This window comes from Prochlorococcus marinus CUG1435, assembly GCA_017644375.1.
Lineage (GTDB): Bacteria > Cyanobacteriota > Cyanobacteriia > PCC-6307 > Cyanobiaceae > Prochlorococcus_A > Prochlorococcus_A marinus_AH.
In genome coordinates, this window is sequence record JAEPLP010000002.1 from 1 (window position 1) to 57,671 (window position 57,671).

The 57,671-nt window shown below is 30.6% G+C and carries 55 protein-coding genes and 2 tRNA genes (1 of these 57 running past the window's edge); 32 read left to right on the forward strand and 25 right to left on the reverse strand.

The window, feature by feature from the left end; translation table 11 throughout:
- The first annotated feature begins 339 nt into the window (after positions 1 to 339).
- Positions 340 to 489, forward strand: coding sequence for a hypothetical protein (locus JJ844_08945; protein ID MBO6975804.1), 150 nt, complete (start codon positions 340 to 342; stop codon positions 487 to 489).
- Between the two features lie 167 nt (positions 490 to 656).
- On the opposite strand, the gene JJ844_08950 is transcribed toward JJ844_08945, so the two are convergent.
- Positions 657 to 764 carry a high light inducible protein gene (locus JJ844_08950; protein MBO6975805.1) on the reverse strand — a complete coding sequence of 36 codons (108 nt, stop codon included), beginning with the start codon at positions 762 to 764 and terminating at the stop codon, positions 657 to 659.
- A gap of 492 nt (positions 765 to 1,256) precedes the next feature.
- Positions 1,257 to 1,328: transfer RNA gene (locus JJ844_08955), tRNA-Lys, on the reverse strand.
- 176 nt (positions 1,329 to 1,504) lie between these two features.
- Here JJ844_08955 and JJ844_08960 point away from each other — a divergent pair.
- The 4 genes from JJ844_08960 to JJ844_08975 are packed head-to-tail and all read left to right on the forward strand — an operon-like array spanning position 1,505 to position 5,137.
- The gene (locus JJ844_08960) at positions 1,505 to 1,621 is read left to right on the forward strand and encodes a photosystem II protein Y (GenBank protein MBO6975806.1); all 117 of its coding nucleotides are present in this window, start codon (positions 1,505 to 1,507) and stop codon (positions 1,619 to 1,621) included.
- 6 nt (positions 1,622 to 1,627) lie between these two features.
- Positions 1,628 to 3,040, forward strand: coding sequence for a methylenetetrahydrofolate--tRNA-(uracil(54)-C(5))-methyltransferase (FADH(2)-oxidizing) TrmFO (gene trmFO / locus JJ844_08965; protein MBO6975807.1), 1,413 nt, complete (start codon positions 1,628 to 1,630; stop codon positions 3,038 to 3,040).
- 24 nt (positions 3,041 to 3,064) lie between these two features.
- Positions 3,065 to 4,609, forward strand: coding sequence for a carotene isomerase (gene crtH / locus JJ844_08970; GenBank protein ID MBO6975808.1), 1,545 nt, complete (start codon positions 3,065 to 3,067; stop codon positions 4,607 to 4,609).
- A gap of 15 nt (positions 4,610 to 4,624) precedes the next feature.
- Entirely contained in the window at positions 4,625 to 5,137 is a 513-nt protein-coding gene (locus JJ844_08975) for a hypothetical protein (protein MBO6975809.1), read from the forward strand.
- On the opposite strand, the gene JJ844_08980 is transcribed toward JJ844_08975, so the two are convergent.
- Complete coding sequence (locus JJ844_08980) at positions 5,134 to 5,871, reverse strand: response regulator transcription factor (GenBank protein ID MBO6975810.1); 738 nt, start codon at positions 5,869 to 5,871, stop codon at positions 5,134 to 5,136. The genes JJ844_08975 and JJ844_08980 overlap by 4 nt on opposite strands.
- An 86-nt stretch (positions 5,872 to 5,957) precedes the next feature.
- Between JJ844_08980 and JJ844_08985 the strand changes: the two genes are divergently transcribed.
- On the forward strand, positions 5,958 to 6,227 hold the full coding sequence (locus JJ844_08985) for a hypothetical protein (GenBank protein MBO6975811.1): 270 nt from the start codon (positions 5,958 to 5,960) through the stop codon (positions 6,225 to 6,227).
- Between the two features lie 52 nt (positions 6,228 to 6,279).
- Here JJ844_08985 and grxD read toward each other — a convergent pair whose 3' ends face one another.
- From grxD to JJ844_09005, 4 genes are read right to left on the reverse strand one after another with little or no spacing between them, the layout of a single operon-like run.
- The gene (grxD, locus tag JJ844_08990) at positions 6,280 to 6,603 is read right to left on the reverse strand and encodes a Grx4 family monothiol glutaredoxin (protein ID MBO6975812.1); all 324 of its coding nucleotides are present in this window, start codon (positions 6,601 to 6,603) and stop codon (positions 6,280 to 6,282) included.
- A 3-nt stretch (positions 6,604 to 6,606) separates the two neighbouring features.
- A complete protein-coding gene (locus JJ844_08995; GenBank protein MBO6975813.1) occupies positions 6,607 to 6,837 on the reverse strand; it encodes a BolA family transcriptional regulator in 231 nt (76 codons plus the stop codon).
- A 9-nt stretch (positions 6,838 to 6,846) separates the two neighbouring features.
- The gene (locus JJ844_09000; protein ID MBO6975814.1) at positions 6,847 to 7,365 is read right to left on the reverse strand and encodes a hypothetical protein; all 519 of its coding nucleotides are present in this window, start codon (positions 7,363 to 7,365) and stop codon (positions 6,847 to 6,849) included.
- A gap of 43 nt (positions 7,366 to 7,408) precedes the next feature.
- Complete coding sequence (locus tag JJ844_09005) at positions 7,409 to 8,023, reverse strand: 1-acyl-sn-glycerol-3-phosphate acyltransferase (protein ID MBO6975815.1); 615 nt, start codon at positions 8,021 to 8,023, stop codon at positions 7,409 to 7,411.
- A 147-nt stretch (positions 8,024 to 8,170) separates the two neighbouring features.
- Here JJ844_09005 and JJ844_09010 point away from each other — a divergent pair, with 147 nt between their 5' ends.
- The 9 genes from JJ844_09010 to JJ844_09050 all read left to right on the forward strand — a co-directional run bounded on the left by JJ844_09010 (position 8,171) and on the right by JJ844_09050 (position 22,238).
- Entirely contained in the window at positions 8,171 to 8,887 is a 717-nt protein-coding gene (locus tag JJ844_09010; protein MBO6975816.1) for a pyridoxine 5'-phosphate synthase, read from the forward strand.
- An 8-nt stretch (positions 8,888 to 8,895) separates the two neighbouring features.
- Complete coding sequence (locus tag JJ844_09015; GenBank protein MBO6975817.1) at positions 8,896 to 9,213, forward strand: DUF2488 family protein; 318 nt, start codon at positions 8,896 to 8,898, stop codon at positions 9,211 to 9,213.
- Positions 9,214 to 9,230: 17 nt separating this feature from the next.
- A complete protein-coding gene (locus JJ844_09020; GenBank protein MBO6975818.1) occupies positions 9,231 to 12,413 on the forward strand; it encodes an exodeoxyribonuclease V subunit gamma in 3,183 nt (1,060 codons plus the stop codon).
- Between the two features lie 3 nt (positions 12,414 to 12,416).
- Positions 12,417 to 12,890, forward strand: a complete 474-nt coding sequence (locus JJ844_09025; protein ID MBO6975819.1) for a DUF1295 domain-containing protein — start codon at positions 12,417 to 12,419, stop codon at positions 12,888 to 12,890.
- A 12-nt stretch (positions 12,891 to 12,902) separates the two neighbouring features.
- Positions 12,903 to 16,529 (forward strand): UvrD-helicase domain-containing protein, encoded by a 3,627-nt coding sequence (locus tag JJ844_09030; protein MBO6975820.1) that lies wholly within the window; start codon positions 12,903 to 12,905, stop codon positions 16,527 to 16,529.
- A gap of 1 nt (position 16,530) precedes the next feature.
- Entirely contained in the window at positions 16,531 to 18,231 is a 1,701-nt protein-coding gene (locus JJ844_09035) for an AAA family ATPase (protein ID MBO6975821.1), read from the forward strand.
- Positions 18,232 to 18,369: 138 nt separating this feature from the next.
- Positions 18,370 to 20,151, forward strand: coding sequence for a DEAD/DEAH box helicase (locus tag JJ844_09040; GenBank protein MBO6975822.1), 1,782 nt, complete (start codon positions 18,370 to 18,372; stop codon positions 20,149 to 20,151).
- 9 nt (positions 20,152 to 20,160) lie between these two features.
- The gene (locus tag JJ844_09045) at positions 20,161 to 20,454 is read left to right on the forward strand and encodes a hypothetical protein (GenBank protein MBO6975823.1); all 294 of its coding nucleotides are present in this window, start codon (positions 20,161 to 20,163) and stop codon (positions 20,452 to 20,454) included.
- A gap of 11 nt (positions 20,455 to 20,465) precedes the next feature.
- Positions 20,466 to 22,238: an ABC transporter ATP-binding protein gene (locus JJ844_09050; GenBank protein ID MBO6975824.1), complete on the forward strand. Its 1,773-nt coding sequence runs from the start codon at positions 20,466 to 20,468 to the stop codon at positions 22,236 to 22,238.
- 14 nt (positions 22,239 to 22,252) lie between these two features.
- Here the strand turns inward: JJ844_09050 and JJ844_09055 are convergent, their stop codons facing one another.
- Positions 22,253 to 22,810 (reverse strand): photosystem II reaction center PsbP family protein, encoded by a 558-nt coding sequence (locus tag JJ844_09055; protein MBO6975825.1) that lies wholly within the window; start codon positions 22,808 to 22,810, stop codon positions 22,253 to 22,255.
- Between the two features lie 103 nt (positions 22,811 to 22,913).
- Between JJ844_09055 and recR the strand changes: the two genes are divergently transcribed.
- The gene (recR, locus tag JJ844_09060; GenBank protein ID MBO6975826.1) at positions 22,914 to 23,513 is read left to right on the forward strand and encodes a recombination protein RecR; all 600 of its coding nucleotides are present in this window, start codon (positions 22,914 to 22,916) and stop codon (positions 23,511 to 23,513) included.
- A gap of 3 nt (positions 23,514 to 23,516) precedes the next feature.
- Positions 23,517 to 24,416, forward strand: coding sequence for a lipoyl synthase (lipA, locus tag JJ844_09065; protein ID MBO6975827.1), 900 nt, complete (start codon positions 23,517 to 23,519; stop codon positions 24,414 to 24,416).
- Here lipA and JJ844_09070 read toward each other — a convergent pair.
- The 6 genes from JJ844_09070 to lysA are packed head-to-tail and all read right to left on the reverse strand — an operon-like array spanning position 24,413 to position 29,984.
- Positions 24,413 to 24,913: a hypothetical protein gene (locus tag JJ844_09070; protein MBO6975828.1), complete on the reverse strand. Its 501-nt coding sequence runs from the start codon at positions 24,911 to 24,913 to the stop codon at positions 24,413 to 24,415. The two genes, lipA and JJ844_09070, sit on opposite strands and share 4 nt — an antisense overlap.
- An 11-nt stretch (positions 24,914 to 24,924) precedes the next feature.
- Complete coding sequence (locus tag JJ844_09075) at positions 24,925 to 25,857, reverse strand: rhodanese-related sulfurtransferase (GenBank protein MBO6975829.1); 933 nt, start codon at positions 25,855 to 25,857, stop codon at positions 24,925 to 24,927.
- Positions 25,854 to 26,861, reverse strand: coding sequence for a biotin synthase BioB (bioB, locus tag JJ844_09080; protein ID MBO6975830.1), 1,008 nt, complete (start codon positions 26,859 to 26,861; stop codon positions 25,854 to 25,856). Before bioB ends, JJ844_09075 begins: the two co-directional genes overlap by 4 nt.
- A gap of 5 nt (positions 26,862 to 26,866) precedes the next feature.
- The gene (locus JJ844_09085; protein ID MBO6975831.1) at positions 26,867 to 27,670 is read right to left on the reverse strand and encodes an isoprenyl transferase; all 804 of its coding nucleotides are present in this window, start codon (positions 27,668 to 27,670) and stop codon (positions 26,867 to 26,869) included.
- 3 nt (positions 27,671 to 27,673) lie between these two features.
- Positions 27,674 to 28,582 carry a TIGR00159 family protein gene (locus JJ844_09090; protein ID MBO6975832.1) on the reverse strand — a complete coding sequence of 303 codons (909 nt, stop codon included), beginning with the start codon at positions 28,580 to 28,582 and terminating at the stop codon, positions 27,674 to 27,676.
- Between the two features lie 28 nt (positions 28,583 to 28,610).
- Positions 28,611 to 29,984 carry a diaminopimelate decarboxylase gene (gene lysA / locus JJ844_09095; protein MBO6975833.1) on the reverse strand — a complete coding sequence of 458 codons (1,374 nt, stop codon included), beginning with the start codon at positions 29,982 to 29,984 and terminating at the stop codon, positions 28,611 to 28,613.
- An 85-nt stretch (positions 29,985 to 30,069) separates the two neighbouring features.
- Here lysA and JJ844_09100 point away from each other — a divergent pair, with 85 nt between their 5' ends.
- The 4 genes from JJ844_09100 to JJ844_09115 all read left to right on the forward strand — a co-directional run bounded on the left by JJ844_09100 (position 30,070) and on the right by JJ844_09115 (position 35,230).
- Positions 30,070 to 30,510, forward strand: coding sequence for a GNAT family N-acetyltransferase (locus tag JJ844_09100; GenBank protein ID MBO6975834.1), 441 nt, complete (start codon positions 30,070 to 30,072; stop codon positions 30,508 to 30,510).
- 177 nt (positions 30,511 to 30,687) lie between these two features.
- Positions 30,688 to 33,216, forward strand: coding sequence for an ATP-dependent Clp protease ATP-binding subunit (locus JJ844_09105; GenBank protein ID MBO6975835.1), 2,529 nt, complete (start codon positions 30,688 to 30,690; stop codon positions 33,214 to 33,216).
- A gap of 15 nt (positions 33,217 to 33,231) precedes the next feature.
- Positions 33,232 to 34,323, forward strand: a complete 1,092-nt coding sequence (locus JJ844_09110; GenBank protein MBO6975836.1) for an iron-containing alcohol dehydrogenase — start codon at positions 33,232 to 33,234, stop codon at positions 34,321 to 34,323.
- A gap of 7 nt (positions 34,324 to 34,330) precedes the next feature.
- Positions 34,331 to 35,230 carry an alpha/beta hydrolase gene (locus JJ844_09115; GenBank protein ID MBO6975837.1) on the forward strand — a complete coding sequence of 300 codons (900 nt, stop codon included), beginning with the start codon at positions 34,331 to 34,333 and terminating at the stop codon, positions 35,228 to 35,230.
- Between the two features lie 12 nt (positions 35,231 to 35,242).
- On the opposite strand, the gene JJ844_09120 is transcribed toward JJ844_09115, so the two are convergent.
- Both JJ844_09120 and JJ844_09125 read right to left on the reverse strand, forming a co-directional pair.
- Entirely contained in the window at positions 35,243 to 36,100 is an 858-nt protein-coding gene (locus tag JJ844_09120; GenBank protein MBO6975838.1) for a phosphatidate cytidylyltransferase, read from the reverse strand.
- A gap of 9 nt (positions 36,101 to 36,109) precedes the next feature.
- Entirely contained in the window at positions 36,110 to 37,507 is a 1,398-nt protein-coding gene (locus tag JJ844_09125; protein MBO6975839.1) for an aminotransferase class I/II-fold pyridoxal phosphate-dependent enzyme, read from the reverse strand.
- A gap of 65 nt (positions 37,508 to 37,572) precedes the next feature.
- Here JJ844_09125 and JJ844_09130 point away from each other — a divergent pair, with 65 nt between their 5' ends.
- Both JJ844_09130 and JJ844_09135 read left to right on the forward strand, forming a co-directional pair.
- A complete protein-coding gene (locus JJ844_09130; GenBank protein ID MBO6975840.1) occupies positions 37,573 to 39,231 on the forward strand; it encodes an AarF/ABC1/UbiB kinase family protein in 1,659 nt (552 codons plus the stop codon).
- 112 nt (positions 39,232 to 39,343) lie between these two features.
- Complete coding sequence (locus JJ844_09135) at positions 39,344 to 39,838, forward strand: helix-turn-helix domain-containing protein (protein MBO6975841.1); 495 nt, start codon at positions 39,344 to 39,346, stop codon at positions 39,836 to 39,838.
- A 24-nt stretch (positions 39,839 to 39,862) separates the two neighbouring features.
- Here the strand turns inward: JJ844_09135 and malQ are convergent, their stop codons facing one another.
- Complete coding sequence (gene malQ / locus JJ844_09140) at positions 39,863 to 41,383, reverse strand: 4-alpha-glucanotransferase (GenBank protein MBO6975842.1); 1,521 nt, start codon at positions 41,381 to 41,383, stop codon at positions 39,863 to 39,865.
- Between the two features lie 256 nt (positions 41,384 to 41,639).
- Here malQ and JJ844_09145 point away from each other — a divergent pair, with 256 nt between their 5' ends.
- Positions 41,640 to 42,635, forward strand: coding sequence for a ribose-phosphate pyrophosphokinase (locus JJ844_09145; protein MBO6975843.1), 996 nt, complete (start codon positions 41,640 to 41,642; stop codon positions 42,633 to 42,635).
- Between the two features lie 22 nt (positions 42,636 to 42,657).
- Here the strand turns inward: JJ844_09145 and JJ844_09150 are convergent, their stop codons facing one another.
- Entirely contained in the window at positions 42,658 to 43,029 is a 372-nt protein-coding gene (locus tag JJ844_09150; protein ID MBO6975844.1) for a Villin headpiece domain-containing protein, read from the reverse strand.
- Positions 43,030 to 43,156: 127 nt separating this feature from the next.
- Positions 43,157 to 43,696, reverse strand: coding sequence for a hypothetical protein (locus JJ844_09155; GenBank protein ID MBO6975845.1), 540 nt, complete (start codon positions 43,694 to 43,696; stop codon positions 43,157 to 43,159).
- A gap of 106 nt (positions 43,697 to 43,802) precedes the next feature.
- Here JJ844_09155 and JJ844_09160 point away from each other — a divergent pair, with 106 nt between their 5' ends.
- The gene (locus JJ844_09160) at positions 43,803 to 44,921 is read left to right on the forward strand and encodes a histidine kinase (GenBank protein MBO6975846.1); all 1,119 of its coding nucleotides are present in this window, start codon (positions 43,803 to 43,805) and stop codon (positions 44,919 to 44,921) included.
- A 41-nt stretch (positions 44,922 to 44,962) separates the two neighbouring features.
- Positions 44,963 to 45,035 (forward strand) — tRNA-Glu (locus JJ844_09165).
- A gap of 17 nt (positions 45,036 to 45,052) precedes the next feature.
- On the opposite strand, the gene JJ844_09170 is transcribed toward JJ844_09165, so the two are convergent.
- Positions 45,053 to 45,589 carry an oligoketide cyclase gene (locus JJ844_09170; GenBank protein ID MBO6975847.1) on the reverse strand — a complete coding sequence of 179 codons (537 nt, stop codon included), beginning with the start codon at positions 45,587 to 45,589 and terminating at the stop codon, positions 45,053 to 45,055.
- A gap of 181 nt (positions 45,590 to 45,770) precedes the next feature.
- Between JJ844_09170 and JJ844_09175 the strand changes: the two genes are divergently transcribed.
- The 4 genes from JJ844_09175 (at position 45,771) to JJ844_09190 (ending at position 51,216) form a co-directional block, all read left to right on the forward strand.
- Positions 45,771 to 46,883 carry a ferredoxin-NADP reductase gene (locus tag JJ844_09175; protein MBO6975848.1) on the forward strand — a complete coding sequence of 371 codons (1,113 nt, stop codon included), beginning with the start codon at positions 45,771 to 45,773 and terminating at the stop codon, positions 46,881 to 46,883.
- A 110-nt stretch (positions 46,884 to 46,993) separates the two neighbouring features.
- Positions 46,994 to 48,517, forward strand: coding sequence for a glucose-6-phosphate dehydrogenase (locus JJ844_09180; GenBank protein ID MBO6975849.1), 1,524 nt, complete (start codon positions 46,994 to 46,996; stop codon positions 48,515 to 48,517).
- 2 nt (positions 48,518 to 48,519) lie between these two features.
- The gene (locus tag JJ844_09185) at positions 48,520 to 49,821 is read left to right on the forward strand and encodes a glucose-6-phosphate dehydrogenase assembly protein OpcA (protein ID MBO6975850.1); all 1,302 of its coding nucleotides are present in this window, start codon (positions 48,520 to 48,522) and stop codon (positions 49,819 to 49,821) included.
- A 3-nt stretch (positions 49,822 to 49,824) separates the two neighbouring features.
- Positions 49,825 to 51,216 (forward strand): cobyrinate a,c-diamide synthase, encoded by a 1,392-nt coding sequence (locus JJ844_09190; GenBank protein ID MBO6975851.1) that lies wholly within the window; start codon positions 49,825 to 49,827, stop codon positions 51,214 to 51,216.
- Here the strand turns inward: JJ844_09190 and JJ844_09195 are convergent.
- Genes JJ844_09195 through folD form a run of 3 tightly spaced genes read right to left on the reverse strand, consistent with a single transcriptional unit; the run spans position 51,213 to position 53,541 of the window.
- Positions 51,213 to 51,692 carry a divergent PAP2 family protein gene (locus JJ844_09195; protein ID MBO6975852.1) on the reverse strand — a complete coding sequence of 160 codons (480 nt, stop codon included), beginning with the start codon at positions 51,690 to 51,692 and terminating at the stop codon, positions 51,213 to 51,215. The two genes, JJ844_09190 and JJ844_09195, sit on opposite strands and share 4 nt — an antisense overlap.
- Positions 51,693 to 51,704: 12 nt before the next feature.
- Positions 51,705 to 52,607, reverse strand: coding sequence for a polyprenyl synthetase family protein (locus JJ844_09200; protein MBO6975853.1), 903 nt, complete (start codon positions 52,605 to 52,607; stop codon positions 51,705 to 51,707).
- A gap of 37 nt (positions 52,608 to 52,644) precedes the next feature.
- Entirely contained in the window at positions 52,645 to 53,541 is an 897-nt protein-coding gene (gene folD, locus JJ844_09205; protein MBO6975854.1) for a bifunctional methylenetetrahydrofolate dehydrogenase/methenyltetrahydrofolate cyclohydrolase FolD, read from the reverse strand.
- A 74-nt stretch (positions 53,542 to 53,615) separates the two neighbouring features.
- On the opposite strand from folD, the gene JJ844_09210 reads away from it, so the two are divergent.
- Positions 53,616 to 55,088 (forward strand): HDIG domain-containing protein, encoded by a 1,473-nt coding sequence (locus JJ844_09210; GenBank protein MBO6975855.1) that lies wholly within the window; start codon positions 53,616 to 53,618, stop codon positions 55,086 to 55,088.
- A gap of 8 nt (positions 55,089 to 55,096) precedes the next feature.
- On the opposite strand, the gene JJ844_09215 is transcribed toward JJ844_09210, so the two are convergent.
- Both JJ844_09215 and JJ844_09220 read right to left on the reverse strand, forming a co-directional pair.
- A complete protein-coding gene (locus JJ844_09215) occupies positions 55,097 to 55,489 on the reverse strand; it encodes a hypothetical protein (GenBank protein ID MBO6975856.1) in 393 nt (130 codons plus the stop codon).
- An 81-nt stretch (positions 55,490 to 55,570) separates the two neighbouring features.
- A complete protein-coding gene (locus JJ844_09220) occupies positions 55,571 to 57,211 on the reverse strand; it encodes a 2-isopropylmalate synthase (GenBank protein MBO6975857.1) in 1,641 nt (546 codons plus the stop codon).
- Between the two features lie 224 nt (positions 57,212 to 57,435).
- Here JJ844_09220 and JJ844_09225 point away from each other — a divergent pair, with 224 nt between their 5' ends.
- Positions 57,436 to 57,671: the beginning of a DUF1957 domain-containing protein gene (locus JJ844_09225; protein MBO6975858.1), read on the forward strand. The gene runs 1,348 nt beyond the window's last position; 236 of the gene's 1,584 nt are visible here — the first part of the coding sequence; the start codon lies at positions 57,436 to 57,438; its stop codon lies beyond the right edge, outside the window.

Here is a 57,671-nt window from a genome sequence, read left to right on the forward strand (position 1 = left end):
ATGAAAGAGACCTCAGCTGAGGGAATCGATGATGAAAAAGGTTTAATGGTTAAGACTTCATTCAGCTTCTAAATTTAATTATCTAATTTAGAAAATCTCCTATACATTCAAAGACCTGCTTTTATTAGCAGGTCTTTTTTTATTTCATGAAATATTTTTTGTAATGCGTTTTTTTTTAATCTAGTTTTTATTTAGGATCATAGATAAGTATTTTTTTAGTAGCTTAAATATCTTCTCTAATTATTTTAAGCATTTGGTATTTTTAAAAACTAATCTTATTTAATAGTTTAAATAAATTATTAGGATTAATATCAATAGTATATGTAAAGATTTTAAGAGATGGTCCCAATATTTAAATGCTTAATTTGTAAAAAAGATATAGAGAGGTCAACTAAAACTTTTTGGAAAAAAAAAGGACATTTGTTATGTTCAACTTGCTTAGATAATATAGAAGAAAATACAAAAAAAAATAAAAGCCTTGAGTCATAAGGCCTTTATTTTGCACGAATATTTTAAGCATTGTACATGCTTGATTTGTTCAGCTAAAAAAATTAATGAGGAATAAGCGATCAGACAATTTAAATTAAACTATCATTTGATGTTTTTGCTAATATCCAATGAATTTTTGTATTCTCTATAAGATTGGTTGTTAAAACCTAGAACCAACCTGGAATGATTTGACCAGTGGTTACGTATGCGCCAACAGCTGCAACGAAACCTAACATTGCTGCCCAACCAGTAAAACGTTCTGCTTCAGGAGTCATAATAATAAAATAATTTATGTGTACTATTGTAACAGGATTCATGAAGCTTTGTAAAGTATTTTTTTAATTTTTCAAAAAAAATAGTATTTAAAAAAGGCTCGAAACTAATTATTTACAGAAATGATACATATATGTGTTCGTTATTAATTTTTTTTCTGGAAAACTTCAGGAATATTTGGGCAGGAAATTCTTTAGTTGTTGATTTGTGGCTTAAATTGAATTTCGTAATTATAACTCTTTCTATTTCCACGTCTTGATGAGGCTTTAAATTGTATTTGTATTTTGATTCCTAAATAATAAGGGTAGGATATTGTTCTTTAAAATTTATTAAAAAATTCACTAAATTTATTTGTGGCAAATAAGTAATCCGCCACATTGTGTGACGAACAATTAAATAATAATAGCCAAATAAATATATAATACCTATGCAACTTTCATAATTATATTCTTTTTACAATCTATATATTAATAATTTACTCAATTAATTAGATGTGGGTCGCCTGAGATTCGAACTCAGGACCAGCCGGTTAAAAGCCGGATGCTCTACCACTGAGCTAGCGACCCATTATGTAAAATTGAGTACATTAAAAATTATCCCTTTTAAAGGCAAAAAAAACAACTTATTATCCTAAACTGGACAATTGAAAAACAATTCTTAACTTATAAGATAAAAGATTAAAAATTCTCTCTTTATTTTCAGTTGAAAGCTAAAATGATATATGAGTTATTAATTTACTAAGATGTTGAGAACTATTGTAGTGTTTGCACCAATTATCGCGGCTCTTGCTTGGGTCATATTCAATATACAAAAACCTGCAAGGGAACAATTTAACAGAGATTTTTTGGGTAAGGATTAATTTAGTTTGATAGAAAAAAAAATAATAGTAATTGGGGCAGGTCTTGCAGGATCGGAGGCTGCCTGGCAAATAGCCAATAGAGGTATACCGGTTAAGTTAGTTGAGATGAGACCGATCTCTTCAACCCCAGCACATCATACTGAAGAGTTTGGAGAACTTGTATGTAGCAATAGTTTTGGGTCCTTGAGTCAGGATAGAGCTTCTGGTCTTCTGCAAGAAGAATTAAGAACATTCAACTCTTTAATAATTAAAACAGCAGATGAATTCTCAGTTCCTGCTGGAGGAGCTTTAGCCGTGGATAGATCAAAATTCAGTAAACGTTTGACAGAGTTATTAGCAAATCATCCTTTTGTTGAAATTTTAAGAATTGAACAATTAGATTTACCACAAGCAGATAACATTACTGTACTTGCCACTGGCCCATTAACATCAGAAAAACTGGCGAGTAAAATTAGAAATTTTACAGGCTTAGAGTCTTGCCATTTTTTTGATGCAGCAAGTCCTATTATTTATGGGGATTCCATTAATCAAGAAATAATATTTAAAGCAAGCAGATATGACAAAGGAGATCCGGCCTATTTCAACTGTCCGATGAATAAAAGTGAATATCTGAATTTTAGGGATGAATTAATTCGTGGCCAACAGGCCTCTTTAAAGGATTTCGAAAAAGAAACAGCAAACTTTTTTGAAGCTTGTTTGCCAATTGAAGAAATAGCAAGGAGAGGGATTGACACTATGAGATTTGGTCCTTTGAAATCTATAGGTTTATGGAATCCAGAATGGGGAGATTTATTTGATAGGCAAAACAGATTAAAGAAAAGGCCTCATGCAATTGTTCAATTAAGAAAGGAAGATCTAGATGGTAAATTACTAAATATGGTTGGATTCCAAACAAATTTAAAATGGTCTGAACAAAAAAGAATTTTTAGAATGATACCAGGTTTAGAAAAAGCTGAGTTTGTTCGTTTTGGAGTAATGCACAGAAATACTTTTTTAGAATCTCCCAAATTACTCTTGCCAACACTTCAATTTTTAAAAAGAAAAACACTTCTTGCTGCTGGTCAAATTACTGGGACAGAAGGTTATGCTGCCGCTGCTGCTGGAGGTCTTTTAGCAGGAATTAATGCCTCACTTTTAATTAAAAATAAAAGTCCAGTAATTTTCCCTAATGAATCAATGATTGGTGCTTTGGTACATTTTATAAGTAATAAAAATCAAATTATCTCTAACCGAAAAAAAAATCAATTTCAACCCATGCCGGCCTCGTTTGGCTTGATGCCCGAATTAACTTGCAAAATAAAAGATAAAAAATTAAGGTATAAAGCATATAAGGAAAGATCTCTAAGGTTATTGCAGGAATTTAAAAAAAATTTGGATTCTTATTTAGAAAAAGATCAATTACTTCTTAAGATTTACTAATATGGATTATTCGATATTTTTAAAATGAAATCCAATAAAGAAAATTTCGATGCGATTATTATCGGCTCAGGAATAGGGGGATTGGTAACTGCATCCCAGTTAGCTTCTAAAGGTGCTGAGGTGTTAGTCCTGGAAAAATATATTATTCCAGGGGGTAGTGGAGGATCTTTTAAAAGAAAAGGTTATACTTTTGACGTTGGGGCCTCAATGATTTTTGGCTTTGGTGAAAAAGGTTATACAAATTTACTAACACGAGCTCTAAAAGACGTAAATGAGAAATGCGAAACGATTCCAGATCCTGTTCAATTGGAATATCACTTACCAAATAGATTTAGTATTTCTGTTGATAGAGAATATGAGAAATTTATTAATAAACTAACTAAACGTTTCCCTCATGAAAAAGAGGGAATAAAGAAATTTTATGAAACTTGTGCCATCGTTTTTAATTGCCTAGATTCAATGCCACTATTATCGATAGAGGATCCTGCTTACCTTTTTAAAGTTTTCCTAAAATCACCATTATCTTGCTTAGGTTTAGCTAGATGGCTACCAGTAAATGCTGGAGATGTTGCACGCAAGTTTATAAAAGATCCCGAACTTTTGAGATTTATTGACATTGAATGTTTCTGTTGGTCAGTAATGCCAGCTATTAAAACTCCTATGATCAATGCAGGAATGGTTTTTACTGATCGTCATGTTGGGGGTATAAATTATCCAAAGGGAGGTGTAGGAATAATTGCAGAAAAATTGGTGTCTGGTATTGAGAAATTAGGAAGTAAGGTTAGATATAAAGCTAATGTAACTGAAATACTTTTAAAAGATAAAAAAGCAGTAGGAGTTAAGTTGTCAAGCGGAGAAGAAATTTACTCAAATATTGTGGTTTCCAATTCTACAAGATGGGATACTTTTGGAATTAATAAAAAAAACAAAGGATTAATTAATTTTAGTAATATCCCAAAAAGTGAATATAAGTGGTCAAAAACTTATAAACCCTCTCCCTCTTTTGTCTCAATTCATCTTGGAGTAGATAAAAGTTTGTTAATTGAAGACTTTAATTGTCATCATATTATTGTTGAGAATTGGGGAGAATTAGAAAATGAAAAAGGTGTGATATTTGTTTCAATTCCAACTTTGTTGGATCCATCTTTAGCGCCAGAAGGTAAACATATTATTCATGCCTTTACGCCATCTTCAATTAGGGAATGGGAAAATCTATCAAGGAAAGAGTACTTAGAAAAAAAAGAAAATTATTTTTCATTTTTAGTTGAAAAGATTTCTAAAATTATCCCCAACCTAGATAAAAATATTGACCATAAAGAAATTGGGACCCCAAAGACACATAAAAAGTTCCTTGGAAGATATGAGGGAAGTTACGGCCCAATTCCAACCAAAAAGTTACTTGGACTTCTTCCGATGCCTTTTAACACTACTAAAATTAAAAACTTGTACTGTGTAGGGGATTCATGTTTCCCAGGGCAAGGTCTTAATGCAGTTGCTTTTAGTGGATACGCATGCGCTCATAAAATAGGGGCAAAATTAAACCTTAACAGTTTAAATTTGCCAGACTGAAACAGTATTTGATTAATGATTGAAAAGTTTGAAACTCTATTTGTTGTAAAAAGTTCTTTGATTTCCCTATATTTAGCGCTTACAATTCCTATTCCATTTTTAGCAAGCGATGAATTAAAAATATTTTCTTTAAGTTTGTTTTTTTTAGGATTATTTTTTATAAGTAGTATAACTAATGATTATGTAGAAACTAACGATAAAAAAATTTACTATAAAACAAGTATTCTTTCTAATCTATTCGGGAAGAAAAATTGGGAAATCTCGTGGAAAGATATTAAATTAATAAAATCTCGCCCAACTAGCCAAGGTAGTAAAGTTTTTTACTTTACATTAAATAATGACCAAAATTATTTAGTTCCCCAAAGAATAGAAAATTTAGGAGAACTCTTATCTTTGATTTCTCAAAAAACAAATCTTGATATCGATGTAAAGCAAATATCCTATATTTCCCCTCTATGGACTTATAAATTACTTACATGGTTATCAGTCCTAATGATTATTGGAGAAATAATATTATTCTTGGTTTAGATATTATCAATACTAAATCTGTATCCTTGTTGTCTAACTGTTGTTATACCTCCACCTTCTCCTAAGCCTGCCTGTTCTAGTTTTCTTCGCAAAGTTAAAACTTGAGTATCTACTGACCTTGGTCCCCCACTAAATGGAGGCCAGGCCATCCTCAAGAGTTCCTGTCTGCTTCTAACCATCCCTGGAGGCATAAGAAGCGCACAAAGCAAAGCAAACTCTCTAGGGCTTAATTCCACGGGTTTCTCACTTAATGTGACCTGTCTAAGGAGAAGATGGACTTCTAAAGGTCCAACTTCAACTTTTTCTTGTAGCCCAATTCTGCCTCTTTTCAAAAGTGTTCTGCATCTTGCAGCTAATTCTTCAAGACCAAATGGTTTTCTGAGAACATCATCGGCTCCCTCATCTAGTAAATTGACTAATGCTTCAACGCCTGATCTGGCAGTTAAAACAATAACAGAGCATCCTAACTGTTGGGCTAGCCTCATCGCAGTGTTATGTTCAAGAATTTCGGCACTGACCAAAAGGTCAGGTGATTGTTCTCTACAAAGGTCTACAGCTTCTGCCGCGGATCCGACTGCTGCAGCTAGGTGACCATCTTGACGAAGTCTTTGTACAAGGACAGTTCTTAGTGTGGGGTGAGGTTCAACAACAAGAACTCTTGAGGGAGTCTGAGAGTTCGTAGGCAATTGTGTGTTACCAGGGGTTGAAGCTAAGATTTGCTCAGTTGACTGCATTCTTAATTACTGTTGGGCCAGGCAATTTTTTATCATCCTTAATAAGGTATAACAAATGCTAAAAGAAAATCAGAATCTATCTAATTATGACATCATTTGAAAATCCTAAAGCAATTCGTCATTTTCAGTCAATTTGCGATAACTGCCAAGACTTGGTTAGTCGTTTTCATTCCCCGTTAGACCTCAAATTATATTGTGATGGTTATCTCCAAGCATTAAGGAATTGCAGTAGTTTAGAGCAGAGAGATCAGGATAAATTAGAAAGATTAATAGAAAGATGGATTTTAGATCCATCAAGTTTTATTGAGCCTGGTGGTGACGAAAACAAAGGTTTTTTTTACAAAAAAATAATCTAAAATATTAATTTTTATTAACTTAAGTCAGTATTTATACTTATTATTAATTGTTTTAGGATGCCAATTCAATTTCAATTTTTTCTTTTAAGGTGCCAGAGTTGTACATCTCGATAAGGATGTCTGATCCTCCAAGAAATTCACCTTTTAAATAAACTTGAGGGATAGTTGGCCAATCTGAATATTCTTTAATGCCCTCTCTTACCTCAAAATCACTAAGAACATCAAAAGTACTAAATTCAACCCCTAGAGAGTTTAGAATTTGAACTACGTTATTTGAAAATCCGCATTGGGGCATTAATTTTGTACCTTTCATGAAAACCATAATTGGATTTGATTCTATTAGGTTTTTGATTTTATCTTTAATAAGATTTTCCATGATTTAATTGGGGGTTTCTGTTTTTACAGCAAGTGCATGAATAGCCTCTGAGGCTAATTCTTCTTTTAAGGCAGAATAGACTAACTGATGTTGTTTAACTAATGATAATCCATTGAACCTAGATGAAATTACCGTCACTTGTAAATGATCATTTCCCTTAAGGTTTTCAACTTTTACTTTGGAATCTGGTAACTTGTTTAAAATTAAACTTATGACTTTTGAATTGGAAATCATGATACTCAATTAAAATCCTTTATAACTTGTCTCAACGAAACCAAGTTCTAATAAATCTTCATATGCTTCTTTACCTTCAGTACTATTTGGAGACATTAATCTTATTGTCTCAACCAGTAAAGGTACCGCCACCTCAGGTTGTTTTTTCCTTTTATATAAAGAAGCTAACCTAGCATTTGATTGTGCCCATATTTTAATAGATTTCCTTCCTTTTTTTTCCATTTCGAGTGGAATTCTTGCATCTAAACCTTTGAATGAACCATTGAGATCTCTATAGAATCCAGCGAGTTGTCTAGCTAAATTCCTCGCCTTATCATAAGTTTGCTTTGCTTTTTCAAAATCACCTTTAGTTACAAGTTTGTCACCTGTAGTTAAGTAATCTTGGACATCGGAGATAGATAACTTTTTGTTTGTACTTGAAAGAACCTTATATTCATTTGGGTTTTTGCTTTCCGCATAAGATTGGATCATAAAAGGTGATATCCCAAAAAAAATAAAAATTATCGGGATCGTTCTCAAGAATTTCATATTCTCATTATTGTTAATTTATTAATATTAACTGATAATGGATTTATCGACCTACATTTTTTAATGCTACTTGTTCTGCGGTATGCATTCTATTTTTGAGAGTTTTATTAAATTCCTCTATTGATAAATTGGGATTTTTATTTACTAACAAAGGCTCTCCAAAGCATAAGGTAACTTTGCTTCTAATTTTCGGAGATACTTGGCTATAGCCAATTCCTATTGGAAGTATAAATATCGAATTGGTTTTTTTAGATGCTAATAGGGCCAACCTATATAACCCATCTTTAAGTTTTAAATTTTTACCGTATTTATTAATTCTTCCTTCAGGGAAAATTACCAGTTGTTTCTTTTTTATTATTAGGTCTACTGCAAATCTTAATACGGAAAGAGAAGGAGATAACTGATCAATTGAAAAGCAACCAAGTCTTTTTAAAAACCAACCTTGGAATCCTTTCATTTCAGATTTTGTGACCATAAATCTACAATCTTTACCAGTAACTCTTCTACCCATTGCCTTAGCAATAATTAATCCGTCCCATCTTGATCTATGGGTTGGGGCCAAAATAATTGAAGAATCCTTTGGTATTTTAAAAATTTTATTTTTAATTTTTATGTCACTAAAAAAAATCTTTATTACAATGTCCTGGGTAAGGAGCATAGCTAAAAAACCTAAAAAAGGATTTATATCATTAGATTTTTTTTCCAAATTCAATTTACTAAATATTAATAATTTATAGGTTTGTAATTTTTTATTAGCTATTATTGGGCGGTTACTAGATTGTCTAGAAACTAAGATCTTGAAATTATGACTACTTTAGGAGTAAACATTGACCATATTGCAAATGTAAGGCAAGCAAGGAAAACTATAGAGCCAGACCCTGTTCAATTTGCTTTTTTAGCTGAATTAGGAGGAGCAGATTCAATAACAGTCCACTTAAGAGAGGATAGGAGACATATTCAAGATAGAGATGTATTTCTTTTGAAAGAAACTATAAAAACAAAACTAAATTTAGAGATGGCTGCTACAGAAGAAATGTTAGAAATAGCTAAAAAGGTTGTTCCTGATTGCGTAACACTTGTACCAGAGAAAAGGGAGGAGGTTACTACAGAAGGCGGGTTGGATGTAAAAAGTAATATAAAGTATCTAAGTAATTTTGTTGAAAATTTAAAAGATTCAAATATTGAAGTGAGTGCGTTTATTGATCCAATTTTTGATCAGATCAATTACTCAAAAGAAGTAGGGTTTGATTTTATAGAATTACACACTGGTAGATATTCCGAACTAACAGGTTATGATCAAAACAAAGAGCTTCAAAGGATTATGGAGGCTACACATAATGCAAATGACCTGGGATTAGTTGTTAATGCTGGTCATGGACTTAACTACAATAATGTTAAAAAAATTGCATCAATTAACAATATGAATGAGTTAAACATAGGCCATAGTATTGTTGCAAGGGCTTTAGCAGTAGGATTAGAAAAGTCAGTTAGTGAAATGAAGTCACTTATTACATCAAATTAAAGTTCAAAATGACAACTTATTATTTCGTCGCGGCAAGTGAAAAGTTTTTGACAGTTGAAGAACCACTTGAAGAGATTTTGAAAGAAAGGGAAAGGAATTATAAAGAAAACAATAAAGAAATAGATTTTTGGTTTTTAAAAAATCCATCATTTTTGCAAACCGCCCGATTTTCTGATCTAAAAGCAAAGATTCCATCACCCCCAGCAGTTATTTTATCAACGGATAGAAAATTTATAACTTTCTTAAAGTTGCGTTTAGAGTTTGTTGCTGTGGGGGAATTCGAATGTCCTAATGCAGAAATAATTGATCCATTTAAAGTTGAGTAATATAACTATCTAGTAAATTGCTCAATCTTTATAAGTCAAATAAAATTGAAGTAATTAGTGAGCTGTTAGCAGAGGAATTAAAAATATGTCCTCCGCCTATAAATGAGAAATTAGAAATAGTTGTCCCCAATTACTTTTTTGGGAATTGGTTACGTGAACAAATAACTATAAAAAACAAAATAAGTGCTCTTTATGAATTAAAGACAATATCAACATATACCGAATCTTTATTGACAAATTTTTTCCCTGTAATTGATATGAGCGCATGGAATTATGAGTCAATTAAATGGGGCATTATTGATTCCTTGGAAGAATTAAATAGCTTTAAAGAATCATTTCCGCTTAGAAATTGGATTAATAAATATTTGGATAATAAAAAGACAATTGATGGAGATATATATAATCTGACAAAAAAGATCACAAATAATTTTATTGATTATCTGATTTTTAGACCTGAAATGATTGCTCAATGGAATAGATATGAAATTAATTCATCTAATTTATTTAAGAATTTAAACTCAGATCAATTTTGGCAACCTATTTTATACAAATTAATAGAGGAAAAGATATCTGAAAAGCCATCATGTTTATACATGATTGAAGTAATAAAGAATTTAAGAAAAATTAAAAACATTCAATTTCAATTACCAAATCAAATTTATATTTTTTCTGATAATAATTTATCTAAACTACATATTAATTTTTATTCAGAACTTTCAAAATTTATTAAAGTAAATTTGTATTTATTATCTCCTGGAGAAGATTTATGGAATAGAATAAATTGTCTTGAAGGTGAGTTGGAATTTGATGATAATGAAAGTAAATTGAATTTAAATAATAAAAATATAGAGAAAATATTTGGTAAATTTGGAGCAAACTTTCAGAAATTAATTGATGAAAATATTTATACAGAGGGTATAAATTTTAAAAATAATCTTATTTATCTCGATCCAATAACTAATTTTCATAATAAAAAAGATATTCCTCTTCTTAATCAAATACAAAAAAGACTAATTGATAATAATAGCTTTGATTTTATAGTAAGTGAAAGGGATGATTCAATATTACTTTGTGAGCATTTTAATCAGAATAGTCAATTTGAATATTTAAGAAATAAAATTATAGAAATAATTAATTCTTGCGAGAATATTAAATATAGTGATATTGCTGTTTTATCTCCACAAACTAATTTAATTAAACCTTATCTAAGGTACATCTTTAATAATGAGTTAATTAATGGTGAGAAGATACCTTATTTTTTTATTGATGAGGATAATCATGACTCTTTAGGTATTTATGAATTTCTAATTGACATCACTGAAATAGCAAGTGAAAAAATTACACTTGAAAAAATAGATTATATTCTTTCGAAAAAAGTAACTCAGAACATTTTTGATTTTAATATTACTGAGAAGGATGAAATTATTTTCTTACTTTCCCAAGCGGGTTTTCATTGGGGTTTAGATGATAAAGAAAGATTAGGTGAAGAGAAAAATACTCTAGATTGGTGTATAAATAGAATTATTTTAGGCTTAATTTATGACAAAGAAGTAAATTTAAGTACTTTTAATTTAAAACCATTCAGCTATAAAAATATAAGTTTGGATTTGAATAAATGGGTTAAAATATTAATTCATTTTAAAAAATATATTAATTTGATGAGGGGATCTTTTTCTTACTCGAATTGGGTGGAAAAGATAAAGTTTATATTAAAAAGTATTGCTGATTCTAATGCAAATTTCAATTTAGAAATAAGTGAAATAAATAGAATTCTTGATAATCACGAAATACCTTTAATACCTGATGATCTTATCTTGTTAAAAGTTTTTAGAGAAATATTAATTTCTTGCATAAATAAAGTTAAATATCAAAGCAAATCACGAGTCAACAAGATCCTAGTAAGTGATATTGAGAATTCAAGGCATATTCCACATAAGGTTATCTTCCTAATAGACATGAATAGTGTTAATTATCCAAAATTACCAAAGAGTGAAAACATTAATTTATTAAAAAACAAATATCATTTGGGTGATCCATCTGTTTTTGAAAGAGAGAAATATGCATTTCTGGAGTTGTTAATTGCCTGCAGAGATAAATTTATAGTTACTTGGGTAAAAAATGATAAAGATAATAAAAAATTAGATGTTTCTTTTCCTATAAAAGAGTTGATTTCTTTTTTTGATAGTTTTTTAAACCAAAGCCAAAGAGAAATAATAATTAAAGATTTTGATTTAAATAAAAATGAAATAATTGATCTTGATAAATCTAAGATTGTTAAAAGTAATTATTCTTTAATAGAAGATATAAATTGGAATGAAAAAAAATCTGATATTAAAAATTACAAATTATCAGAATTGATTTATTGGTTCAAGACTCCACAAAAATATTGGCTTAATAAAAACAATATTTCTCCCAAAGAAATATTTATTCATCATCCAGACGAGGAGTATGTAAGCAATCTGCAAAAGTCGCAACTAATTACAAAAATAATCCAGCAAGTAGAGATTGATAATCATAATATTATTGATTATTTAAATGAATTAAATATTAATGATCAATTGGCTGAAAATGGTATTATAATGCCCAAAAATAGTATTTTCACAAAAGAAAAAGAAATCAAAGAATTATTGAGCAGTCTATCTGCAAGTTTGAGTCAACATAAAAAGATTAATAAAATCTATGTTAAGTTAAATGCGAATAAAGAAGAATATTTAATCGCTGATGACACAGTAATTGAATTAATTAATGCGAAGTTAAGTTTAAGTCGTTTGACTGAGGCTTGGATAAAATTACTCTTTATATCTTCTTTAAAGAGGAATATAAAAAGGACTAAAGTTATTTTTAGAACAGAAAATAATTATAAATCGCAAATTATTCAATCACCCGGAGCAACTGAATCAAATCTAATTTTGGAGGATTACATAAATATTTTTAAAAATTATTCTGAAAAATGTTTACCTCTTCCTCCAGAAAGTTCTTATAAATATGTAGAAGCAAAAATAAAATCAAAAAATGAAAAAAAAGCTTTTACAGATAAATGGATTGGTAATAACAATTTTTCTAAAGGAGAAAGAGATAATATCGAAATGAAAATGTGTTTTGGTAATGAAAAAGAACCAGATTTCTTTCTTGGAAATAACAATTTTGATCAATTATCATACAGATTATATGGTCCTCTAATTAAAGCATTTAAGAAATAAAAAATGTCTCAATTTCAGTTAAAAAAATTTTTAAAAGATTCTCATGATTTAATGCTTGTTTTTTTACAGTTCTTTATTATTAGTCTTCATTTTTTTCAATGGAAATTTCTTCCACAAAAACAAATAATTCAAGCAAGTTCTTTTTCTTATTTCCTAGGTATTTTAATTATCATAATCGCTTTTATAATAATGTTAGTTTCAATTAAAGACTTAGGTAAAAATTTATCCCCTTTCCCAAGACCTATAAACAATAGCAATCTAGTTACTACAGGTATTTATCGATTTATGCGTCATCCTATGTACTATTCTTTAATATTTATTTCCATTGGAGTTTTTGTAACAAAATTATCTATTTATTATTTATTTTTGACAATAAGCTTAGCTTTAATAATTAAATTTAAGATTGCCATGGAAGAGAAATATTTAATGAATAAATTTAAGAATTACTTACTTTATAAAAATGAGGTCAAAGTTTAATTTAATAAAGAAATGGATATTAATCAAATTAAATTAGATAATAACTTTAAATTAGTAGAAGCAAGTGCAGGAACAGGTAAAAGTTTCTCTTTGGCTCATATAGTTTTAAGAAATGTTTTGGAGAAAAAAGTTAAACCAGATGAGATACTTTTGCTAAGTTTTACAAAAAATACTTGTTCTGAATTAAGAGATAAAATACTCTCGAGATTTCATGAATTAAAATTATATTTGAAAAGTCATAATGAAAGTAAGGTAGATAATACTCTTAAGGATTGGTATCTAAATTTTAAGGATAAAGATAAATCTGAGGAAAAAATAATTTCCGAAATTGATAATTTTGTAAATCAATTCTATAAGTTAAAAGTAACAACGTTCCATGCTTTTTGTAATAATATTATTGATGAATATAGTATTGAAATAGGTGTAACTCAGGATCCATATATTGAGAATAATATTGATAATTTGTATAAAGATGTAATAGATAATTTGTGGATTGATGATTTTCTGAATCTTAATCATGAGCTTATTTCAGCAGTTAACCAAAAAAAAATAAGTTCTAGATTTGGAAGTAGGATCAATAAGTCATTTTTTGTAGAAATTTTAAAAAATATAGATCAAGAAAATATCTGTAAATTTCATATAAATAATAAATATAAGATTATTGATTTAAATGATTATTTTAATGAATATTTTTATTTAAATTGGAATGATTTTTGTTTTGAATGGAATAAGAAAGGTAAGGAATTATTTTTACAACTCAAAGAGTTAGGAAAATTAATTAAGGAGAGTGGTGGAAAAAGTCAAATATATGCTGCAAAACCAAGAAATGATAAGTTTAATCAAATAAATTGTTGGATTGAAGAGATTAACAAAAGGCTTAATTCTAAAAATGTTATTGATTTTATATATGATATTTCTAAGGATGATCTTTTATCTAAATATTTTTATATTGAAAATATATCTAAAGAAATTAATAAACATAATCTAAAATTAGATTTTACTAAATTTAATTTATTACAAGATAAAATTTATAAAATAAAAGAAGGTTTCTTTACTGAATTTGTAAGAATATTTACCCAATTAGCTTATATAAAATTAATTGAATTAAAGAAAAGTTTTTCTATTTTCAACTTCAATGATCTTATAAAGACTGTAGAAAATACATTTCTAGATTCGGAAATTAGTAATAGTAATACTCTATCTAAAATTCAAAAAAGGTTTAAATGTGTCTTAGTTGATGAGTTCCAAGATACTGATATTACTCAGTGGAATTTAATAAAAAAGTTCTTTAATACAAAAAATCATTTTTTACTTTGCGTAGGTGATCCAAAACAAGCGATTTACAAATTTAGAGGTGGAGATATTGAAACTTACTTAGATGCAAGATCTAATGCAATCCAAGTTTTTAGTCTCACAGATAACTATAGATCTTCAAAAGAGTTAATCGATGTTCTTAATACACTTTATAAGAATGGACTTAAACAATCAAAACTAAACTATAGTAAATTAACCTCAAGAATTAATGAAAGTATCAACCCTAAATTTAAATTTAAGGATGTATTTGAAATTGTAGAATTTTCAAAAAAAGAGACTGATATAGAGGATCTTGTAACTAATTACATAGTTAACTTTATTTTAAAAAATAAGGAAATTGATATTAATAAAATTGCGATTCTTACATTAAATAATTCGCAATGCTTAGATTTTAAAAAAAAATTAAATCAGTTTAACCTCCCATGCAAAATTCAAAATAAACAAAATATTTTTGATACAGAAGCAAGTTCTCTACTATTTTTATTTATTGAATGTTTATTAAATCCGAGGTCTTTTAAAAATATAACTTTGCTTGCTGCTTCAAAGTTTATAGAAATAAAATTAGAAGATTTACTTGATCATGGAATTAGTAATAATTTAGAAATTTTAATTAATAAATGCATTACTTGGTCCGAAGAACTAAGAGAAAAAGGTTTTTTAAACATTGTTAATGAACTACTTATAAATTACAAGTCATCCTCGATTATTCAAGATTCAGATTTAAATTCAAATTTATTTCAACTTTCAGAAATTGTTGAAATTGAATTAATAAATAATGATTTTGATCTCAATATAGTCTTCAACTGGTATAAAAATCAGTTAGATCATATTTTAAGAATTTCTACTGGAGAAGATTTTTTGACGAAAGATTATAATCTTCAAAATGGAATAAATCTTTCTACCATTCATAGTAGTAAGGGCCTCGAATTTGAAATAGTCCTATGTCCATATCTTTCAATTATTTCAAATAAGTCAAATAAAATTAAAGGACCTCTTTGGAAATCAAATATTGATAGAAATATATACGTTAATATCTCTAATAATTACGCTAAGGTTGAAAAATTTAAATTAATAGAAGAAGAAGATTTATTTAAAGAGAGTGAGAGGTTAATTTATGTAGCACTTACAAGGAGCAAATATAAACTTATTGTTTTTAATGATTTAGAGGATACAAATAATATTTTAAATAATGATTTACTTAATAATTTGGAAAATATCAATATTTATAAGTCTACTTTTGAAGTCAGGATAGAAAAAGAGAAAATAAAAGATATTTTTTCTAAGTTCCAAACCAACCGATTGAATAATAATCTTTGGAAAATCGATAAAGTTAATAAAAAAATATCTAATGTATTTAATTCTGATCAATTTATTTCTTATTCAAGTTATTCTTCTTGGATACGTAAAGATAAAAATATTTATGAAGTCTCTTATCAATATAAAGATTATGAAGAAAGTATATCAATTATTAAAGATTCTAATTTTAAGAATTCAAAGAATTATCCTAATTATTTTTCTTATCCAAATCCCTTAAGTGAATTTCCAAAAGGAACTATTGCTGGTACTTGCCTGCACAAAATAATAGAAAGATTTGAATTTAGAAACGATAATAATCAAGAATTAATTGATTTAATTATTGAAGAATTGAACTTTCATCAAATCGATACTTCTTTGGCTTTTAAAGTAAAAGATGCGATTTTAAGAATCATAAATATATCTTTAGGAAGAGAATTACAAAATAAGAAACTAGTTGATATCCCAAATGAATACTTAATTAAGGAACTCAAATATGATTTAACCCTATCTTATGAAGGTAGAAATATTAATTCTAATGATATATCAAATTGCTTTTTTTTAGATAAGGAATATGAATTTGGTGAAGAATATGCAAATAAAATAAAAGATCTTCAAATTATGAATAAAGGCTTTCATTCAGGATGTATTGATTGTGTTTTCCCTGTAGGAAATAAATTAGAAGATAGTAAATGGTGGGTAATTGATTGGAAAAGTAATTTTATTTCTGGTAGTGATAATAGTGATTGTTTACCTAGAAACTATAACTATGAAAACATGAGAAATGAAATGATTAAACATCATTATCCATTGCAATCTCATCTTTATTTATTAGCATTGCATAGATTATTAAAGTGGCGACTTAAAAATTATCAACCACATAAACATCTAGGAGGATATATTTATTTGTTTTTAAAGGGATTACCAGATTTTGAATTATTTGAAAAATCTAAGTCTGAAGATATATCTCCAGGTATTTTTATTAGCAAAGCACCTTTAAAAAGAATTAATTATTTAGATAACCTTTTTTAGAATGACTAAAATTACAAATATTGAATATTTCCAATACGATCATATATTTAATTTAATCTTAGGTATTTTCAAATTTAGTGAAAAAAAATATGGAAATTTCGTAAAAGATGTAATAAAAATTTTATTAGAGTTTGAAAAAAATGGTGAAACTATTATTGATGTTGATAATAGTTTAATAATCTTTGAATTATTAGAAGATGGCTGGCCCAATAAACATATAGATGTTCTAAAAAATATAGGTTTGATTGGTTCCCTTCATTCTCCATTCGTATTGATAAATAGAAAATTATCCTTATCAAAATGGTCAAAAAAGATAGAAAGAGTTATTAATTTATTTCTAAAAAAAATAGATACCGATAATTTAATGAACTCAATAATTTATAAAGATGATAATAAAATTGATCAGATTAAAAATATATTTAAATATTCAAACTTAGTTTTCCTTCAAGGAGGACCAGGTACGGGTAAAACCACTTTAATAATAAAGTTAATACTAGAACTCCTTCAAATTGATAACTTTTTAAATATTGGTTTGTCTGCTCCAACTGGTAAAGCTACAGCTCGTTTGAAAGAAGCTCTTAATTATAAAAACAATATTTCCTTTAGCAAATTTCTAGACCAAATAGAATTTCAAACTTTACATAGATGGATTTTAAATTCTCAAAATAAATCTCTTAAGTTGAAATTTAAACTAAAAGAGCTTGATATTTTCATAATTGATGAAATGTCAATGGTTAATATCGATTTGATTGAATCAGTTTTAAATTTGCTAGCAAACGACTGTAAAATTATTTTAGTTGGAGATAAAAATCAATTGTCTCCAGTAAATAACTGTTCTATATGGAATTATTTGTTTGAATATTCAGATAATAGTTCAATTAAATCTTGTGTAGTAAATTTAGAAAAAACTTATAGAAATATTGGAGATATAGCATTAATTAGTAGTTTAATATTCAATAATGATTTTTCTTTACTTAATCAAAAGATAAAAGAATTAGAAAAAGATAATAATTCAAAAGAAATTACTATTTCAAAGAGTAGAGAAAAAGATATTCCAAAAGATCTATTATTTTCGATTACAAGTCATCTAAAACAGTTAAATATTTCAACTTCAAATTTAAGTAAAAAAAAATATATATTTGATGAGAGTATTGATAATTTATTGCTTAATGAAAAAGATTTAGTAGATAAGATATTTCTGAATTTACAAAGTTACTTGATTTTATGCGAAAAAAATTCTGGAATATGGAGTGTTGAATATTTGAATGAAATTGTTTTTGGTCAAAAAAAACCCTATGACCTTAAAATTCTTAAAGAGGGTGTTCCGATAATGTGTACAAAAAATAATAATGAACTTGGATTATCAAATGGTGATATCGGAGTGCTTATAGGTTTAAAAAATAAAAGAAAATATCTTTTTAGAAAATTTAATGATAATAACGAAGAAATTGTCGCATTAATTGATCCATCTAATTTAGAAAATGTTGTACCAGCAATAGCAATTACTATTCATAAATCTCAAGGAAGTGAATCTGAAAAAGTAAACATTTTGTGGTCCCAAAATTATAGAAGAAATCAATATGCTGTAAAAGAAAAAAAAGATAATCAAAATATCTTTTGTAGAGATAATTTTGAAAGAAGGTTATTTTATACTGCTGTTACAAGAGCGAAAAAATCTTTAAATATATATTATTTAAATTAAATTTTATTTTTGAGAAATTGGTAATATCTTAACCTCAAGATGTTAGATTAATAATTCGGCTCTGTAAGGCTAATCAACAATTTAAGTCAATTTAGATATTTGTTGAATGCCTAATCAGAAGATTATTAGGCATTTAAAATGGCTTTAAAAAAAGATGGCAACTCTCTTAGTAGTGAGCAGGAAAAGTCTCAGAATGAAGATTCTTCCCTACTAGAGTTCAAGAACTTAGATAACAAAAAAGAAATTGAATCTCAACTATTAGAAGTATCGAAAGAAGATGATAATGAGAATGGATTTCTCGATTTTGGGTTTAATCAATCGATCTTAAACTCGTTAATAAATAAAGGATATAAAAATCCAACTCCCATCCAAAAAGCTGCAATTCCCGAACTGATGTTAGGCAGGGATTTACTAGGTCAAGCACAAACAGGAACAGGAAAGACTGCAGCTTTCGCACTACCATTAATAGAAAAACTTACAGATAATAAAGAATTAAATGCCAAGGTTTTAGTTATGACTCCTACAAGAGAATTAGCAACTCAAGTGGCAGAATCTTTTAAAAGTTATAGTTCTGAATCTAGTAATTTTAAGACTGTTGCAATATATGGAGGTACCGACTATCGAAATCAAATTTCTGCATTAAAAAGAAAAGTTGATGTAGTAGTTGGGACCCCAGGCCGAATAATGGATCATATAAGGCAGGGGACTTTTAAAATTAAAGATATAAATTGTCTTGTTTTAGATGAGGCAGATGAAATGTTAAATATGGGTTTTCTTGAAGATATTGAATGGATAATAGATCAACTTCCAGAAAATAAGCAGATGGTATTGTTTTCAGCAACAATGCCTAGTGAGATAAGAAATATAGCAAAAAAATATCTAAATGATCCCGCTGAAATATTAATCAAAAGTGTCAAAAAAGAAACTCAATTAATTTCGCAAAAATTTCTATATGTACAAAGGCATCATAAGTTGGATGCTTTAAAAAGAATACTAGAACTTAATAGCGAGGGAGTAATTATTTTTGTTAGGACAAAACTACTTACTACTTCAATAGCTGAAGCTTTAGAGAATTCAGGTCATACTGTGGCAGTACTTAATGGAGATATACCTCAAAATCAAAGAGAAAATACTGTAGATAGATTGAAAAAAGGATTTATTAATATCCTTGTTGCAACTGATGTCGCAGCTAGAGGATTAGATGTTGAGAGGATAAAACTTGTTGTTAATTACGATTTTCCTTTTGACAAGGAAACATATACTCATAGAATTGGAAGAACTGGAAGGGCAGGCAGATCAGGAGAAGCAATTCTATTTGTTAATCAAAGAGAAAAACATTTTCTAAGAAACTTAGAAAACTCAACAAGAACCAAGATTGAAGAAATTGATATACCAAGTAATAAAATAATAAATGAAAAAAGGATGGAGAAACTTATAGATAATGTTAATGAGAGTTCTTTAGCTAAAGATGAAAATGAAGAAAATAAAGCTTTGATTATTGATGTACTAGATAATTTAAAAGAAAAATACTCTATGGATGACTCAAATATTGCAATGGCGGCAATTAATTTAGTAATAGGTAATAAATCATTTTTTGTTAATGACGATGATTCTTGGATTAATAAACAAAATAATACTGATCGAAATAGATCAAATAGAAATAGTAATAATCGTATGAGAAATTCAAATAGAAGAAATAATTATCAAAATGATTCTTTTGAAACCTACAAATTTAACTTTGGTAAATTTGACGGAGTTAGAGTTGCAAATATTATATCCTCAATCTGTAATTCAACTAATATAAATGGAAGATCCATTGGGAAGATACAGATTTTCAATGATTACAGTTTGGTAGATTTACCCAGAGATCTGCATAGAGAAACTAAAAATAAATTAAAAAAAATTAAAGTCAGAAACTAGTCATAGAAAATGAAAGCTAGCAAATATAATTTCTTTATTTTTGTGAATCTGATAATACTATTCAACTCCTTTAATAGTTCTTATCTAGCTCAAACGAAAGAAAATTCAATCATAAAATTATTTTGTCTTCAGAGTGTCAAAGAGGAGATGATGAAAGCAAAAATGATATATAGTGAAGAAATTGCGAATGAAACTTGTGATTGTTACTACCAAGAATTTATGCAAACTGCAAGTCATCAAGATGCAAAAACAAAATGTAAATTAGAAACTATAGAAAATTTAAATCATAATAGAAAAATTTAATTATTATTTTTATGAGGTCTAAGAACAATCAAAATCCAATAATTAGACTTTATTTGAATCTGATTGAGGAAAGAAGGTTACTATTTTTTGCTTTTCTTAGTTCCATAATTAATAAAATATTAGATTTAGCTCCCCCTGTAATAATTGGTCTTGCAGTGGATATCGTTGTTAAGGAACAGAATTCATGGATTGCTGGTTTTGGAATAAAAGAAGTTCCAGCACAATTGATTTTTCTCGCATTTGCTTCAGGAATAGTTTGGTCTGGCGAATCCTCCTTTGAATATTTATATTCGATTTTATGGAGAAATTTAGCTCAGCTATCGCAACATAAATTAAGAATAAAAGCTTATGAGCATATCCAGGAATTGGATATGGATTTTTTTGAAAATGATAATACTGGAAGGCTATTATCTATTTTGAATGATGATATAAATCAACTAGAGAGATTTCTAGACCAAGGGGCTAATCAGATTATTCAGTTATTTATAACTGTCTTAATAATTGGGGGCACTATGATTTTTGTCGCTCCAAAAATCGCTTTGTTTGCTTTCTTTCCTATTCCAATTATATTTTTAGGATCAATTAAATTTCAAAGGAAGCTTGCTCCAAAATACAGAGATGTTAGAAATAAAGCTGGACTTTTGGCATCAAGGCTTAATAATAATTTAAGTGGAATTTTAACCATAAAAAGTTTTACTAAAGAAAAATGGGAGCTAAATAGATTAAATAAAGAAAGTCTCGATTATCAAAGAAGTAATAAGGCTGCAATAAAATTATCTTCTGCTTTTATACCTCTTATAAGGTTTGCAATTTTATTTGCTTTTATAGCGATTCTATTAATTGGAGGTTTCCAAACTTGGAACAAGACACTTGATGTAGGTACTTATAGTTTTTTAGTGTTTATTACACAAAGACTATTATGGCCTTTAACTACTTTGGGGCATGTTTTAGATGATTTTCAAAGATCTATGGCTTCAATAGATAGAGTAATTGATCTCATAGATACGCCTATAAAAATAAAAGATGGAAAAATAAAAATTGAACCTAAAGATATCAAAGGAGAAATTATTTTTAATAATGTAAATTTTAATTATCCTGGACGAGATTTAACTTTAAAAAACATAAATTTCGAAATTGAAAATAACTCAACATTAGGAATTGTTGGTTTAACAGGTTCTGGGAAAAGTACAATAATAAAACTACTACTCAGAATTTATGATAGTAATAATGGGGCAATAACCTTGGATGGGGTTTCTATTAAAGAAATAAATTTGAGGGATTTAAGAAAGTGTATCTCTTTAGTAAGTCAAGAAACTTATTTATTTCATGGCAGTGTACAAGAAAATATTGCTTATGGCTCAATCAACCCAAGTCTTAAAGATATTATTAAAGCTTCAAAGATTGCGGAAGCTCATAAATTTATTGAACAATTACCAGATGGTTATAAAACTATAGTGGGGGAAAGGGGCCAAAGGCTCTCAGGCGGGCAACGTCAAAGAATTGCCTTGGCGAGAGCTGTTTTAAAGGATGCTCCAATATTAATTTTAGATGAAGCTACAGCTTCAGTTGATAATGAAACAGAGGCTTTAATTCAAAAATCGTTATCTAAAATCACAAAAGAAAGAACAACTATAGTAATAGCTCATAGATTAAGCACTATAAAAAATGCGGATAATATTGTAGTTATAGATAAAGGTAAAATAGTAGAAAGCGGAAAACATGAAAAACTATTAGATCAGAACAAAATATATGCTGACTTGTGGAATGTTCAAGTAGGAATCTAGTATTAATTTCTAAACTATATTAAGAAGTTAAATGATTCAATTACGTTACTAAACATACCGTCAACTTTATTCCACCTTTCCTCATTTGTTCCAACAGCGAAAGTGTAAAGTGTTCCTCTATCAATTACGACAGTAGCTAATTCATGTCTTGCCTGTTCATTTAAATTTAATTCATACTCTAAATCATAGAAAATATGATTGGATGCCTCCCTTTTATTGGCATTTATAAGTTTTACCTCTCTACCTGAACCTTCGGGAGCAATGACTTTATCAATTAATGTTTGACCTACTTCACTTGGGCTTCCTAATTGCTCTAATTGAACATCTTTATTGACATCAGAAATAACTAAACTTAAGGTCTCATTACTATTTATTAAATCATGATAAATAATTTCAGGTCCTCCATCGACTTTTACTCTAGTCCATCCTGTTGGATATAAAAAGGCATATCTACCATCTGGACTTTGATAAGCTTCTAATCCCGCATTTAGTCCGCCACTACAAGCACTAAGTGTCAAGCACAAAAAAACCAAAAATAAATATTTAAAAGGGTTAAATTTAATATTTTTCATTTTGTTTGAAATTACTAACTAAAAACATAATAAGACATTAAAAGCAAACAATTATGGCAATTCGGAATTTTGCGTCTAAATTATCTCTAGAAATAGTTTAATTTTGATTACTTATACCAAACCACTTTCAAAATTAATCGGTCATTTTGAGAAATTCCCAGGGATTGGTCCAAGAACAGCGCAACGATTAGCCCTGTTTATTTTAAAACAACCTGAAAGTACAATAAGAGAATTTTCAAAGGCTCTGTTAGAAGCACATAGTAATGTTGGTCGTTGCAAAAAATGTTTCAATTTGACTTCAGAAGATGAATGCGAAATTTGTAAAAATACCGAAAGGAATCAAAAACTAATCTGTGTAGTAGCAGAAACTAAAGATTTGCTCGCTTTGGAGCGCGCCAGAGAATTTAAAGGTGTTTACCATGTTATTGGTGGTTTAATATCCCCAATGGATTCTGTTGGCCCCGAACTCTTAGAAATAAGAAGCTTGGTAGAAAGAGTTAGTCATTCTGAAATAGATGAGATCATATTGGCATTGACCCCAAGTGTTGAGGGAGATACAACAAGTCTTTATATTGGAAAATTGTTAGCCCCTTTTACTAAAGTTACGAGGATTGCATATGGGCTCCCAATGGGTAGTGAACTTGAATATGTGGATGAAGTTACACTTGCAAGGGCCTTAGAAGGAAGAACAAAACTAAATTAGACAATGAGAGACAATAATCTAATAAATAAAGAAAAAATCTTAAGACTTCCCTCTTGGATTAAATTTCCTATTAGTAAAGCTTCAGAATTCGAAAAAATACAAACACTCATCAAAAAATCAAATATTCATACTATTTGTGAAGAAGCAAGATGTCCAAATAGAGCAGAATGTTATGCCTCAGGAACTGCCACCTTCTTACTGGGTGGATCGATATGTTCTCGTTCATGTGCTTTTTGTCAGGTAAATAAAGGTAGACCTAGTTCTATCAATATTGATGAATGTACTCAAGTCGCTGAAGCAGTGAAAGTACTAAATTTGAAATATGTTGTTTTGACATCTGTAGCTAGAGACGATCTCCCTGATCATGGTGCAAATTTATTTATATCTACAATTGATGAGATTAGAAAAATTGATTCAACAATTAAAATTGAAGTTTTAACTCCTGATTTATGGGGTGGAGGCAAAAATCTTGATGAAACAAATAACCTTCAGACTGAGAGATTGAAGATGATTTTAGAAAAAGATCCAATATGCTTTAATCATAATCTTGAAACTGTTGAAAGACTGCAAAAAGAGGTTAGGAGGGGTGCAAATTACAAAAAATCCCTTAGTTTACTAAAAAAGTCAAAGGATATTGCTCCTCATATTCAAACCAAATCAGGAATTATGTTAGGACTTGGGGAAACATTGGATGAAATAAAAAATACAATTTATGATCTTAAAAAAATAGATTGTGATCAAATTACAATTGGCCAATATTTAAGGCCCTCATTCAATCATTTGGCAGTTAAGAAATATTGGGATCCATCAGAGTTTGAATATTTATATCGCTTCTCTAAGGAATTAGGATTCAAAAAAGTATCTTCTGGCCCTTTAGTTAGAAGTAGTTATCACGCGGGTTAACTTTCTTCAATTAAAGAGAGTTTCTTTTCAAGTCTTTTTAATATGGAAATACATTCCCCGTTCATAAGTGTACCTGCACCTCCCCAAACCAATCTTAATAAAAGATCTACTGGGCTAGAACCAACTTCTTTGACAATTTTGAATCCTATTAATTTAAAATATCTGACAAGTTTTTTACTATATCCTTCACTATCAAAAATAGCTAAAAGTCTTACTTTGTTGCTTGATTTTTTTTCAATTGCCCAAGCCAAAGTTGTTGCCCATATTAATTCCGAAACAAAAGCAGGAGCTTTACTAAGGATTCTTAATGTATCAAGCTGAATACCTTGTTTATTTAAATAAGTCCAACCTTTCATTTCGGCCCAAATCTTAATTATGTTATCTTTCTGTTCTGCAATCACGATTCTAAAGAAACATAATCCGATAGTTTCTCTAACTTGAATTTTAATTAATAATCCAATGGAATCTGCTAATTTTTCTAATTCTTCAACTTTCATGATTTTGAAAATTAGTCCTTATAGATTTTATGATTTTCCACTTTTGATCTATCGATTTGTTTTTGTCTTTCTTCAAACCTTTTCCTATCATCATCGCTGAATTGGTCTATGCAGAAATGACATTGGATACCCTTTCTGTATTCTTTTCTTTCTTGATCTTGAATTGAAATTGGCATTCCACATGCATGACAAATCGAGTAAGAGCCTTTTTCTAAATCTTGATCTAAAGCAACTCTTTTATCAAAAACATAACATTCACCTTCAAATAAGTTTTTTTCTTTTGGTATATCGTCAAGGTATTGAAGGATACCTCCTTGTAGGTGATAAATATTTTTATAACCTTTCTTTTTCAGTAAACTAGTAGCTTTTTCACATCTTATTCCTCCGGTGCAAAACATTGCTATATTTGTATTCTGTTTATTTTCTAAATGGGTTTCTAAATGATCATCTACCCACTTGGGGAATTCACTAAAATTTCTTGTATTTGGGTTAATAGAGTTCTGAAATGTACCTAAAGAAACCTCATAATGATTTCTAGTATCAATGATTATTGTATTTTGATTTTTAATTAATTTATTCCAATCAGATGAGTCAATATAGGTCCCATTATTTTCTGCAGGGTTTATTTCAGGTACACCCATGGTAACTATTTCTTTTTTGATTTTTATTTTTAATTTTTTGAAGACTTTCTCTTTTGAAAAGTTTATTTTAATGTTCAAATTTCTATTACCTGCATATTTATTAAATAAATTGATAACAAAATCAATTACATTTTTCTCGGCACAAATAGTTCCATTAATACCCTCACTTGCAAAAATTAACAAACCTGAAAGATCATTTTCATTTTCGATTTCTAATAATTTATTTTTTAGATCAAGAATTAAGTTTTCTTGAAATGGGAAGAAAGAGTAAAGAGAAACTATCTTATAATTTTTGCCTTTCATAAAGAAGATAATGTTTTTTCAGTAGTTTCAAAATCTTTGTTAAATGATACTCCTACCTCTTTAAGAAGTTTTCTGTCTGATTGAAAAGATGGATTTGAAGTTGTGAGTAACTCATCTCCATAAAAGATTGAATTTGCACCACATTGAAAACATAAAATTTGGGCTTCTTTTGAAAGCTTTTCTCGCCCTGCACTTAATCTTATTTTACTTTTAGGCATAAGAATTCTTGCTGTAGCTATCATCCTTATCATTTCAATAGAATCAATTTCTTGATTATCTTCTAAACCAGTACCTTCAATAGCTACTAATGAATTTATAGGAACACTTTCAGGGTGTGGATTCATGTTTGAAAGTACTTCCAAAAGAGATGCTCTATCGCCATTATTTTCACCCAAACCTATTATCCCTCCACAACAAACATTTATCCCTGCATTCCTTACTCTTTTTATAGTATCTAGTCTGTCTTGATAAGTTCTTGTCGTAATAATATTTTTATAATGCTCAGGACTAGTATCAAGATTGTGGTTATACGCGGTTAAGCCTGCATCAGCCAGTCTGGAAGCTTGTTCTTCTGTGAGCATCCCAGCAGTAACGCATGCTTCCATCCCTAAATCTCTTACACCTCTAACCATCTCCAACATTGCATTAAAAGATTTTCCATCTCTAATTTCTCTCCACGCCCAACCCATGCAAAACCTATCTGCACCCTCATTTTTTGCTATTTGAGCTCTTGCTAAAACCTCTTCAACTTGAAATTGTGGATGACTTTTAATTTCGCTAGTACTATAAATTGATTGGCTGCAATAAGAACAATTTTCTTCACATCCTCCAGTTTTTACGCTGAACAATGATGCTAATTGAATGTTGTATTTATTGAATTTTCTGTGTACAGTTTGTGATTCCCACATTAAATCAATCAGAGGCATATTAAGTATTTCCAATATCTCCTCTTTGTTCCAATCGAACCTAATTTCTCTTGATAACTGATTATTGGAATTTACCATGTTTATTAAGAAGAATATTGAGAATCTTCAAAAGATTCAGTTGGTAATGATTCTATACCGCCGAAACGTCTACTCCTTGATTGGTAATCAATAATTGCTTTTAGAAATTCAAACTCATTGAAGTCTGGCCACATTACGTCAGATATGTAAATTTCTGAATAAGCTAATTGCCATAAAAGAAAATTACTAATCCTTTTTTCTCCACTAGTTCTTATTAGTAATTCTGGATCTTTTATTCCTCGAGTTAATAACTCTGAATTAAATAATTCTTCATTAACTTCATTTGGTTTTATTTCACCTGAATAAGATTTTATTGCTAGTTCTTTTGCAACTTTTACTATTTCTTGCCTACCTCCGTAATTGACGCAAACATTCAATAAAAATTTAGTGTTGTTTTTAGTTAGAGATTCTGAACTGGAGATTATTTCTTTTAAAGTTTCTGGAAAAGGAGTTAAATCTCCAATGAATTTTATTTTTGTTGATTCTTCATGTATCTCTTTAATTTCGTTTCTCAAAACTTCGCTAAAAAGATTTATAAGGAAGTCAACCTCTTTTGTTGGTCTTGTCCAATTCTCAGTTGAAAAAGCATAAACAGTGAGTACCTTACAACCTAATTTTTTTGATGCTTTGAGAATTTCTTTTAAAACACCCACTCCTCTCTTGTGCCCATATGTACGAGGTAAACCTTTTTTAGTCGCCCATCTCCCATTCCCATCCATAATTATTGCAACATGTTCTGGAACTTTCTGCTTATCAATTCTGTTAGATAAGTCGTTATTTTTCTTGTCAATTATTTTTCCTAGACTCATTAGTTAGTCCTTTTTGTTAATAAAGATTTCTGATTTTTCTGGCTCTTTTTCATTGATATCACTAATAATGTTATCAGTAGTGTTTGTCTTTTGGGATAAAACATTTTTACTTAAAGGTGCTTTATTTGCTCCCATAGAGTTCTGATTCCCAATCAAATTAACGAGAAGTTCTTGTAACCTACTGCTGGTAATTGGCCTTTCAAGTTTACCTTGATTTGCTAATGATAACGTACCTGTCTCTTCAGAAACAACAATACATATACACCTGTCAAATCTTTCTGTAATTCCTAATGCAGCTAAATGCCTTGTTCCGTATCTACTAATTCCTTGTCTAGAGAGAGGTAGAATTACTCCGGCAGATATTATTTTGTTACCTTTAACAAGAACTGCTCCATCATGTAACGGTGTATCGGTTGCAAAAAGATTTATTAAAAGGTCCGTTGATAATTGTGCCTCAATATTTGTACCTGAATATAAGAAATCTTCAGGCCTTAAATCACTACCCAAATCTACAACTATTAAAGCACCTCTCCTATTTTGAGAAAGTTTACCTGCAGTATCAACTAACTGAGTAATGGTTGTTGATGTTGCTCTAAATTCCTTGGGTGGATTACCGAGTAATACAGCTAATCTCCCAGTACCTAATAATTCCATTAATCTTCTTAGCTCTCCTTGCCAAAGAATTGCTAAAGAGAGAGAGCAAGCTAGAACAACAGCATCAATTAATTTTGATGTTAACGGAAGATATGCATATCTCTGAATAAACCATGCTGAGGAAACTAAAAACAAATATCCTCTTAACAGCCATAATGTCCTCTGTTCTTTTACTCTAGAAAATAATAAAAGGCCGAAACCAACAGCAAATAATACATCTAATAATAGTTTTAAATTTATTAACCCCCAGAAATTCACATTAAAAACAAAATTAATTTAAATGTACCTAATTTTGTTTGATAAAGCGATCAGGTAATACATCATATTTTAAAAGATCAAATGGACTTTCTCTTTTTTGAATAATTTCTGCCTCTCCATCTTTAACTAATAGAGCAGCAGGTCTTGGAATTCTGTTGTAGTTAGAACTCATTGAATTATTGTATGCACCAGTACCAAAAACACATATAAGATCTCCTGCTTTACAATCTGCTAGTTCAATTTCCTTGAACAATACATCTCCCGATTCGCAGTGCTTACCAGCAATAGTATATTTATTTTTGGAATTAATATTTAATGGATTACTTACTAAACATGCAGAATAATTTGATTGATATGTAATTGGTCTTGGATTATCGCTCATCCCACCATCAACAGATAAATATGTTCTGATACCAGGAATTTCTTTAAAAGCCCCAATTTTGTAAATGGTTATACCTGCTGTAGATACTATTGATCTACCAGGTTCGCACATTAAAGTAGGAAAATCTAGGTTGTTTTTTTTACAAGCTTTAACAACAGAAGAAGAAATTGTTTTTACCCATTCATCAATTGAAGGGGGATCATCACTTTCGGTATACTTGATACCTAAGCCTCCACCAACATTCAGTTCCTCGATATTATGACCAAATTTTTTGGCGTCTAAAATTACCCTTACCATTATTTCTCCAAGATCTTTATGAGGGTCTAGTTCAAAAATCTGTGAACCAATATGAGCATGTAATCCTTTTAATTTTAGATTTTTTGTATTTCTGATTCTGCGAAATAGAGTATTTAAACATTCTAACCCGAAACCAAATTTGCTATCAAATGATCCAGTTCTTATGTATTCATGTGTGTGGCATTCTATCCCAGGAGTAAAGCGAATCATTATTTCTAAATCACGATTAATTGAATTTGAGAGTTCATCTAATCTTTCTAAGTCATAATCATTATCAACAATTACCTTAATATTATTTCTAACTGCAAACTCTATTTCTTTATCTGATTTATTGTTCCCGTGAAAAACAATTTTCTCATTTGGAACACCACCCTTAAGAGCTGTCAATAGTTCTCCTTCCGAAACTGCATCAAGTCCTAAGCCTTCTGAGGAAACAAGATTGCTCATGAATATTGAACTATTCGCTTTGGAGGCATATATAGGTAGTGATTTTCCTGGGTAGTATTTCTCTAAAGCTTTTTTGTAAGCTCTACAAGAGTTTCTTAAAGTGATTTCATCCAAAATGTAGAGAGGGGAATCATAATTTTTTACTAATTCTTGAATAGAACATCCACCAACAAATAATTTTCCATCTTCTCCAATAGATGTAGTGATAGGTACTATATTTTTATTAGGACTTTCTCGGTCAATCTTTTGTTTTAAAAAGGATTTTTTTTCTTTCATGAGAGAATCTTTAATGAAGTTATTCTAAAAGTGTAATGTCTTTATAATGACTTTAATTTCAAATTTTTTGAGTATTTTTTATTAAATGATATCCATTAAACAAATAAATGAGAAAGATATTGATTTATGTTATGAATTAGATTCAAAAACAATTTCATTGTGGAGTAGAGACCAATGGACAAATGAATTAAAAAAAGAAGGTGTAAAGATCTTTGGTTTATTACTTTCAAATTTAACAGTAGGAATATGCGTATTTCATGTAATTCTAGATGAAGCTCAAATAAATTTTTTTGTAATCAATCAAAAATATAGAAAAAAAGGTTTTGGTACCTACCTGATGAACTATCTAATTAAAGAATGTGAAAAACTAAAATTAAAAAAATTATTTTTAGAAGTGTCTCATACTAATTTCACAGCTGAAAAATTCTATAGTCATTTTGATTTTTCCACTGTGGGGATTAGAAAAAATTATTATAAAGACGGTTCAGATGCTCTATTAAAAGAAAAAAAATTAACAACTAAATAATTTAAAAAATTAATTGTTCGGATAACCAGAATGCTTGAAATTACTCTAATTTATTGCTATATCACTAAAAAATATAAAATTTAAACAATAAAATATATTTTTGGGTATTCACAAAAGCTCATTCTGAACACAAAATTGACATATTACTGGTAGGTTATTAATAGATTTAATCTTCTAATGTTCGAAAGATTTACAGAAAAGGCTATAAAAGTCATTATGCTTGCTCAAGAGGAAGCTAGAAGACTTGGTCATAATTTTGTTGGGACAGAACAAATTCTATTAGGTTTAATTGGAGAGGGTACGGGTGTTGCAGCGAAGGTTCTTAAATCACTAGGAGTTAATTTAAAAGATTCAAGAATAGAGGTAGAAAAGATAATTGGTAGAGGTTCAGGTTTTGTAGCTGTAGAAATACCTTTTACACCACGTGCTAAGAGAGTATTAGAGCTTTCTCTCGAAGAAGCCCGTCAATTGGGTCACAACTATATAGGAACTGAACATCTATTACTTGGTTTAATTAGAGAAGGTGAGGGTGTAGCCGCAAGAGTTCTAGAAAATCTTAGTATTGATCTTACCAAAGTAAGAACACAGGTTATAAGAATGTTAGGCGAAACAGCCGAGGTTGGCAGTGGAGCTAATACTAGTAAGGGTAATTTAAAAACAGCTACTCTCGATGAATTTGGAACAAATTTAACAAAGTTAGCTAGTGAATCAAAACTAGATCCTGTTGTTGGCCGTTATGAAGAGATAGATCGCGTAGTTCAAATATTAGGAAGGAGGACTAAAAACAATCCTGTTCTTATCGGAGAACCAGGTGTAGGTAAAACAGCGATTGCAGAGGGTTTAGCTCAAAGAATTCAGCTAGGGGATATTCCAGATATCCTTGAAGATAAAAGAGTCTTAACTCTTGATATCGGGCTTTTAGTCGCTGGAACTAAATATAGGGGCGAATTTGAAGAGAGATTAAAAAAGATAATGGAAGAAATCAAATCTGCTGGTAATGTAATACTTGTGATAGATGAAGTTCATACTCTGATTGGGGCTGGAGCTGCTGAAGGAGCTATAGACGCAGCAAATATCTTAAAGCCAGCATTAGCTAGAGGAGAATTGCAATGTATTGGAGCTACAACACTTGACGAATACAGAAAGCATATTGAAAGAGATGCTGCTCTAGAGAGAAGATTCCAACCAGTAATGGTTGGGGAACCATCTATCGAAGATACAATCGAAATTTTAAAAGGTCTTCGGGAACGTTATGAACAACATCATCGCCTTAAAATTACGGATGATGCTCTAGAAGCTGCAGCTCACCTAGGGGATCGATATATATCTGATAGGTTTTTGCCTGATAAAGCTATCGACCTTATCGATGAAGCAGGGAGTAGAGTTCGTCTAATTAACTCTAAACTTCCACCTGAAGCGAAACAAATAGATAAAGAACTAAGACAAATTCAAAAACAAAAAGAAGAATCTGTAAGGGATCAAAATTTCGATCAAGCTGGCCAATTAAGAGAAAAGGAGATTGAATTGTCTGCCAAAATTAAAGAGGTACTTGAAAATAAAAAAGAATCTACGACCGAAGATGAGACTAATACTGAACCAAACTTAGCAAAAAGTGATTCAAAACTTTTACAAAACCCTATGGTTAGTGAAGAGGACGTGGCCCATATTGTTGCATCATGGACCGGTGTACCTGTACAAAAATTAACTGAAACCGAATCAGTCAAACTTCTAAATATGGAGGAAACACTTCACCAAAGGTTAATTGGACAAGATGAAGCTGTAAAAGCTGTTTCTAGAGCCATCAGAAGAGCAAGAGTTGGTTTAAAGAATCCTAATAGGCCTATTGCAAGTTTTATTTTTTCAGGTCCTACTGGTGTAGGTAAAACTGAATTAACTAAGTCATTAGCCTCATATTTCTTTGGTAGTGAAGAAGCAATGATCAGATTAGATATGTCAGAATTTATGGAAAGACATACAGTAAGCAAACTTATAGGTTCTCCTCCAGGATATGTTGGTTTTAATGAAGGTGGTCAACTTACAGAAGCAGTCAGAAGAAGACCTTATACAGTGGTTCTATTTGATGAAGTTGAGAAAGCTCATCCAGACGTATTTAATTTATTATTGCAACTTCTTGAAGACGGCAGATTAACAGATTCCAAAGGTAGAACTGTCGACTTTAAAAATACTTTGCTAATAATGACTTCTAATATTGGTTCAAAAGTAATTGAAAAAGGTGGAGGCGGACTAGGATTCGAGTTCTCTGGTGACTCTGTTGAAGATAGTCAATACAATAGAATTAAGTCATTAGTTAATGAAGAACTAAAGCAATATTTCAGACCTGAATTTCTAAATAGACTTGATGAAATTATTGTTTTCAGACAACTATCTAAAAACGAGGTTAAAGAAATTGCTGAAATAATGTTGCAAGAGGTTTTTGCAAGATTACAGGATAAAGGTATTAAATTAAGCGTAACTGATGCTTTCAAGGAAAGACTTGTTGAAGAAGGATATAATCCTTCTTATGGAGCAAGACCCTTAAGAAGAGCTGTCATGCGCTTGTTAGAAGATAGTTTAGCTGAAGAAGTTCTTTCTGGAAGGATAAAGGATGGAGATAATGCTTTAGTTGATATTGATGATAATAAAAAAGTTACGATTAATATTTCATCTGAAGAATCTCCTCAAGAGCTAGCGAGCGCTAACTTCTGATCATCTATAATAAATATGCAGTCAATCTCTCCAGAAACTATATTTAGGGGAAATTATGCTTGGCAAGAATCTTTACCTCAAATCACTAAATTAACTAAAAGTCCATTAATTTTAGGTAGAAGTATTCATACGAATATTTTGAGAAATAAAATTTTCAATGATTTAAAAAATCAAAACCTCAATGTTAGTTTTGCTAATTTGAAATTTGATTGCTGTTATGAAGACATTTCAAGAGTAAAGAATATTATTTTAAAAAATAATCATGATTCAGTTATCGCAGCTGGGGGAGGCAAAGTTTTAGATTCTGGGAAATATATAGCCGAGTGTCTTAATATTCCTTGCATTACAGTTCCTCTTAGTGCCTCTACATGTGCAGGTTGGACAGCCTTGTCAAATATTTATACAAAAGATGGGCAATTCATAAAGGATGTTGCATTAGGATCTTGTCCAAAAATCCTTGTTTATGATCATAAATTTATTCAAACAGCTCCATCTAGAACACTTGCTAGTGGCATAGCGGATGCTTTAGCAAAATGGTATGAATCTTCACTTACAAGTTCAACAATAGATGATGGTCTTGTGCAACAAGCGATTCAGATATCAAGAGTTTTAAGAGATCAACTTTTAATAGAAGGAGAAAAAGCATTTAATGGTCCATTTGAAAATAATTCTTCTTGGAGAAATACTGTAGAAGCTTGTGGACTTACAGCTGGATTAGTAGGCGGTATTGGTGGAGAAAAGTGTAGGACTGCTGCTGCACATGCTTTTCATAATGCAATTACTCAGATAATTACCACAAAGAAATTCTTACATGGTGAGATCGTTGGGGTTGGATTATTATTGCAATTAAGACTAGAAGAAATGAAAAATAATAATAAATTAGCTGAGCAATCAATTAAACAATTGTTGTTACTTATGAAACAATTGAATTTGCCAACTACTATTGCACAACTTGGAATAAATGTTTTTGAAGATAATAATTTAGAGAAAATTGCTGATTTTACTTGTCGAGACAAATCTGAGATCCACTTTTTGCCTTTTGAAATTCATAAACATGAAGTAATAGAAGTTATTGCGAATTTTGAAAAACAAAAAATAAGAATTTAAATACTTTTTGACTAAATCCCATTTCGAACAACTTAGTGATATAAATATTCGTTTTTTTGAGAATGCCAAAAATTCTTTATTAGACCCTTCAGGTCTTCATATGGCAAATGATGTTCAATGGATCAAACTCAGTGAAAACTGGAACTCTTTAAAATTCCCTGTGGTTATTGGAGGAAGAGGTCAACCTATACTTCTCCTCCATGGATTTGATAGTAGTTTTCTAGAGTTTAGGAGAATATATCAATCATTAAAAAGAAATTTCCAAGTTATTATCCCTGATCTATTGGGGTTTGGTTTTAGTCCTAGGTGCGCAACAAATGAATATAATCCTTCTAAAATAATTTCATATTTAATTGATCTTCTTCAGACCTTACAAATATCAAAAAATCTAAAAATTGTTGGTGCCTCTATGGGAGGCTCAACTGCCTTAAAACTTTCTTTTGAAATGCCTGATTCTATTGATAAAATTGTCCTTTTATCTCCCGCAGGATTATTTGGACAACCTAAGAGTATCCCTTTCCCTCTTAACCAAATAGGGGCCTCATTTCTAGGATTGCAGAAGGTCAGAAAAAGTCTTTGTAGGCAAGCATTTGCCTTCCCAGATGAATGTGTTGGTGAAAAGGAAGAGCAAATTGCTTCAATTCATTTAGGTTGTAAAGGATGGCGGAACTCACTAGCGTCATTTGCAAAAAGTGGAGGGTTTGCTGGAACACAGAAATATATTCAAAATATCCCAATCAAAGCACTATGTGGAGAAAATGATCGCATTCTTGGAAAACAAGAAATTAAAAATATAAGAAAAATTGATAAATTAAATTTTATAGGATTGCAAAATTGTGGTCATCTACCTCATGTAGATTTACCGTCATTATCTAGTAAAATAATTGAGGATTATTTTTTGGAATAAAGACTTTCATAATTAATTTAGATACTTAAAAATTATAAAAATGTAATACAAAACAGATGGTGTAAAAATGTAGCTGTCAATTCTGTCAAGAATGCCTCCATGTCCTGGTAAAAAAGTTCCCGAATCTTTTATTTTTGCATCTCTCTTCATCATTGATTCAATTAAATCTCCAACTAATGCCATAAGAGAAATTAAAATTCCATATAAAATTCCAACTAATATTGGATTTTCCCAATTAAGTAAATATGAAAAAAATATCGCTAATAAAATTGAACATGATATTCCTCCAATTAAACCTTCTATTGTTTTGCCCGGAGATATTGGAGAAAGAGATTTTTTACCAAATTTCTTACCAACGAAATAAGAACCAATATCACTAGCTACAATTAAAAAACAAGAGGTCAAAGTTAAATGAAGACCACTAGTATTAGATAAGTTTTCAAACGAAATAAAACCTTGATTTGAATTTATTATGACTGAATCTAATCCCCTTAACTTAATCCAGTAACTAGGTAAAAAACCTAAATAGAATAAACCAAATATAGAAGCTGCAATATCGGAAATTGTTCCAGGCTTTGGTTGCAAAAGTAACCAAGTGCATATTACAACTGAACACATAGGCAGTATTGAATTTGTTATTTCTCCTTGAATCAAACCTATAGTCTCAAGATAAGTGGAAATTATAATAACGATAGATGAAAATAATGTGGTTTTAGTAGCTGGCTTTATTCCTTTAAATTCAGCCATCCTAAAAAATTCTAATAATGCTAAATAAGTAAGCAAGGTTGTTGCTAAGGTAAAAAACCATCCTCCTAACAAAACAACAATTAAACCAAATATTCCTATGAGTAATCCGCTTCTCAATCTCATATTAAATTTCTATGTTTTTATTACTCTTATATTAAAATTTAACAGATCTTTGTTGCATAAACTTTGATTATTTATCCAATTAAATCTATCGAGATCAATTTTTTCTCCTGGAACTATTAGAGGTATTCCAGGAGGGTAAGGGCAAATAATATCTCCAGATATTTTATTTAATGATTGCGAAAAAGGAATACTCCGAGTCTCGCTTCTCCAAGCAATTCCAATTTGCATTTCAGGCGCTTCAACTAAATTAAAGGGTGATTGGAGGACTTTTAGAGCGTCTAATTTTTTTGATTTTAATAGTAATTTATTCCACAACTTCACAAATAAATTGAGAAAATCTTTTTGATCCGCAAACCCTAAGCAAAAAGTTAGAGTCATCATTTCTGGTAATTCAGCTATAAGACCATTTTTATAAAAAAATTCATCAGCAGTGAAACCATCAATTCCAACCTTGGAGGTATTCAATACTATCTTTAAGGGGTCTTGAGTTTCTATGAGAGGAATATTCTTTTGGATTAATTTTTTGTAGATACTTTTTGCCTCCAAAATTCTTTTTTCATATTTTGATAAGCTTTTTTTATTAAGCCAGTCTTTAATAGACTCTTCACAAGAAGAAATTAATAAGGAGCTTGGACTAGTAGTTTGCAACAAATTAATACTCTTGATTAAATTTTGCTCATTTACTAGATTCCCTTTGTACCAGAGTGCAGCAGTTTGAGTTAAACCATTTAGTGACTTATGCAATGAATGAACGACTAAATCAGCGTTTGATATTAAAGCTGATTTTGGTAGGTTAAGGTTTTCACAAAAAAGGAAATAAGAACCATGGGCTTCATCAACCAAAACAGGTAAATTTTTTTGATGACAGAGATCTATTAAAGGCCTTAAATCTCCCGCGTAACCCTGATAGGAGGGACTTACAAGAATTACACCTACAATTTTTTTTTCTTTAAAATTTATTTTTTTAAATACATTTTTCAACCAGTTTTTTGTAACTGGTTTGTAATGACCGTTTTCTGATGAAAAATCCAGGTCAAAGAATATTGGTTGTATGTTCTGCATCGCACAGATTTTTATAACACTTATGTGGACATTTCTAGGCATTAGGATATTTTCGCCAGGATTTGCCATTGCAATTACAGCTGATTGTATTAAACCAGAGGCTCCATTAACTCCAAAAAAACAACCTTTTGCCCCAAATCTCTCAGAGAATTCTCTTTGAGTTTTGGCAATTAATCCTCTTTGTGATAGAGGGGAGCCTATCTCTGGTAGTTCTGGTAAGTCCCAATACCCAGGTTCTTTTTTTAATAATTTCACTAATTTCTTGGGTAAAGCTTCCCCTCTGTTATGAGCAGGAAAGAAAAGTGACTTTAAAAACTTTTTAGTTAGAAATGAAGAAATGCTCATAAAGTATTATTGACATATATAGAATGAATTAATTAAGAATACCTCTTCGATATTTTTTAAATTTAATGACAAGGTCTAACTCGCAATACTCAGCAAAAGGTGACTTAATTTGGTTGATTTTGAGACCATGGATTTTTATTCCAAGAGTTTTATATATCTTTTTAACTTTTATTTTTCTTTTTTTAAGAATACTTTTTCAAGGTAACAGTAAAAATAAGAATATACAAAAAAATCTCTCAAAATATCTTTTTGATGTAATAACAGATTTAGGACCTTGTTTCATAAAATTGGGTCAGGCACTTTCAACTAGGCCGGATCTGGTTAGACAAGATTGGCTGACAGAACTTACAAACTTACAGGATAATCTTCCACCATTTGATCACAAAATTGCTTTAAAAATTATTGAAGAAGAACTTGGAGCTCCACCTAGTGAATTATTTGATGAGTTCCCTGGGAGTCCTATTGCCTCAGCAAGCTTAGGTCAGGTTTACAAAACAAAAACAAAAAGTCGTTCTTATGTAGCTGTAAAAGTGCAAAGACCAAATTTGTACTTCACTATAAGAAGAGATGTTGTGATACTAAGGTTTTTATCAACTTTTTTGTCACCATTTCTGCCATTAAATATTGGTGTTGGAATTGGAGAAATAATAGATGAATTCGGCAAGGCACTTTTTGATGAAATTGACTATGAAAAAGAAGGTGAAAATGCCTTGAAGTTTGCAAATTTATTCAAAGATAACCCGAATGTTTTTATCCCCAAATTGGAAAAAGAGTTTTCATCAAAGAGAGTTATTACAACCTCTTGGATAGATGGAGTCAAGTTAAGAGATAAGGCTTTATTAGAGGAAAATAACTTAGTACCTTCCTCTTTTATAAAAACTTGTGTGATCAGTGGTCTCCAGCAATTATTTGAATATGGATATTTTCATGCTGACCCACACCCTGGAAATATGTTCGCACTTAAAGGTGGAAATGCAGATTATGGATATTTAGCTTATGTAGATTTCGGAATGATGGATACAATTACAAATTCAGATAGACTCACTCTCATTAAGGCTATTGTGCACATAATAAATGATGAATATTATCTTCTCGCAAAAGATTTTCAGAAATTAGGTTTTTTAACTAAAGAACAAGATCTTCAAAAACTCGTTGAACCATTAAAAGAAGTTTTAGGTGGATCTTTTGGTGCTGAAGTAGGAAATTTTAATCTTAAAAATGTTACTGATAAATTCTCAAAACTAATGTATTCATATCCATTTAGAGTGCCTAGTAGGTTTGCTTTAATAATAAGAGCGGTTGTTAGTCAAGAGGGTTTAGCACTAAGGCTAGATCCTGAATTTAAAATTTTAAAAATCGCATATCCTTACATAGCTAAAAAATTACTTACCGATAATTCTGAAGAGATTTTAGAAATTCTTTTGGAAGTTGTTTTTGATCAAAAAGGTCGAATTCAAATAGAAAAGGTAGAAAGTTTATTAAATGTTTTATTTAAAAATACTGGAAATATTAATTCAGATCTCATACCGGTTGCAAATGCAGGATTAAAATTGATTGTCAGTAATAAAGGATCCGAAGTTCGGAAGAATCTTCTTTTAAGCCTTATAAGAGATGACAAATTAGAATTAAACGATGTAAAAAAACTTTTAAGTTTAATTAGAGATACATTTAGCCCTTTGAATATTGCAAAAAGTGCAGTTCAAAATATTATCTATCCAGTTTAATTTATATTTACTTCTGATAAATTTACTTATAAATTTAAAAGGACTAAAATTGAAAATAGTAGTTTCTTTTAAAATTTAGTAGTCAAATAATCTATGAAATTGGTGATGTTGAATGAATATTTTTAAAAAACTTTTTTTATTAAAAAAGAAAGCTGTGATTGATAATGAAGTAAATCATGGATTAGTTGATCGGTATGGAGAAATCGCTAGGTTAGTAAAAGAAGCTAGAATCCAAAAAAATTTAACAATTCAAGAATTGTCAGGCATTTCAAAAATTCCTGAACAAACGTTAATTTCTATTGAAAAAAATAACAAAAAAACTCGCCCAAAGTATCCATTCATAAGATCAATATTAATTAAATTAGAGGAATGCTTAGGATTAAAAAAAAATACATTAGAAAAATTAGCAATTAGAGAAGTAGAAACTTCTAAGAAAGAAAAAAAAGATTTTATTGTCAATAAATTCGATCTTATAAATACTTGGCAGGGTAGCCTTTTATATTTTTTTATATTAATTGTAACGGTGTTCATATTGAAGAGATATTTTATTTTGAATGTAAATGTTATAGAGATTCAAAATATTGAAAACAAAATAATTAATAAATAAACTTCAAAAAGTTATTATTTTTTACTATTTTCTTGTTCTCCCAAAACTTTTTCCTAGATCACTGAATCTCCTTAGATTGTCTTCTATTTCTCTTAAAGGTCGATTTAACTTCCATTTCCAATTATTTTTTATAGTGCCAGGTATGTTTAATCTGCTTGAGTCATCTAGAGATAAAATATCTTGGATTGGAGCGATAAAGAGATTAGCCTTTGTATCCATGCCTATTTTTATTAAACTCCATGATGGATTTTCAGAGAATTTATATTCATCTTTTATTCGTTTTTTGGCGTTATTTTCCAAAGACTCCCACCATGAGATGCAAGTAGAGTTGTCATGGGTACCTGTATAAACTACCCAATTTCCCCCTTCAATATTCTTTGGTAAATATGGGTTGTCTTCGTTTCCATCAAAAGCAAACTGTAATATTTTCATTCCTGGAAGTTCAAAATATTTCCTTAAATTTTCTACATCAGGTGTTATTACTCCAAGATCCTCCGCGATTATTGGTAGGGAGTTAGTTCCTAAATCAATTTTTAATTTATTTAAAAGTGTTCTTCCTGGAGAATTTATCCATCTACCAGAAATTGCTGTTTTAGAATTGCCATTAACTCTCCAGTAACCAGCTAAACCTCTGAAATGATCTAATCTCAGCAAGTCGACAAGTTCAAATTGTCTTTTAAATCTTTTCCTCCACCAATCGAAATTAGTCCTCTTATGTTTTGACCAAAAGTAAGTTGGTGTCCCCCATAACTGTCCTGTTGATGAAAAATAATCTGGTGGGACACCACTTTGAAAGATTAAAGCTCCATTTCTAAGGATTGAGAAAAGTGATTTATTACTCCATACGTCTGCGCTGTCCCTTGAGATATAAAATGGTAAATCTCCAATTAACTTAACATTATTTGATTTTGCAAAGTCTTTAATCGCGCTCCATTGCCTATCTAAATGCCACTGTATTAATTTTTTAATAAGAATATCTTCACTTCTTTCCTTAATCCACGATTTTAAAAATTTTTTATTTTTTATTTTGAAATCTATAGGCCATTGCCACCAAGGCAACATATTAAATTCCTCTCTGATAACAACAAATAATGCATAATCTTGAACCCAAAAGTTCTTAAGTATCCATTTTTCAAAATCAAGTTTTCTCTCTTGAGATTGTGAATTCCAACCTTGCAGAAGGAGACGCCCTAATTTTTTTGTTAAATGATCAGCAACATCAAAATCAAAATGATTCTTATTCTGACTGGGAAGTCCTAATTCTTCTTTATTTGAAATGATGATAAAACCTTTATCAATTAAATCATCTGTATCCAAAAACCATGGGTTTAGAGCAAAACTAGATGGAGAACTATATGGAGAACCTGTAGAGTCAGTCGGTGTAAGGGGTAAGAATTGCCAGTATTCAATACCATGCTTATGAAGTTTTTTTATCCACTCTTTAGCTCCTTTTCCAAAAGTTCCACATGCGCCACCCCCAGGTATACATGAGGGATGCATAAGTACGCCTAAGGATTTTTTTGAAAGGAATGATTCTGCAGGCATGTTTCTAATTATATTTTTATTCTTTACACTTAAAGTGTTTTTTTAGTTTTCTAAATTCAACGATATACAAATTTTTTTTTATTGACAAATATTATTTTTGTTTTTTAGTTTGAAATTAAAGTTAATTTTGATTTTTGATTGACTTTCTTTAATATTTTTCGTAAGAGATGTGAAAATTGAAAAGATCTAGTAATTATCTTTTGCGAAATTCACATAAACGACTACGATAAGAGTATAGTTTTATAGTGCTAATTTCGTGACAAGTTTTATCACGGCAGTACAGAATAAAGAATCGAACTTTAATCTAACTAATAGTAGATTAAGGCTAGTAAGCGGAACAACAAACCCTAAATTAGCTGAAGAAATAGCAACATACTTAGGTATTGAAAATGTCCCTTTAATATCAAAAAGATTTGCTGACGGAGAACTCTATGTTCAGATTCAGCAATCTATAAGAGGCTGTGATGTATTCCTTGTACAACCTACCTGCGCTCCAGTAAACGATAGTTTAATGGAACTTATGATCATGGTTGATGCTTGCAAGAGGGCATCTGCTAGACAAATAACGGCTGTAATCCCTTATTTTGGATATGCAAGGGCAGATAGAAAGACTTCAGGAAGAGAGTCTATAACCGCTAAACTTACTGCAAATTTACTAGAGAAATCTGGGGTAGATAGAGTTCTAGCTATGGATTTGCACTCTGCTCAGATACAAGGTTATTTTGATATACCATGTGATCATATCTACGGGTCACCTGTATTAATTGATTATTTAGAAACTTTAAATTTAGAGGAAGTTGTAGTAGTTTCTCCTGATGTAGGTGGAGTTGCTAGAGCAAGAGCATTTGCAAAATTAATGAAAGATGCTCCTTTGGCTATAATTGATAAAAGAAGATCAGCTCATAATATCGCTGAAAGTTTAACTGTTATAGGTGAAGTTAAAGGCAAAACGGCTATTCTCATAGACGATATGATAGACACGGGAGGCACAATTTGTTCTGGAGCGAATTTATTAAAACAAGAAGGTGCTAAAAGAATATTCGCCTGTGCTTCACATGCGGTATTCTCTCCACCTTCTTATGAAAGATTAAGTACTAAGGATTTATTCGAACAAGTTATTGTGACAAATAGCATACCAGTTCTTGTTAAAAACAATTTTCCACAATTAAAAGTTCTTTCAGTTGCCAACATGTTAGGTGAAGCTATATGGAGAATTCACGAAGAAAGTTCCGTTAGTTCTATGTTTAGATAATTTAAAAGAAATTATTACTTTTCTACAATTCTTTTAATTTCTTGATTCTTTCACTCTCAATTTTAAATTCTTTTTTAACCTTTTCAGGAACGTTATCAGGACAAATTTGAAGTGCTGCTTCAACTAGTTGCAAAGATGCAATATATTGTAAATTTTTAAAATTAACTGTTTGTTCTTTCTTTTTTTCAATTATTTTCCCCCCATGTTTTTGTTGTACTACTGATGCGAAAGTTGCTGAGGCAACGTTCAATGTTTTTGGAAAATCTAAGTCTAGGCCTTTTCTTGTGGCATTACAAAGAAATGAAACACCCATACCGTGATATAAATCTAAATCATTCTTTTTAGCAGGCAATTTTTTAACATTTGCACTTACTTTAAAAGATGCATTATTCATATCTAATAAAAAAGAAGAAAAAATTATAGGAAGCGAGAAAATCTTAAATATCTTGGTAAGAACCATCTTTTTTTTACATTAATAATATTAAAATAACATTTTATTTAACCTAAATCTGCTAAAAAATTTATTTAATAATTTTAATTTCGTGATGATTCTCTACTATTTTTAGCTTGTTTTTATTCCATGAATATATAACCCTGAATCTGTATTTATCTGAATCCACTAGTCTTGTATGTTCAAGAATATACCAATCTTCATATGAAGATTCAAAAATCATTTCGTGTTCATCGACTTGTTTAATATTTGAAATCCCTTGGTTATTACTTAAATAAAAATTTTCCCTCATAAGTTGATGTCCCTTCAAGGATGCATGCATTTCTCCTTGTTCTTTATATTGGGGGTTTTCCTCAAAAAAATCATATTTTTTTTCTGGGTACCATGTGAATTTATAGTGCGACTCCCATTCAGACTTATTCTCAAGAGCTTGTATATTTATATTCATGCATAAATTATAAGTTTTTTGTATTTCATCAAGAAAATAAGTTCTATTAGATTTCCATAGACCAATATTTCTTGAAAACCATCTTTTTAGATTACTATTTAAACTAATTTCTGGGTTATTTTCTCCAAAATTTAGATTTTGCTTTTGATTGATAACAACCATATATAAATAAGTCTCATTTATTTCATAGCTTATTTGTAGAATAAAAATAAATATCTTAATGTGTTTATAAGGATTGACAGCTTTTCAACACTTCAGAGGTAACCATTTGAATGATAAAAAAGAGCTAAAATTGATACTTGTAGTTGCTAGAAATCAACTTTCTAGTAATGATATCAAGTCACTGATAGCTTATTTAGAGTCAGATAATTGTGAATTTGAGATATCGCTTCAAATTTCCGATCCTACTGAACAGCCGGAGTTACTTGAATTACATAGATTGGTTGCTATTCCAGCTCTAATAAAGGTTTCTCCTGCTCCAAAGCAAATATTCGCAGGAAGTAATATTTTCTCTCAGTTGCAGAAATGGTTGCCCAGGTGGTCACAGGAAGGGTTAACAAAAAATTTAGGGATTAATTTGCAACCATCTAAAATTGATTCAATAAGAACACAAAAGGAATTTCTTCTTGAGGACGAACTTCTTGTTTTAAGACAAGAAAATGAGACATTAACAAAAAGAATAGAATCTCAGGAAAGATTACTTAGAATGGTTGCTCATGAATTAAGAACTCCATTAACTGCAGCTACTTTGGCTGTTCAAAGTCAGAAACTTGGACAAATAGATATTAAAAAATTGCAAGAGGTTATTAAAAGACGATTACAAGAGATCGAACTATTATCTCAGGATCTTCTTGAGGTTGGAACAACGAAATGGGAGGCATTATTTAATCCTCAGAAAATTGATCTAGGCAATATTAGTGCTGAAGTAATACTCGAATTAGAGAAGTTCTGGAGATTAAGGAATATTGAAATAGATACTGATATCCCATCTGATTTACCAAGTGTATTTGCAGATCAAAGAAGAATGCGGCAAGTATTTTTAAATTTAACTGAAAATGCTATTAAATTTTCTCAAGATTGTGGATCCATAAAAATTACAATGATTCATAAGACAAATCAATGGGTAGAAATAACAATTTGTGACAAAGGTGTAGGAATTCCTTTGAGCGAACAGAAAAGAATTTTTCTGGATAGAGTTAGGCTGCCACAGACTTCTGAAGGGACTTCAGGATTTGGGATAGGACTATCTGTTTGCAGAAGAATAGTACAAGTTCATGGAGGAAGAATATGGGTTGTATCTGAAATTGGAGTAGGTTCCTGTTTCCATTTTACTGTTCCTGTGTGGCAAGGACAAAACAAAGAGCAACAATACTTGACGAAAGGCTAGCCTTACTCTTAATTTTTAATAAGCTGTTATGCTGATTTCCTGGCCCCATCGTCTAGAGGCCTAGGACACCTCCCTTTCACGGAGGCGACAGGGGTTCGAATCCCCTTGGGGCTATTATTGAAAATTTTAAACTATTTTATGGATGATTTTGCTTGTTTATCTACGGCAATCAAATTTTCTGAAAGATCTTTTTTAAGTCGTTTTTCTATCATCCCAATTGGCATCCACTGACAACCTTGAACAGTAAGTTCATAAATTAACGAATTTTTTGAAGTGTTTTTTATGTTTTGAATTTTCCAACTACCTTCAAATTTTCTGAAATCTCCTTTAATCAAATTAAATTTCAAAAGGCCAAGCTCTTTATCTTCGAATAAATCGATTGTTACTTCAGCTGAAAATTTCATACCAAGAAAATCCTGAGCCCCCACTTGTTTAAGATGGATATTATTGTTCTTTTGATATATTTTTTTGCTTGAAAGTAAATTCGGTATGTAAAGATTTAGTCGATCATAATCTGTTAAAACATTCCATAAAGAATCGAAACTTGCAGATGTTGTTAGTTGAGCTGCCAGTCTTCTTGTCCCACCAGAAAGCTTTTCCATCGTTTGCTCAATTGTCCTGTAATCATTATTTTTAGAATGATCTAGTGATTCTTGAGAATTATTCATAAATGAATTTTTTAATAAGATAAAAAATTATTTCTGTGTAACTATACCGATAAAAACAACAAATACTGAAAAATAAAAATAATTTTGTTTATTTATTCCGATCTCAAAACGTAACCATTTTTGTGAAATCACTACAAATTAAACTACAAATTGATAATCTTTTATAAAAGAAATCTTAAAAATGTATTCACAAGCAAAAGTAATCGCAGGCGGATTAGCTCATATACCAGTAGTAATAGCTGTTTTTTATTTTATACTCACAAATTTTAATAAAAGAGCTTTAAAATTTGTCGAAGAAGCAAAAACAAAGAAACCTGAGCCAAAAGCAGTGGAACCCAAAAAAGTAGCTAATTTAAAAACAGAAGCACCTAAAACAGAAACTCCTAAAATTTTGAAGAAAAAACATGCAGACGTTCCAGTAAATATTTATAGGCCTAAAACACCTTATGAAGGTACAGTAATTGAAAATTATAGTCTTCTTAAAGAAGGAGCTATCGGGAGAGTAAATCATATTACTTTCGATCTTAAAGATAGTGATCCATTTTTAAATTACGTTGAAGGTCAAAGTATTGGTATCATGCCTGCTGGTGAAGATGCTAATGGAAAACCTCATAAGTTAAGACTTTACTCAATTGCTAGTACCAGACATGGCGATGACTTTAATGGAAATACAGTTTCTCTTTGTGTAAGACAGCTTCAGTATGAAAAAGATGGTGAAACCATTAATGGTGTCTGTTCTACATACTTATGCGATATTAAGCCCGGAGATAAAGTAAAAATAACTGGGCCTGTAGGTAAAGAAATGCTTCTCCCTGAAGAAGAGGACGCAAACATTGTTATGTTGGCCACAGGAACTGGAATAGCACCAATGAGGGCTTATTTAAGAAGAATGTTCGAACCAACTGAAAAAGAAAAAAATAAATGGAATTTCAAGGGCAAAGCTTGGTTATTTATGGGTGCTCCAAAATCAGCTAATTTGTTATACGAAGAAGATCTTCAAAGATACCTTACTGATAATCCAGATAACTTTAAATATACAAAAGCTATTAGTCGTGAGCAGCAAAATACAAAAGGCGGAAGAATGTACATTCAAGACAGAGTACTAGAGTCAGCCAACGAACTTTTCAATATGATTGAAGATGAAAAGACACATATATATCTTTGTGGATTAAAAGGTATGGAGCCTGGAATAGATGAAGCAATGACTAAGGCCGCAGAAGAAAAAGGTTTGAATTGGTCAGAATTAAGACCCCAACTAAAAAAAGCAGGAAGATGGCACGTAGAAACTTACTAAATCTTTAATATTTAGATTTAAGTTGCATGTATTAAATACTTTTTGGTTTAGACACAATATGTAGCTAATATTAGAAAAAAAGAGGATTTTAAAAAAAGAATACGAAAAATATGCCTTCAACTTTAAGTAATCCTCTAAGATTAGGTTTACGGCAGGAAAGAGTCATATCTCCACAATGCTTAGTAATATTTGGCGCTAGTGGAGATCTTACTCATAGAAAATTAATACCAGCCTTATTTGAACTCTATTTACAAAGAAGAATTCCTAGTGAATTTGCAATAGTTGGTTGTGCTAGAAGACCTTGGACTGATTATGAGTTTAGGGAAAAGATGAAAGTAAAGCTATCCAATCAAATATCTGGTAAAGAAAGGGAGTGGGAACAATTTTCTAATTATCTTTTCTACGAACCTGTTGACTTACAACAAAGTGATCATGTCGTAAGGCTTTCTAAAAGATTAAATGAAATTGATAAAAAACAAGCTACTCATAGTAATAGAACATTTTATTTGTCAGTATCTCCGAATTTCTATGCAAGTGGATGTAAAGCTCTTAAAGAAGCTGGCCTTTTAGATGACCCTAAGAAAAGTCGTTTAGTGATTGAAAAACCTTTTGGAAGAGATTATTCAAGTGCAAAAAAATTGAATAAGATCGTTCAAAGTTGTGCTGAAGAAAGTCAGATTTATAGGATTGATCATTATTTAGGTAAAGAGACAGTTCAAAATATTCTTGTTTTGAGGTTTGCTAACACTATTTTTGAACCAATCTGGAACAGAAATTATATTTCAAGTGTTCAAATTACTTCATCTGAAACAGTGGGTGTTGAAGATAGAGCAGGTTATTACGAAAGCTCAGGTGCTTTAAGGGATATGCTTCAAAATCATATGACCCAAATGCTTGCTGTTACTGCTATGGAACCTCCTGGGAAGTTTGAGCCAGAAGCAATAAGAAATGAAAAAGCTAAGGTTCTTCAAGCTTCAAAACTTGCTGACGAAAATGAACCGTGGAATTGTTGCATTAGAGGTCAATATGGAGAGGGAGGGAATATTTCAAATCGACTCAAAGGATATATGCAGGAAGATGGTGTTAATTCCAATAGCACAACAGAAACTTATATCGCGACGAAAGTTTTCGTTGATAACTGGCGTTGGCAAGGTGTTCCATTTTATTTGAGAACAGGGAAAAGACTACCTAAAAGACTTGGAGAAATAGTCTTGACTTTTAAAGACGTTCCTGTTCATTTATTTGAATCAACAATAATAAATCCTGCCCCAAATCAACTTATCCTTAGAATTCAGCCAAATGAGGGGGCGACTTTCAAGTTTGAGGTAAAATCTCCTGGCTCTGGAATGAAATCAAGACCTGTTGAAATGGAATTTTCTTATGATGAATCATTTGGAGAACCATCAGATGAAGGCTATGTAAGATTATTAGCGGATGCAATGCTTTCTGACCCAACCTTATTTACTCGAAGCGATGAAGTAGAGGCAGCCTGGAAACTTTATACGCCATTAATAGAATTGATGGATAATTCTCCTTGGAAGTTGCCTATTTATAATTATGAATCTATGACGTGGGGACCTCCGGAGTCTGATCAATTACTCTCAAAAGATAATATTTTCTGGCGTAGACCTTAAAAATGAAACCTCAACTTACACTCCAAACCCCGCTAGAGCTGCCTTATCAGGAGATTTCCAATTACCTTAATAAATTGTGGGTTTCGGAAGATAAAGATAATACTGGAGCTAATACTTTTACACTAATGGTCTGGCAGCCTGCTTGGCTAGAACAATGTTTGGTTCAAAAAGGATTAGTAAATGGACCAATTACTGGAAATTTAAGTCCTGAGATAATTGAAGTTGCTAAAAATTTCATATTAGATCAGGGACTCCCAATCACTACATCCCTTAATAGTGAAGAATTATTGAATTTATTGAAGGAAAATTTATCTAATAAAGACTTTGAAGACTTTAGAGGACAATTTTTTGAATCATCAATAAGTACATTGAATCCAAGAAGATTAATAACTCTAGCGCCAACGTTAAATAAAAATTCAGACATCAAAACTTTTGTATCTGCTTACTGTCCATTAAGTGATAAGCCAGCTATGCAACCTATCTGTGGGGATTTAGTCGTTATTAGGGGAGACTCAGCCTCAATATCCAATAAAGGATTAAAAATAATTGATGAATTATCTATTGATGAATTACCTTCATGGTTGTGGTGGAATGGAAGCTTGGATGAATCACCAGAAATCTTCGAATATTTTACTAATTATGGTCTAAGGTTAATAATTGATACTGCTCTTGGATCGCCATACAGATGTTTAAAAGTTTTAGATCAATTAAATAATTCAGACAAAGCAATTAATGATTTGAATTGGGTTAGGTTGAAAAATTGGAGGGAATCATTGGCAATGATTTTTGATCCGCCTTCGAGGAGACCAATCTTAGATCATATTACTGATGTTGATATTGATATCGCAGGGGATCATATGATTCAAGCTTTGTTTTTGATCTCATGGATTAGCGATAAACTTGATTGGTCTTTTCTAAGAGTTGAAAGGGATACAGAATCAACAAAAATAGAGTTTGAAAGAATTAATGGCGAAATAATTTCTGCGTCAATTAATCCCTTATCTTTGGGGAATCCAAGTATTCATTCAGGACAAGTTATTGGATTGAGGTTGATTTCAAGAGTTAGTGAGGTTCAAAAAAATAACACTTGTGTAATACTTGGCTGTGAATCAGTGGAATGTATGAGACTCGAAGCAGGGGGAATGGCTAATATGGAATTAATAGAGCAAGTTGTTCCAAATTCTTTTTCTTCATCAGAGCATGACGTTAGTAAATTATTGGGTAGTAGTAGAGGTAATACAAGCCCTCTTTTTGAAAATTCTATTAAAATAGCACTTCAAATATTTAATGGTTTTAAAAACTAATAAATGCCTTGTGTAATATCTTCTCCTTCAACTGATAGTGGGAAAACTACTTTATCCCTTTTGATATCTTGTTGGGCGTTCTCAAAAGGTATGAAGGTACAAACTTTCAAGGTTGGCCCAGATTATCTTGATCAACAACAACTTAGCTCCATTGGCCAACCTATTTGTAGGAATTTAGATATTTTTTTAAATGGTGAGGAATGGGTTCAAGAAAGTTTTTTTAAACATTCTTTGAAATATGAATTCTCATTAATTGAAGGGGCAATGGGTCTATTTGATGGGTTAGGAGCAACAACCTATTCAAGCACAGCAAACATATCTAAACTTCTTAATGCTCCAGTAATTTTTATTGTTAATGCTAGAGGTCAAGTAGCTTCTCTTTTAGCAACTGTTCGAGGGTTTAAAGATTTTGATAGTGAATTGTCAATATCAGGGATTATATTTAATAACGTTAATTCAGATAGACATAAAAAATTAATTGAAGAAGTTTTTAAAAATGAAGATATCGAAATTCTTGGTTTTTTACCGTCTGATCCAAAAATAACTTTAAACAAATCTAATTTAGGTTTGATTTCTCCATTGGATAATGGGAAACAAATTGATGTTGAATATTTTGCAAATTACGCCGAAAGAAATCTTGATTTATTTTCTCTTATTAAATTCCTGAAATCTCCTCAAAAGAAAATTTTTAATTCTGCCAGTTTTGAAGATTTTAAAATTGAAAAAAGTAAACCTATTGCAATTGCAGAAGATAAAATCTTTCATTTTCAATACCCTGAAACTAAAGAGTTTTTGAGTGACTTAGGTATCCCATTGATTTCATGGAGTATTTATGATGATGAAGAAATACCTTACGAGGCTTCTTCTTTAATTATTCCTGGGGGATTCCCTGAAAAATATGCTGAGCATATAAGTAATTCTAAAAAAAGCTTAAATTCGTTAAGGAAATTCCGCGAAAATGGATTTATATATGCTGAGTGCGGAGGGATGATGATTTTAGGAGACTTTATAAAAGATGAAAGTGGTAATAATCATAAAATGAGTAGTATCCTTCCTTTTAGATCAAAAAAAAGTAAGCTTACAGTAGGTTATAGATACATTGAAGGTCTAAAAGACACTCCGATCATTAGACAAAATCAATTAATTAGAGGACATGAATTTCATTATTGGGAAATTGAAAATAATTTATCTGAACTTGATTTAAGAAAAGCTGAGCATCAGAAGAAACTTTCTTCCCCATGGAAAATTAAATCTTGGGAAACTGAATATAAAAATGAAGGTTTTTTTGATCAAAGATTGCATGCAAGTTGGATTCACTTACATCTGCCAAGTTCTCCAAAAGTCGCAAAAAACTTTATAGATGCAACCCAAATTAGTTTTAAAAAGGGTTCTTAATTTATTATCAAATCAAATATTTTTAGAGGTGAACCTAAAAAAAACATGCCAGGTAAAGTAATTAATGGTCCTAAAAAACTTCCTACTATGACTTCAATTTTTGTATGGCCCAAGGTTTCTTTTAAAAGTAATTCAGACTTAGGGTCTAGTTTTTTTGATAGTTTATTAATTTCTGCAGCTTGAATCCCAGCTGATTTTCGAACACCACTAGCGTCATACATAACTATTAGTGCTACAGCAACTGATAATGCAAATATTGAACTATCAAATCCTAATTCATAACCTATACCAGATGTAGCACCAGTTATTAATGCGGAATGACTTGAAGGCATACCACCAGTCTCAAACATAATCCCAAATCTTATCTCTCCATTTGATAAAAAATTGAATATGATTTTAAAAAATTGAGCAAGTAAACAGGATAATAAACTCCAGAAAAGAACTGAATTGTTAAAAAAGTCAAAAAACTCAGACATAAATTAAACTATTTATCTGTCTCTATTTGTAATAAAGTCGGCTAGAGATAACAGATATTTTGCATCTGGACCCCAAGGTTCTATTGCTTTTTTTGCTTTTTTAACCAAATCAAATGCTCTTTTCTTTGACTCCTCCATCCCAAGTAATTTAGGGTAAGTAGTTTTGTCAGCTAAAAGATCTTTGCCGGCAGTTTTACCAAGCTTTTCGCTGCTGGATGTTAAATCGAGAATATCATCAATTATTTGGAAGGCTAAACCAATTCCCTCTGCATATGTTGTTAGAGCTTGTAATAGTTTTTCGTTGGCTCCTGCGATCATTGCGCCTGTTCTTACGCAAGCCTTTAATAAAGCCCCTGTCTTATGAAGATGAATATATTCGAGAGTTTCAAGGTCGACTTCTTTGCCTTCGCACTCTAAATCAACAACTTGTCCTCCAACTAGGCCTGGGGCACCTGCAACTAGGGATAATTCGCCAATTACATTTAATAATCTAGTTGGATCGACTCCAGGGCTTCTTAAAGAAACCATTTCAAAGGCCCTGGTCAATAAAGCATCTCCTGCAAGAATAGCTATCGCATCTCCATATACTTTATGATTTGTAGGCCTACCTCTCCTCAAGTCATCATTATCCATGGCAGGCAGATCATCATGAATCAAGGACATTGTATGGATCATTTCTATCGCTACTGCAGTAGGAACAGCAAGAGAGGGTTCTCCTCCAGCCAGTGAGCAAGATGCTAAACATAAAATTGGACGTATTCTTTTCCCTCCAGCTAAAAGGGAATATCTCATTGACTCTCTCAATATTTCTGGATTCTCAGGACCTAAGGAAAAATCAAGTGCTTCTTCTACAACCTTTTTTGTGTTTTTAAGATATTTTTCAAAATCAGAAATATTATTTATAACTTCAGTCATTTTATTCCTTTAGTAAAAATTTTTTTCATCTTGGAGCTTATAGCAAAAGGTCATTAAGAGTTGATGATAAACCAAATTGTTTTTGCCAGCTAAAAATAGTATTTACAAGTAACATTGTTACTGTCATTGGTCCAACACCTCCTGGTACAGGTGTGTAAGCAAGTACTTTAGAAATGACATCTTCTAATAATACATCGCCACATAATCTGGTTTGATTTTTATCGGAACTTTTTAATCTATGTATTCCTACATCAATAATTACTGCTCCTTCTTTCACAAAACTCGAGTTTACAAGATTGGGTTTTCCAGCAGCAGCAATTAGTATATCGGCTTCTCTACAGACTTTATTCAAATTTAATGTTTTTGAATGAGTCATTGTCACTGTGCCATTTAGATTCAACAACATAAGCGAAAGAGGTTTCCCAACAAGCAAACTTCTTCCAATAACAACAATTTTCTTACCTTCAATTGAAATATTTTGGGATCTTAATAAATGAATAATTCCTGCGGGTGTACATGATCTCATCGCAGGCTCATTTTTCACTAATTTGCCGATGTTTATCTCATTTAATCCATCTACATCTTTGCTTGGATTAATAATACTGATCAGTTTTTGCTCATCAAACTTCTTTGGGATGGGAAGTTGCAGTAACATTCCATCAATTTCATTATCAGAATTAAGTTTGATAATTAATTGCTCAATTTCTTTTTGCTCCACACTATCTTTTAGATGAAAGATAAAGCTCTTTATTCCTATCCTTGAACATGCTTTCTCCTTATTATTAACGTAAACGCCACTTGCAGGGTCTTCTCCTATTCTTATTACAGCTAAACAGGGAGGCCTTTTTGCAATTTTTTTATTACTAGAGATATAATTATTTAATCTTTCTTCAATTTCAAGAGATAATTTTTTACCATCTAATTTTAATGACATTTAGAAAAACATCTCCTTTTTACATCTAGCATGCCTATAATTTTAAATTATTCAAATAGATTTATTTATATTCTGTGCAAAACATCACAACTACTTTAAAAAAATTGTTTTATCTTTGGTCTAGAAGTCAAGTTCCATTAAAACGACCAATAAAGATTTCAAGAATAGATAATCTCATAATTTTTTTATTATGCATTCTAATTTCAATAATTTCTTCTTATAAACTACTTCTTATATCGCCTTTAAATATCACAGATATTTTTTCTTGGCTTTTGAACTTTACTGAAATACTTGTTAGTTCTGGAATTCTGATATTAGTTTCAAAAAAAGAGAATCCCACAATTTCTTCGAGACAAATAATCTTGATCATCACTCTTCTTTTAGCAGTACAAGTTACGAAATTAGCCTTAACTTCAACTATAAGTCCATTATCTATGATAATCCCGCCAGCACTAATAATATCTCAAGGCATGGGAAGCATAACTGCTTTGGCTTGGGTATCAATAGCAAGCCTTAGTTGGCCAGAACCGGCAGTTGCTACAAATAACAATTTATTTTTTATTTTATTAGTTTGCGCTTCAGTAGTATCTCTACTTGGAGGAAGAATAAGAAGTAGGGCTCAGTTATTACAGCTATCAATTTTTGTCCCCATAGGATCATTTTTGAGTCAATGGATATTGATAGGTAAAGATAAAATATCTCTTATTAATAATCAAGATTTTGTTTTAGCTATCGGGGATATATTTTCTGATTCCTTGCTATTGGCAGTAGTAATGCTTTTTACTATTTTAGTTATTCCTATTTTTGAATCAATATTTGGATTATTAACTAAAGCAAGATTACTAGAATTGGCTGATAAGGAGAAACCTCTAATTAGAAGATTGTCTCTTGAAGCTCCTGGCACTTTTGAACATACTTTACTTATATGTGGTTTAGCAGAGGAAGCAACAAGAATGATTGGTGGTGATATTGATCTTATTAAAACTGGAGCTTTATATCATGATGTTGGTAAATTACATGCACCTAATTGGTTCATCGAAAATCAGGATGGTTCTGTAAATCCCCATGACGAAATAGATGATCCTATTAAAAGTGCAGAGGTATTACAGGCACATGTTGATGAAGGATTAAAGTATGCAAGAAAAAATAGACTGCCTAAACCAATAGCAAATTTTATCCCAGAACATCAAGGAACTCTAAAAATGGGCTATTTTTTTCATAAGGCTAAAGAAAAAAATATCAAGATTAATGAAAATGATTTTAGATACAATGGCCCAGTTCCTCAGTCAAAAGAAACAGCTATTTTAATGCTCGCTGATGGATGTGAAGCAGCGCTAAGAGCTATGAATATTAATGCATCTGATAAAGAAGCTTTGGACACTATATCTAAAATTATTCACTCACGTCAAAAAGATGGCCAATTAGATAATAGTAATTTATCGAAGGGAGAAATTTTTTTAGTAAAAAGGGCATTCCTTAATGTATGGAAAAGAATTAGACATAGAAGAATTCAGTATCCAACAACCAAAAATAATACTTTTTCTTGATTTTCTATTTATAGCCTAATACTTCTTCGATGTTTTGGGTTACACCAATATATGAGAGCTAAAGTACTTAATAAGGTCATTAAGAGAGTAAACCCTCCTATTCCAAAAATATCTTTTTGAGTTATGAGTCTCACCACTGAATAAGGACCCATGCCAGATATTACCATTGATAGAGATACTAGAGTTAAAGTTACTCCCCATTTTCTCTCTGCTAAAAGAGCTGCTGAAGAAACTATTCCAACGATCGCAGCAGGCCAACCAAGGCTTATGGCAAGAGTTATATTCGCAACTTTTAATGGAGGTCCATAACTAATTATTAATGCGATTATTGGAAGTGCAACTATATTACTTATTAAACCAACCCACGAAAGTGACCAATATCCTAGTAACCTTTCTCTCATTATTTGCCGGTTAAACTTTTAAGATAATCTACAGTATTAAGAGACTATTTTTAATGCTACTTAATAATCCTAAGAAATAATTTAATTTGCAGGATTAGATATAAATGTTTTTTCAGAATTTTCTAAATTATCAAATTGCGGGTGAATTGAATTTTTTTTCTCAGAAAATACAAGTCTATTTAAAGCATTAACATAAGCATTCCCAGCCGCAACTACAACATCGGTGTCTGCAGAATGACCTGAATATATCTTGTTATCCCTCCTGATTCTTATTGTTACTTCGCCCAAAGCATCAATACCTTCGGTTACCGACTTTACAGAAAATTCAATTAATTCATTAGGCACTTTAGCTAATTTATTTAAAGCCTCGCATACAGCATCAACAGGTCCTGTCCCTATTGATACAGCAGTATCTTCAGTATTATCTTCCGTGTTTAGAAGTGTAATTGTAGCTGTAGGTTTAGATGCGTTTCCGCAACTTACTTGTATAAGAGTTATTTGGAATTTAGCTTCTGGAAGCTGTACTTGTTCACTAACGATAGCTTCTAAATCTCTATCAGTAATTTCTCTTTTCCTATCAGCTAAATCCTTAAAACGAGCAAAAGCATCATTTAAGTCTTCTCTGCTCAAGTCATATCCCATCTCTTCTAATCTCGCTCTTACAGCACTTCTTCCACTAAGTTTTCCCAAAGATATTCTGTTGTCATTCAAACCAACAGTTTTTGCATCAATAATTTCGTAAGTTAGTCTATTTTTTAAGACTCCGTCTTGATGAATGCCAGATTCATGGGCAAAAGCGTTAGCTCCCACAATTGCTTTATTGGGTTGAACAGTCATTCCAGTAAGGTTGGAAACCAGCCGTGAAGTTTTTGTTATCTCTTCTGTTCTTATGGCTGTAAGAGGAGTCGGTGAATTTGGATCTCTTTTGAAAAAACTGTTAAAAAAACTTTTCCTTACATGTAGAGCCATAACTAATTCTTCTAGAGAGGCATTTCCGGCTCTTTCCCCGATCCCATTTATCGTACATTCTAATTGTCTTGCTCCATTTTTTACTGCCTCTAAAAAATTTGCAACTGCTAAACCTAAATCATTATGACCATGAACAGATATTACTGCCTCATCAATATTTGGTACATTTTTATTTATATCGGAGATTAATTTACCAAATTCACTAGGGGTTGTAAATCCAACAGTATCAGGGATATTTATTGTTGACGCGCCTGCAGAAATTGCTAATTGAATCACTTCGTATAAAAAATCTGGATCACTCCTTGAGGCATCTTCACATGAAAACTCAATATCATCTACCAATGTTTTTGCATAATTAACCATCTCTGGAACTATGTGAAGAACATCTTTTCTGGATTTTTTTAGTTTATGTTTAAGGTGAATATCGCTTGTGGCAATAAAAGTATGAATTCTTTTCTTGGGAGCTGGACTTACTGCTTCGTAACATGCTTTTATATCACCTTTGGATGCTCTAGCTAAACCGCATATTATGGGACCATTTTCCTTCCCTACAGCATTGGCAATTTTATTAACAGCTTTAAAATCTCCGGGACTTGCGAAAGGGAATCCAGCTTCAATAACATCTACTCCTAATCTTGCTAATTGATGCGCGATAGCAAGCTTTTCTTCAAGATTTAAACTCGCACCAGGAGATTGCTCTCCATCTCGAAGAGTTGTATCAAAGATCAAAATTCTTCCTGGATCTTTAGACATTAAAAGAAACTATTTAGTTTTATATTAAGCCAATTCAAAAAAATTGACTAGATTTTATTTTATAAAATTGAGCTATGAGTTTATTGCTTAATAATATTGGTTAAAATTTTTGAAAAAAAATAAAATATTTCATTTATTAAAGTATTGTTTTAAGATAAAAAACTTCCTTTCTTAAAAGATTAATTTTGATTTTTGCAAAATTTCAGACATAAATTATAAAAAATATGAATGGCCAATCCCCAAAAAATAATGTTTTAGGCCAGTTAGCGATAGTTTTACATGCTCATCTTCCTTATGTCCGAAAAAATGAAAAAAACTCATTAGAAGAAGATTGGTTATTTCAGGCAATTTTAGAATGTTATATACCACTTCTTCAAGTAATAGAATCTTCTAAAAAAGAAAATCCTTTAAATACAAAACTTACTATTAGTTTGTCTCCAACATTATTATCACTTCTAGA

What these genes read in the sequence shown, in the direction of transcription:
- JJ844_08945 (MBO6975804.1), top strand. Translation starts at nt 340, where the DNA reads ATGGTCCCAATATTTAAATGCTTAATTTGTAAAAAAGATATAGAGAGG.
- JJ844_08950 (MBO6975805.1), bottom strand. Translation starts at nt 764, where the DNA reads ATGACTCCTGAAGCAGAACGTTTTACTGGTTGGGCAGCAATGTTAGGT.
- JJ844_08960 (MBO6975806.1), top strand. Translation starts at nt 1,505, where the DNA reads ATGTTGAGAACTATTGTAGTGTTTGCACCAATTATCGCGGCTCTTGCT.
- crtH (MBO6975808.1), top strand. Translation starts at nt 3,065, where the DNA reads ATGAAATCCAATAAAGAAAATTTCGATGCGATTATTATCGGCTCAGGA.
- JJ844_08975 (MBO6975809.1), top strand. Translation starts at nt 4,625, where the DNA reads ATGATTGAAAAGTTTGAAACTCTATTTGTTGTAAAAAGTTCTTTGATT.
- JJ844_08980 (MBO6975810.1), bottom strand. Translation starts at nt 5,871, where the DNA reads ATGCAGTCAACTGAGCAAATCTTAGCTTCAACCCCTGGTAACACACAA.
- JJ844_08985 (MBO6975811.1), top strand. Translation starts at nt 5,958, where the DNA reads ATGACATCATTTGAAAATCCTAAAGCAATTCGTCATTTTCAGTCAATT.
- grxD (MBO6975812.1), bottom strand. Translation starts at nt 6,603, where the DNA reads ATGGAAAATCTTATTAAAGATAAAATCAAAAACCTAATAGAATCAAAT.
- JJ844_08995 (MBO6975813.1), bottom strand. Translation starts at nt 6,837, where the DNA reads ATGATTTCCAATTCAAAAGTCATAAGTTTAATTTTAAACAAGTTACCA.
- JJ844_09000 (MBO6975814.1), bottom strand. Translation starts at nt 7,365, where the DNA reads ATGAAATTCTTGAGAACGATCCCGATAATTTTTATTTTTTTTGGGATA.
- JJ844_09005 (MBO6975815.1), bottom strand. Translation starts at nt 8,023, where the DNA reads ATGCTCCTTACCCAGGACATTGTAATAAAGATTTTTTTTAGTGACATA.
- JJ844_09010 (MBO6975816.1), top strand. Translation starts at nt 8,171, where the DNA reads ATGACTACTTTAGGAGTAAACATTGACCATATTGCAAATGTAAGGCAA.
- JJ844_09015 (MBO6975817.1), top strand. Translation starts at nt 8,896, where the DNA reads ATGACAACTTATTATTTCGTCGCGGCAAGTGAAAAGTTTTTGACAGTT.
- JJ844_09025 (MBO6975819.1), top strand. Translation starts at nt 12,417, where the DNA reads ATGTCTCAATTTCAGTTAAAAAAATTTTTAAAAGATTCTCATGATTTA.
- JJ844_09030 (MBO6975820.1), top strand. Translation starts at nt 12,903, where the DNA reads ATGGATATTAATCAAATTAAATTAGATAATAACTTTAAATTAGTAGAA.
- JJ844_09035 (MBO6975821.1), top strand. Translation starts at nt 16,531, where the DNA reads ATGACTAAAATTACAAATATTGAATATTTCCAATACGATCATATATTT.
- JJ844_09040 (MBO6975822.1), top strand. Translation starts at nt 18,370, where the DNA reads ATGGCTTTAAAAAAAGATGGCAACTCTCTTAGTAGTGAGCAGGAAAAG.
- JJ844_09045 (MBO6975823.1), top strand. Translation starts at nt 20,161, where the DNA reads ATGAAAGCTAGCAAATATAATTTCTTTATTTTTGTGAATCTGATAATA.
- JJ844_09050 (MBO6975824.1), top strand. Translation starts at nt 20,466, where the DNA reads ATGAGGTCTAAGAACAATCAAAATCCAATAATTAGACTTTATTTGAAT.
- JJ844_09055 (MBO6975825.1), bottom strand. Translation starts at nt 22,810, where the DNA reads ATGAAAAATATTAAATTTAACCCTTTTAAATATTTATTTTTGGTTTTT.
- lipA (MBO6975827.1), top strand. Translation starts at nt 23,517, where the DNA reads ATGAGAGACAATAATCTAATAAATAAAGAAAAAATCTTAAGACTTCCC.
- JJ844_09070 (MBO6975828.1), bottom strand. Translation starts at nt 24,913, where the DNA reads ATGAAAGTTGAAGAATTAGAAAAATTAGCAGATTCCATTGGATTATTA.
- JJ844_09075 (MBO6975829.1), bottom strand. Translation starts at nt 25,857, where the DNA reads ATGAAAGGCAAAAATTATAAGATAGTTTCTCTTTACTCTTTCTTCCCA.
- bioB (MBO6975830.1), bottom strand. Translation starts at nt 26,861, where the DNA reads ATGGTAAATTCCAATAATCAGTTATCAAGAGAAATTAGGTTCGATTGG.
- JJ844_09085 (MBO6975831.1), bottom strand. Translation starts at nt 27,670, where the DNA reads ATGAGTCTAGGAAAAATAATTGACAAGAAAAATAACGACTTATCTAAC.
- lysA (MBO6975833.1), bottom strand. Translation starts at nt 29,984, where the DNA reads ATGAAAGAAAAAAAATCCTTTTTAAAACAAAAGATTGACCGAGAAAGT.
- JJ844_09100 (MBO6975834.1), top strand. Translation starts at nt 30,070, where the DNA reads ATGATATCCATTAAACAAATAAATGAGAAAGATATTGATTTATGTTAT.
- JJ844_09105 (MBO6975835.1), top strand. Translation starts at nt 30,688, where the DNA reads ATGTTCGAAAGATTTACAGAAAAGGCTATAAAAGTCATTATGCTTGCT.
- JJ844_09110 (MBO6975836.1), top strand. Translation starts at nt 33,232, where the DNA reads ATGCAGTCAATCTCTCCAGAAACTATATTTAGGGGAAATTATGCTTGG.
- JJ844_09120 (MBO6975838.1), bottom strand. Translation starts at nt 36,100, where the DNA reads ATGAGATTGAGAAGCGGATTACTCATAGGAATATTTGGTTTAATTGTT.
- JJ844_09125 (MBO6975839.1), bottom strand. Translation starts at nt 37,507, where the DNA reads ATGAGCATTTCTTCATTTCTAACTAAAAAGTTTTTAAAGTCACTTTTC.
- JJ844_09130 (MBO6975840.1), top strand. Translation starts at nt 37,573, where the DNA reads ATGACAAGGTCTAACTCGCAATACTCAGCAAAAGGTGACTTAATTTGG.
- JJ844_09135 (MBO6975841.1), top strand. Translation starts at nt 39,344, where the DNA reads ATGAATATTTTTAAAAAACTTTTTTTATTAAAAAAGAAAGCTGTGATT.
- malQ (MBO6975842.1), bottom strand. Translation starts at nt 41,383, where the DNA reads ATGCCTGCAGAATCATTCCTTTCAAAAAAATCCTTAGGCGTACTTATG.
- JJ844_09150 (MBO6975844.1), bottom strand. Translation starts at nt 43,029, where the DNA reads ATGAATAATGCATCTTTTAAAGTAAGTGCAAATGTTAAAAAATTGCCT.
- JJ844_09155 (MBO6975845.1), bottom strand. Translation starts at nt 43,696, where the DNA reads ATGGTTGTTATCAATCAAAAGCAAAATCTAAATTTTGGAGAAAATAAC.
- JJ844_09170 (MBO6975847.1), bottom strand. Translation starts at nt 45,589, where the DNA reads ATGAATAATTCTCAAGAATCACTAGATCATTCTAAAAATAATGATTAC.
- JJ844_09175 (MBO6975848.1), top strand. Translation starts at nt 45,771, where the DNA reads ATGTATTCACAAGCAAAAGTAATCGCAGGCGGATTAGCTCATATACCA.
- JJ844_09180 (MBO6975849.1), top strand. Translation starts at nt 46,994, where the DNA reads ATGCCTTCAACTTTAAGTAATCCTCTAAGATTAGGTTTACGGCAGGAA.
- JJ844_09185 (MBO6975850.1), top strand. Translation starts at nt 48,520, where the DNA reads ATGAAACCTCAACTTACACTCCAAACCCCGCTAGAGCTGCCTTATCAG.
- JJ844_09190 (MBO6975851.1), top strand. Translation starts at nt 49,825, where the DNA reads ATGCCTTGTGTAATATCTTCTCCTTCAACTGATAGTGGGAAAACTACT.
- JJ844_09195 (MBO6975852.1), bottom strand. Translation starts at nt 51,692, where the DNA reads ATGTCTGAGTTTTTTGACTTTTTTAACAATTCAGTTCTTTTCTGGAGT.
- JJ844_09200 (MBO6975853.1), bottom strand. Translation starts at nt 52,607, where the DNA reads ATGACTGAAGTTATAAATAATATTTCTGATTTTGAAAAATATCTTAAA.
- folD (MBO6975854.1), bottom strand. Translation starts at nt 53,541, where the DNA reads ATGTCATTAAAATTAGATGGTAAAAAATTATCTCTTGAAATTGAAGAA.
- JJ844_09215 (MBO6975856.1), bottom strand. Translation starts at nt 55,489, where the DNA reads ATGAGAGAAAGGTTACTAGGATATTGGTCACTTTCGTGGGTTGGTTTA.
- JJ844_09220 (MBO6975857.1), bottom strand. Translation starts at nt 57,211, where the DNA reads ATGTCTAAAGATCCAGGAAGAATTTTGATCTTTGATACAACTCTTCGA.